This is a genomic window from Flavonifractor sp. An112 (assembly GCF_002161085.1).
Taxonomy (GTDB): domain Bacteria; phylum Bacillota; class Clostridia; order Oscillospirales; family Oscillospiraceae; genus Flavonifractor; species Flavonifractor avicola.
In genome coordinates this window covers 57,123-113,212 of record NZ_NFLU01000011.1, presented here as the reverse complement: position 1 = coordinate 113,212, position 56,090 = coordinate 57,123, and the positions used below count along the sequence as shown (strand labels likewise).

54 protein-coding genes, 1 pseudogene and 1 other annotated feature (2 of these 56 cut by a window edge) are annotated in these 56,090 nt (G+C 62.6%); of the genes and pseudogenes, 31 read left to right on the top strand and 24 right to left on the bottom strand.

All coding sequences use genetic code 11. The features are described 5' to 3' along the window. A protein-coding gene (locus B5E56_RS11015; protein WP_087187229.1) for a branched-chain amino acid transporter permease crosses the window boundary here: on the bottom strand, positions 1-230 show its 5' portion. 103 nt of this gene lie to the left of the window's left edge; the window shows 230 of its 333 coding nt (coding positions 1-230); its start codon is at positions 228-230; the stop codon falls past the left edge of the window. Continuing rightward, positions 224-934 carry an AzlC family ABC transporter permease gene (locus B5E56_RS11010; protein WP_087390026.1) on the bottom strand — a complete coding sequence of 237 codons (711 nt, stop codon included), beginning with the start codon at positions 932-934 and terminating at the stop codon, positions 224-226. Before B5E56_RS11010 ends, B5E56_RS11015 begins: the two co-directional genes overlap by 7 nt. 205 nt (positions 935-1,139) lie before the next feature. On the opposite strand from B5E56_RS11010, the gene B5E56_RS11005 reads away from it, so the two are divergent. From B5E56_RS11005 to B5E56_RS10970, 8 genes are all read left to right on the top strand, one after another. Beyond that, positions 1,140-2,033 carry a diacylglycerol/lipid kinase family protein gene (locus tag B5E56_RS11005; RefSeq protein WP_087390023.1) on the top strand — a complete coding sequence of 298 codons (894 nt, stop codon included), beginning with the start codon at positions 1,140-1,142 and terminating at the stop codon, positions 2,031-2,033. Between the two features lie 48 nt (positions 2,034-2,081). Continuing rightward, on the top strand, positions 2,082-3,890 hold the full coding sequence (gene mnmG, locus B5E56_RS11000) for a tRNA uridine-5-carboxymethylaminomethyl(34) synthesis enzyme MnmG (RefSeq protein WP_087390019.1): 1,809 nt from the start codon (positions 2,082-2,084) through the stop codon (positions 3,888-3,890). A 151-nt stretch (positions 3,891-4,041) separates the two neighbouring features. Beyond that, positions 4,042-5,058 carry a tRNA 2-thiouridine(34) synthase MnmA gene (mnmA, locus tag B5E56_RS10995; RefSeq protein ID WP_087390016.1) on the top strand — a complete coding sequence of 339 codons (1,017 nt, stop codon included), beginning with the start codon at positions 4,042-4,044 and terminating at the stop codon, positions 5,056-5,058. Positions 5,059-5,289: 231 nt separating this feature from the next. Next, complete coding sequence (locus B5E56_RS10990) at positions 5,290-6,603, top strand: aminotransferase class I/II-fold pyridoxal phosphate-dependent enzyme (RefSeq protein ID WP_242958914.1); 1,314 nt, start codon at positions 5,290-5,292, stop codon at positions 6,601-6,603. A gap of 51 nt (positions 6,604-6,654) precedes the next feature. Further along, positions 6,655-6,978, top strand: coding sequence for a cyclic-di-AMP receptor (locus tag B5E56_RS10985; protein WP_087187235.1), 324 nt, complete (start codon positions 6,655-6,657; stop codon positions 6,976-6,978). Position 6,979: 1 nt separating this feature from the next. Continuing rightward, entirely contained in the window at positions 6,980-7,975 is a 996-nt protein-coding gene (locus B5E56_RS10980; RefSeq protein WP_087390011.1) for an ATP-binding protein, read from the top strand. A gap of 34 nt (positions 7,976-8,009) precedes the next feature. Continuing rightward, positions 8,010-9,275 carry a regulatory iron-sulfur-containing complex subunit RicT gene (ricT, locus tag B5E56_RS15000; protein ID WP_087390008.1) on the top strand — a complete coding sequence of 422 codons (1,266 nt, stop codon included), beginning with the start codon at positions 8,010-8,012 and terminating at the stop codon, positions 9,273-9,275. A 48-nt stretch (positions 9,276-9,323) separates the two neighbouring features. Beyond that, a complete protein-coding gene (locus B5E56_RS10970) occupies positions 9,324-9,890 on the top strand; it encodes a sugar O-acetyltransferase (protein WP_087390005.1) in 567 nt (188 codons plus the stop codon). Positions 9,891-10,152: 262 nt separating this feature from the next. Here B5E56_RS10970 and jag read toward each other — a convergent pair whose 3' ends face one another. The 5 genes from jag to rpmH form a co-directional block, all read right to left on the bottom strand. Next, complete coding sequence (jag, locus tag B5E56_RS10965) at positions 10,153-10,911, bottom strand: RNA-binding cell elongation regulator Jag/EloR (protein ID WP_087390002.1); 759 nt, start codon at positions 10,909-10,911, stop codon at positions 10,153-10,155. A gap of 38 nt (positions 10,912-10,949) precedes the next feature. Further along, positions 10,950-12,278, bottom strand: a complete 1,329-nt coding sequence (locus B5E56_RS10960; RefSeq protein ID WP_087389999.1) for a YidC/Oxa1 family membrane protein insertase — start codon at positions 12,276-12,278, stop codon at positions 10,950-10,952. A gap of 31 nt (positions 12,279-12,309) precedes the next feature. Then, positions 12,310-12,528, bottom strand: a complete 219-nt coding sequence (yidD, locus tag B5E56_RS14750; protein ID WP_204220704.1) for a membrane protein insertion efficiency factor YidD — start codon at positions 12,526-12,528, stop codon at positions 12,310-12,312. A 1-nt stretch (position 12,529) separates the two neighbouring features. Further along, positions 12,530-12,877, bottom strand: a complete 348-nt coding sequence (rnpA, locus tag B5E56_RS10950) for a ribonuclease P protein component (protein ID WP_206404977.1) — start codon at positions 12,875-12,877, stop codon at positions 12,530-12,532. 101 nt (positions 12,878-12,978) lie between these two features. Then, a complete protein-coding gene (rpmH, locus tag B5E56_RS10945) occupies positions 12,979-13,113 on the bottom strand; it encodes a 50S ribosomal protein L34 (protein ID WP_006570963.1) in 135 nt (44 codons plus the stop codon). 776 nt (positions 13,114-13,889) lie between these two features. On the opposite strand from rpmH, the gene dnaA reads away from it, so the two are divergent. The 13 genes and pseudogenes from dnaA to bilS all read left to right on the top strand — a co-directional run bounded on the left by dnaA (position 13,890) and on the right by bilS (position 25,541). Next, the gene (gene dnaA, locus B5E56_RS10940) at positions 13,890-15,206 is read left to right on the top strand and encodes a chromosomal replication initiator protein DnaA (protein WP_087389994.1); all 1,317 of its coding nucleotides are present in this window, start codon (positions 13,890-13,892) and stop codon (positions 15,204-15,206) included. A 346-nt stretch (positions 15,207-15,552) separates the two neighbouring features. Further along, positions 15,553-16,665, top strand: a complete 1,113-nt coding sequence (gene dnaN, locus B5E56_RS10935; protein WP_087330970.1) for a DNA polymerase III subunit beta — start codon at positions 15,553-15,555, stop codon at positions 16,663-16,665. A 37-nt stretch (positions 16,666-16,702) separates the two neighbouring features. After that, a complete protein-coding gene (locus B5E56_RS10930; protein ID WP_087390083.1) occupies positions 16,703-17,143 on the top strand; it encodes an acyl-CoA thioesterase in 441 nt (146 codons plus the stop codon). Continuing rightward, entirely contained in the window at positions 17,140-17,352 is a 213-nt protein-coding gene (locus tag B5E56_RS10925) for an RNA-binding S4 domain-containing protein (protein WP_087389992.1), read from the top strand. Before B5E56_RS10930 ends, B5E56_RS10925 begins: the two co-directional genes overlap by 4 nt. After that, on the top strand, positions 17,349-18,455 hold the full coding sequence (recF, locus tag B5E56_RS10920) for a DNA replication/repair protein RecF (protein WP_087187245.1): 1,107 nt from the start codon (positions 17,349-17,351) through the stop codon (positions 18,453-18,455). Before B5E56_RS10925 ends, recF begins: the two co-directional genes overlap by 4 nt. A gap of 40 nt (positions 18,456-18,495) precedes the next feature. Beyond that, complete coding sequence (locus B5E56_RS10915) at positions 18,496-18,807, top strand: Tat pathway signal protein (protein WP_087267679.1); 312 nt, start codon at positions 18,496-18,498, stop codon at positions 18,805-18,807. Then, complete coding sequence (locus B5E56_RS10910; RefSeq protein ID WP_087187247.1) at positions 18,808-19,071, top strand: extracellular matrix regulator RemB; 264 nt, start codon at positions 18,808-18,810, stop codon at positions 19,069-19,071. It abuts the gene before it with no gap. Positions 19,072-19,139: 68 nt separating this feature from the next. After that, positions 19,140-21,089, top strand: coding sequence for a DNA topoisomerase (ATP-hydrolyzing) subunit B (gyrB, locus tag B5E56_RS10905; protein WP_087389989.1), 1,950 nt, complete (start codon positions 19,140-19,142; stop codon positions 21,087-21,089). 109 nt (positions 21,090-21,198) lie between these two features. Continuing rightward, positions 21,199-23,706, top strand: a complete 2,508-nt coding sequence (gene gyrA, locus B5E56_RS10900) for a DNA gyrase subunit A (RefSeq protein ID WP_087389987.1) — start codon at positions 21,199-21,201, stop codon at positions 23,704-23,706. 3 nt (positions 23,707-23,709) lie between these two features. Then, complete coding sequence (locus B5E56_RS10895) at positions 23,710-24,084, top strand: SHOCT domain-containing protein (protein ID WP_087389984.1); 375 nt, start codon at positions 23,710-23,712, stop codon at positions 24,082-24,084. 47 nt (positions 24,085-24,131) lie between these two features. Beyond that, a pseudogene (locus B5E56_RS14925) lies at positions 24,132-24,470 on the top strand (endonuclease domain-containing protein); the annotation flags it as partial. Positions 24,471-24,560: 90 nt separating this feature from the next. Beyond that, entirely contained in the window at positions 24,561-24,998 is a 438-nt protein-coding gene (rnhA, locus tag B5E56_RS14920) for a ribonuclease HI (RefSeq protein ID WP_242958920.1), read from the top strand. A gap of 36 nt (positions 24,999-25,034) precedes the next feature. Further along, on the top strand, positions 25,035-25,541 hold the full coding sequence (gene bilS, locus B5E56_RS10885) for a flavodoxin family protein BilS (RefSeq protein ID WP_087187252.1): 507 nt from the start codon (positions 25,035-25,037) through the stop codon (positions 25,539-25,541). 41 nt (positions 25,542-25,582) lie between these two features. Here bilS and B5E56_RS10880 read toward each other — a convergent pair whose 3' ends face one another. The 5 genes from B5E56_RS10880 to coaBC form a co-directional block, all read right to left on the bottom strand. Further along, on the bottom strand, positions 25,583-26,239 hold the full coding sequence (locus tag B5E56_RS10880) for a helix-turn-helix transcriptional regulator (RefSeq protein WP_087389978.1): 657 nt from the start codon (positions 26,237-26,239) through the stop codon (positions 25,583-25,585). Positions 26,240-26,427: 188 nt separating this feature from the next. Beyond that, the gene (locus B5E56_RS10875) at positions 26,428-27,801 is read right to left on the bottom strand and encodes a sodium-dependent transporter (protein ID WP_087187254.1); all 1,374 of its coding nucleotides are present in this window, start codon (positions 27,799-27,801) and stop codon (positions 26,428-26,430) included. 395 nt (positions 27,802-28,196) lie between these two features. Further along, a complete protein-coding gene (locus B5E56_RS10870) occupies positions 28,197-29,588 on the bottom strand; it encodes a tryptophanase (RefSeq protein WP_087389976.1) in 1,392 nt (463 codons plus the stop codon). Between the two features lie 238 nt (positions 29,589-29,826). Next, positions 29,827-31,263 carry a glycine--tRNA ligase gene (locus tag B5E56_RS10865; protein WP_087389973.1) on the bottom strand — a complete coding sequence of 479 codons (1,437 nt, stop codon included), beginning with the start codon at positions 31,261-31,263 and terminating at the stop codon, positions 29,827-29,829. A gap of 127 nt (positions 31,264-31,390) precedes the next feature. Further along, positions 31,391-31,592 (bottom strand) — a binding site (T-box leader). A 55-nt stretch (positions 31,593-31,647) separates the two neighbouring features. Beyond that, positions 31,648-32,847, bottom strand: coding sequence for a bifunctional phosphopantothenoylcysteine decarboxylase/phosphopantothenate--cysteine ligase CoaBC (gene coaBC, locus B5E56_RS10860; RefSeq protein WP_087389970.1), 1,200 nt, complete (start codon positions 32,845-32,847; stop codon positions 31,648-31,650). Between the two features lie 254 nt (positions 32,848-33,101). Here coaBC and B5E56_RS10855 point away from each other — a divergent pair, with 254 nt between their 5' ends. After that, positions 33,102-33,788, top strand: a complete 687-nt coding sequence (locus B5E56_RS10855) for an ECF transporter S component (RefSeq protein WP_087187258.1) — start codon at positions 33,102-33,104, stop codon at positions 33,786-33,788. Position 33,789: 1 nt separating this feature from the next. Then, positions 33,790-34,530: a type III pantothenate kinase gene (locus B5E56_RS10850; protein ID WP_087389967.1), complete on the top strand. Its 741-nt coding sequence runs from the start codon at positions 33,790-33,792 to the stop codon at positions 34,528-34,530. A gap of 190 nt (positions 34,531-34,720) precedes the next feature. On the opposite strand, the gene B5E56_RS10845 is transcribed toward B5E56_RS10850, so the two are convergent. Both B5E56_RS10845 and rpsT read right to left on the bottom strand, forming a co-directional pair. After that, a complete protein-coding gene (locus B5E56_RS10845; RefSeq protein WP_087389964.1) occupies positions 34,721-35,590 on the bottom strand; it encodes a YihY/virulence factor BrkB family protein in 870 nt (289 codons plus the stop codon). A gap of 135 nt (positions 35,591-35,725) precedes the next feature. Next, a complete protein-coding gene (gene rpsT / locus B5E56_RS10840; RefSeq protein WP_087187261.1) occupies positions 35,726-35,989 on the bottom strand; it encodes a 30S ribosomal protein S20 in 264 nt (87 codons plus the stop codon). 199 nt (positions 35,990-36,188) lie between these two features. Between rpsT and gpr the strand changes: the two genes are divergently transcribed. Next, positions 36,189-37,091, top strand: a complete 903-nt coding sequence (gene gpr / locus B5E56_RS10835; protein ID WP_087389961.1) for a GPR endopeptidase — start codon at positions 36,189-36,191, stop codon at positions 37,089-37,091. Positions 37,092-37,142: 51 nt separating this feature from the next. Here the strand turns inward: gpr and lepA are convergent, their stop codons facing one another. Both lepA and B5E56_RS10825 read right to left on the bottom strand, forming a co-directional pair. After that, complete coding sequence (lepA, locus tag B5E56_RS10830) at positions 37,143-38,951, bottom strand: translation elongation factor 4 (protein ID WP_087389958.1); 1,809 nt, start codon at positions 38,949-38,951, stop codon at positions 37,143-37,145. Between the two features lie 188 nt (positions 38,952-39,139). Continuing rightward, entirely contained in the window at positions 39,140-39,835 is a 696-nt protein-coding gene (locus tag B5E56_RS10825; RefSeq protein ID WP_087267636.1) for a helix-turn-helix domain-containing protein, read from the bottom strand. Positions 39,836-40,016: 181 nt separating this feature from the next. On the opposite strand from B5E56_RS10825, the gene pta reads away from it, so the two are divergent. Both pta and B5E56_RS10815 read left to right on the top strand, forming a co-directional pair. Further along, a complete protein-coding gene (gene pta, locus B5E56_RS10820; RefSeq protein ID WP_087389955.1) occupies positions 40,017-41,000 on the top strand; it encodes a phosphate acetyltransferase in 984 nt (327 codons plus the stop codon). 353 nt (positions 41,001-41,353) lie between these two features. Beyond that, the gene (locus B5E56_RS10815; protein WP_087389952.1) at positions 41,354-42,841 is read left to right on the top strand and encodes a peptidoglycan DD-metalloendopeptidase family protein; all 1,488 of its coding nucleotides are present in this window, start codon (positions 41,354-41,356) and stop codon (positions 42,839-42,841) included. A 58-nt stretch (positions 42,842-42,899) separates the two neighbouring features. On the opposite strand, the gene B5E56_RS10810 is transcribed toward B5E56_RS10815, so the two are convergent. Genes B5E56_RS10810 through B5E56_RS10785 form a run of 6 tightly spaced genes read right to left on the bottom strand, consistent with a single transcriptional unit; the run spans position 42,900 to position 48,509 of the window. Then, complete coding sequence (locus B5E56_RS10810; RefSeq protein WP_087389949.1) at positions 42,900-43,643, bottom strand: 2Fe-2S iron-sulfur cluster-binding protein; 744 nt, start codon at positions 43,641-43,643, stop codon at positions 42,900-42,902. After that, entirely contained in the window at positions 43,640-45,433 is a 1,794-nt protein-coding gene (locus B5E56_RS10805) for an NADH-ubiquinone oxidoreductase-F iron-sulfur binding region domain-containing protein (RefSeq protein ID WP_087389946.1), read from the bottom strand. Before B5E56_RS10805 ends, B5E56_RS10810 begins: the two co-directional genes overlap by 4 nt. Next, positions 45,426-45,902 carry a complex I 24 kDa subunit family protein gene (locus tag B5E56_RS10800; protein ID WP_087326476.1) on the bottom strand — a complete coding sequence of 159 codons (477 nt, stop codon included), beginning with the start codon at positions 45,900-45,902 and terminating at the stop codon, positions 45,426-45,428. Before B5E56_RS10800 ends, B5E56_RS10805 begins: the two co-directional genes overlap by 8 nt. Before the next feature lie 44 nt (positions 45,903-45,946). Beyond that, positions 45,947-46,228 carry a MoaD/ThiS family protein gene (locus B5E56_RS10795; RefSeq protein WP_087267620.1) on the bottom strand — a complete coding sequence of 94 codons (282 nt, stop codon included), beginning with the start codon at positions 46,226-46,228 and terminating at the stop codon, positions 45,947-45,949. 4 nt (positions 46,229-46,232) lie between these two features. Next, positions 46,233-48,035 (bottom strand): aldehyde ferredoxin oxidoreductase family protein, encoded by a 1,803-nt coding sequence (locus B5E56_RS10790; protein WP_087389944.1) that lies wholly within the window; start codon positions 48,033-48,035, stop codon positions 46,233-46,235. A 3-nt stretch (positions 48,036-48,038) separates the two neighbouring features. Beyond that, positions 48,039-48,509, bottom strand: coding sequence for a 4Fe-4S dicluster domain-containing protein (locus tag B5E56_RS10785; protein WP_087187272.1), 471 nt, complete (start codon positions 48,507-48,509; stop codon positions 48,039-48,041). Between the two features lie 260 nt (positions 48,510-48,769). Here B5E56_RS10785 and B5E56_RS10780 point away from each other — a divergent pair, with 260 nt between their 5' ends. The 5 genes from B5E56_RS10780 to B5E56_RS10760 are packed head-to-tail and all read left to right on the top strand — an operon-like array spanning position 48,770 to position 55,176. Further along, the gene (locus tag B5E56_RS10780; RefSeq protein ID WP_087187342.1) at positions 48,770-49,681 is read left to right on the top strand and encodes a LysR family transcriptional regulator; all 912 of its coding nucleotides are present in this window, start codon (positions 48,770-48,772) and stop codon (positions 49,679-49,681) included. Beyond that, positions 49,659-50,876, top strand: a complete 1,218-nt coding sequence (glp, locus tag B5E56_RS10775) for a molybdopterin molybdotransferase MoeA (protein ID WP_087389941.1) — start codon at positions 49,659-49,661, stop codon at positions 50,874-50,876. The genes B5E56_RS10780 and glp overlap by 23 nt, the downstream gene beginning before the upstream one ends. A 22-nt stretch (positions 50,877-50,898) precedes the next feature. Further along, on the top strand, positions 50,899-52,800 hold the full coding sequence (locus B5E56_RS10770; RefSeq protein ID WP_087389938.1) for a molybdopterin biosynthesis protein: 1,902 nt from the start codon (positions 50,899-50,901) through the stop codon (positions 52,798-52,800). A 29-nt stretch (positions 52,801-52,829) separates the two neighbouring features. Next, positions 52,830-54,281 (top strand): NAD(P)/FAD-dependent oxidoreductase, encoded by a 1,452-nt coding sequence (locus B5E56_RS10765; protein ID WP_087389935.1) that lies wholly within the window; start codon positions 52,830-52,832, stop codon positions 54,279-54,281. Then, positions 54,268-55,176: an NAD(P)/FAD-dependent oxidoreductase gene (locus B5E56_RS10760; RefSeq protein WP_087389932.1), complete on the top strand. Its 909-nt coding sequence runs from the start codon at positions 54,268-54,270 to the stop codon at positions 55,174-55,176. The genes B5E56_RS10765 and B5E56_RS10760 overlap by 14 nt, the downstream gene beginning before the upstream one ends. A 54-nt stretch (positions 55,177-55,230) precedes the next feature. On the opposite strand, the gene B5E56_RS14630 is transcribed toward B5E56_RS10760, so the two are convergent. Then, the gene (locus B5E56_RS14630) at positions 55,231-55,401 is read right to left on the bottom strand and encodes a hypothetical protein (RefSeq protein ID WP_158098713.1); all 171 of its coding nucleotides are present in this window, start codon (positions 55,399-55,401) and stop codon (positions 55,231-55,233) included. A 64-nt stretch (positions 55,402-55,465) separates the two neighbouring features. Beyond that, on the bottom strand, positions 55,466-56,090 hold the 3' end of the coding sequence (gene aspS / locus B5E56_RS10755) for an aspartate--tRNA ligase (RefSeq protein ID WP_087389929.1). It continues 1,169 nt past the right edge of the window; 625 of the gene's 1,794 nt are visible here — the last part of the coding sequence; its start codon lies beyond the right edge, outside the window — the gene reads right to left on this strand; its stop codon occupies positions 55,466-55,468.

The following is a 56,090-nucleotide window of genomic DNA, read 5'->3' as shown; positions in this document are numbered from 1 at the left end:
ACCGAGATGAGCTGGGGGACCCAGCCTCCCGCCTGGGCAAAGGAGATGTCCTTCAGGCAGTAGATGATGAGCATGGCAATGACGGCAGGGGGCAGCACCCGGCCCAGGTAGAGGATGATCTTAGGAGGCGCGCTCCCCCGGTCAAAGAGCAGGAAGGGGAGGGCCCGGGTGAGAAAGGTGACGACGGCCATAACCGCGATGGCGGCAATGGCCCCGGCAGTGGTCAGCATGGTGTTTCCTCCTTTTCCTCCAGCTTGTCCCGCAGGATGAGCAGCAGCAGCACGATGACGCCCAGGGAGACAATGAGCATCTGCTGCTGGCCGAAGATCTGGCCCAGAATAATGAGAAATACGATGGTAACCCCAAACCCAAGCAGGGCGGGCAGGTGCCTGCGGTAGGCCTTCCACTGGTCCACGGCGATGACCACAAAGAGGGCGGTCATGGCAAAGTCGATGCCCTTGGTATCCACCGGGATGAGGGCCCCCGCCACCGCGCCGATCACCGAGCCGATGATCCAGTAGCTGTGGTCCAGCAGGGCGATGGCAAAATAGAAGTTCCTGGGGTTTACCCCCACCGGGGCCTGAGCGGAGGAGAGCAGGGCGTAGGTCTCGTCGGTGAGGGAGAAGATCATATAGAATTTCCGCCAGCCCATACCTCGAAACTTCTCCAGCATGGACAGGCCATATACCAGGTGGCGGAAATTGATGAGCAGGGTCATAAGCGCCACCGTGCCCAGGGAGGCGGCGGTAGCCAGCAGGGTCACCCCCAGGTACTGGCCCGACCCGGCATAGATGGTGAGGGACATGAAAAAGGCCCAGATAAAGTTATAGCCCACGGCCTGGAGCATGAAGCCGAAGGCCATGCCGATGGCCAGATAGCCCATCAGCACCGGCACCGTCACCGGAAAGGCGGCGGACAGGGCTTTGCGGTCCATAGCGTACACTTCCTTTGCGCTGAGATCGAATCCATATTTTACACACTTTAGCGCAGAAAAGCAAGTAGGGCCGGGAATTTTCCTGTTTTTGAAGGAATGCAGGCGGTTTCTCTGCAAAAGAGTTGTGTTTTCCCACTGTGGCGGTATATAATATGGAACAATGTTATGTTGGGACCCACCGGCGTCCCGTTTTGGAGCGAGAAAGATGAAAAAGCTGTTATTTATCTACAATCTGTACGCAGGCAAGGGCACCCTGCGGGGACGTCTGGCCCCCATTCTGGACGCCCTGACGGCAGAGTGGGACGTGACGGTCCATCCTACCCGTGGGACGGGGGACGCCACAGCGGTGGCCCGGGACCGGGCGGGGGAGTTTGACCGCATCGTGTGTTCCGGCGGCGACGGCACCCTCCACGAGGTGGTGACCGGTCTGATGGAACTGCCTCCCGAGGCGCGGCCCACGGTGGGCTACATACCCGCCGGGTCCACCAACGACTTTGCCAAGAATCTGGAACTGCCCCGCACCCTGGAGGAGCTGGCGGTGGTGGCGGCGGCGGGGAAGCCCAGGCCGGTGGATGTGGGGAAGTTCAACGATCAGGATTTCCTCTATGTGGCTGCCTTCGGGGCCTTTACCGACCTGTCCTATAACACCCCCCAGCAGGTCAAGCACATTTTCGGCCACATGGCCTACCTGATGGGGGTGCTCTCCCGGCTGGGGTCCATCAAGCCCTACTCCATGACAGTGGAGCACGACGGCAAGGTGGAGCTGGGCAGCTACTGTCTGGGGTTTGTGTCCAACACCCACTCCATTGCCGGTATCCAGGCCAATCCCGCCCGGCCCATCGCCCTGGACGACGGCCTGTTTGAGGTGATGCTGGTGCGCCAGCCAAAGACTCTGCTCCAGCTCCAGCGGATCTTGAAGGCCCTCACCAATGTGGAGAGCGACGACAAGGGGTTGGTGACCTGCTTCCGGGCCAACAAATTGCGCATCATCAGCGATCAGGATCTGGCCTGGACCCTGGACGGGGAGTACGGCGGGGACCACCGGGTGGTGGAGGTGGCCAACTGCCACCAGGCGGTGACCATCGTATATGGGGCGTAACGCCTGTCCCCATGATTTTATTTTGAAATAAAAGGACTTGGACCTAATATGACGACTTACGACGCTGGAACCTTTGATATTGCTGTGATTGGAGCGGGCCACGCGGGCATTGAAGCTTCGCTGGCCGCCGCCCGGCTGGGCCTGCGTACCCTGTGCTTTACCGTCAATCTGGACGCGGTGGGCAATATGCCCTGCAACCCGGCCATCGGCGGCACCGGCAAGGGCCATCTGGTCCGGGAGCTGGACGCCCTGGGCGGGGAGATGGCCAGGGCCGCCGACCAGGCCTGCATCCAGTACCGGCTCCTGAACCGGGGCAAAGGCCCGGCGGTGTGGTCCCTCCGGGCCCAGGCCGACCGCCGCCGGTACCAGGAGGTCATGAAGCACACCCTGGAAAATCAGGACAACCTGTGGGTCAAGCAGGCGGAGGTCACCGATATTCTGACGGAAAACGGCCAGGTGTCCGGCGTGCGCACGGTGTACGGCGCTGCGTATAAGGTCCGGGCGGTGGTGGTGGCCTCGGGCACCTTCCTGGGTGGCCGCACCATCATCGGCGAGGTGACGAGAGATTCCGGCCCCGACGGCCTGGCCGCCGCCCTGCCCCTGACCGACAGTCTGAAAGGGCTGGGGGTCACCCTCCGCCGGTTCAAGACGGGCACGCCCCCCCGCATCCACGCCCGCAGCGTGGACTTCTCCCAGCTTGAGGTCCAGCCGGGGGACCAGCAGGTGGTGCCCTTTTCCTTTGAGACCAAAACACCCCCGGAAAACCGGGCCATCTGCTGGCTGACCTACACCAACCAGCAGACCCATGATATCATCCGGGCCAATCTGGACCGCTCCCCCCTGTACGACGGTACCATCGAGGGGGTGGGCCCCCGGTACTGCCCCTCCATTGAGACCAAAATCGTCCGCTTCCCCGACAAGGAGCGGCACCAGCTCTTTCTGGAGCCCATGGGGCTGAACACGGAGGAATTGTACCTTCAGGGCTTCTCCTCCTCGCTGCCCGAGGACGTGCAGATCCAGATGCTCCACACCATTCCCGGCCTGGAGCACGCCGAAATGACCCGGCCCGCCTACGCCATCGAATACGACTGCGTGGACCCCACCGAGCTGCTGCCCACCCTGGAGCACAAGAAGGTGAAGGGTCTCTATGGCGCGGGCCAGTTTAACGGCTCCTCCGGCTATGAGGAGGCCGCCGTTCAGGGCTTTGTGGCAGGTGTGAACGCCGCGCTGAAGCTGCTGGGACGTGACCCGCTCATCCTGCGGCGGGACCAGGGGTACATCGGGGTACTCATCGATGATCTGGTGACCAAGGGCACCAACGAGCCCTACCGCATGATGACCTCCCGCACCGAATACCGGCTGCTCCACCGACAGGACAACGCCGACCGGCGGCTGTGCCCCATCGGCCACGCCATCGGGCTGGTCAGCGATGAACGCATGGCGGCGGTGGAGGAGAAATACGCCGCCGTGGACCGTGAGATACGCCGCCTCACCCACACCGGCACGGCGGAGGGCCGCCTGGTGGACCTGCTGCGCCGGCCGGAGAATACCTATGACAGTCTGGCTGCCGTGGACCCCAATCGTCCCGAGTTATCCACAGAAGTGACTGAGGCGGTGGAAATCTCGGTAAAATATCAGGGGTACATCGACCGGCAGCTGCGGCAGGTGTCCGAGCAGCGGAAGATGGAGGACAGGCCCCTGCCCGCCGATCTGGACTACCTGTCCATGGAGGGCCTGCGGCTGGAGGCCCGGCAGAAGCTGGACCAGATCCGGCCCTTGAACCTGGGCCAGGCCTCCCGCATTTCCGGCGTCAGCCCGGCGGATATCGCCGTGCTGATGGTAATGCTGGAAAAATAGTTAGGAGTGATGAGATAGGAGATAGGAGTTGTGGTGTCCGGCGCAGCCGGACAAATTAAAATCATTCGCCTGCGGCAACTACCCTATCTTCTATCTCCTATCTTCTATCTCCTATCTTCTATCTCCTATCTCTCATCTGGTGGTGTTTCATATGCAAAACTCTGTGGTACTGGGCCTGTCCGGCGGGGTGGACTCCGCTGTGGCGGCCACCCTGCTGAAGGAGCAGGGCTTTGCCGTCACCGGCCTCTATCTGGACATCGGCCTGGGGGGCACCGGGGCGGCTGACGCCGCCGCCGTGGCCCAGCGCCTGTCCATCCCCTTTGAGATCGCCGACATCCGGGCGGAGCTGGAGGACCAGGTGTGTACTCCTTTTGCCGCCGCCTATCAGAGCGGCCGCACGCCCCTGCCCTGCGCCCTGTGCAACCCCACGGTGAAATTTCCCGCCCTGTTCCGGCTGGCCGACAAAATCGGGGCCCGCTATGTTTCCACCGGACACTACGCCAATGTGGAAAACGGGGTGCTGAAAAAAGGCAAACCCGCCAACGACCAGTCCTATATGCTGGCCCGATTGACCAGAGAACAATTACAGAGAGTGATTTTTCCCCTGGGAAATTACGAAAAGACGGAGGTTAGGCAGCTGGCCCGCAGCTTTGGCATTCCCGTGGCAGACAAGCCGGATTCCATGGAGATCTGCTTCATCCCCGACGGGGACTACGCCGCCTGGCTGGACCGCCGTGGATTTTCCACACGGTCGGGCAATTTTGTGGACAAAGAGGGCAAGGTGCTGGGCCGCCACAAGGGGGTCCACCACTACACCCTGGGCCAGGGGAGAGGGCTGGGTGTCTCCGGCCCCCACCGGTACTTCGTCACTGCCCTGCGGCCCGCTACCCGCGAGGTGGTGCTGTCCGACGGCTCCGACCTGGGCAAGTCCACCGTGTTTGGCTCTGCCCCCAACTGGATCGGGGTGGAGGTGCTGGACGGGCCCCTGGAGGTCACCGTCCGCCTGCGCCACTCCCGCACCCAGGCGGAGGGCATCCTCTATCCCCACGAAAACGGGGTACGCATTGAGATGAAGGCCCCCGCTCGGGCCCCTACCCCAGGCCAGCTGGCGGTGTTCTATCTGGGAGACACCGTGGCCGGTTCCGCCTGGATCGAGGGAGCTCTGTAAGGCAGGGTATCCCTGACGCACACCCCCTCATCCGGCCCTGCGGGCCACCACGGGTTAAGGAAGGGTTCTTTTGATCGGACTGTCCACCGGACAGTCCGACCCCCCTGAGAGGGGAAGATTTGTATGGAGCTTCCCCCCACTGGGGGGAAGCTGTCGAGCGCAGCGAGACTGATGAGGGGGGCCCGGCAGATAAGCCATACCTTACTTTTCTCCACAAAGGAGGGAAATTCTGTGGAAAACACGCCGCTGTATGACGCTCTGACTTCTTTCGCGGCCCAAAATCCTCTGCGGCTCCATATGCCCGGCCACAAGGGCAAGCCTCTGCCGGGGCTGGACAACCTGGCCGCCATCGACTTCACCGAGCTGCCCCCCACCGGCAACCTGTTTGAGGGGGGCGGGGCCATCGGGGAGGCCGAGGCGCTATGGGCGGAGGCCTTCCGCATGGAAAGCTGTCTCTTTCTCACCGGCGGCTCCACCCAGGGGGTGCTGGCCGCCCTCACCCTGGCCTGCCAGCCGGGGGACACGGTGCTGCTGGACCGAGGGAGCCACCGCTCGGCCTACAACGCCCTGGCCCTGCTGGACTTAAAGCCGGTGTATCTGGACCGGCCCTGGCTGGCCCGGGCGGGGGTAACCGGACCTATTTCCCCGGAACGGGTGGAGGAACAGCTGACCGCTCACCCGGAGATCAAGGCCCTGTGCATCACCTCTCCTACTTATTACGGCGTGTTGTCCGACCTGCCTGCTCTGGCGGAGGTCATGCACCGCCATGGGGGCGTGCTGGTGGTGGATGGGGCCCACGGAGCCCATCTGCCCTTTTTGGGGGACTACGGGCTGTCCGAGGCCGACCTGCTGGTAGCCTCCGCCCACAAGACCCTCCCGGCGCCGGGGCAGAGCGCCCTGCTCTTCTCAAACGGCGCCTTTTCCCACGCCGACCTGCGGCGGGCGGCCAGCATTTACGGCTCCTCCAGTCCCTCCTATCCCATGATGGCCGCACTGGACCTGTGCCGGGCCCATATGCTGGAGGGAGGGGGAGAGGCCTACAGCCGGACGGCGGAGGAGGTGGCCCGGCTGCGGGAACGCTTCCCCGCCCTCACGGAACAGGACGCCCCTCTGGACCCCACCCGGCTGGTCCTGTGCGCCCCCGACGGCTACGCCGCCCAGGAGGCACTGGAGGCGCAGAATGTATGGCCCGAAATGGCCGACGGGGGCCATGTGGTGCTTATCCCCACCTGTGCCGACGGCCGGTCGGACTTTGCAAGGCTGGAGGAGGCCCTGAGGCAGGTGGCGCTGGGGCCCTGTCCCGGCTATCCCGCCCCAACCGTCCCGCCGGAAATGGCACTCACCCCCCGGCAGGCCCTCTTTGTCCCCCGCAAAAGCCTCCCGCTGGAACAGGCGGAGGGACAGGTGGCCGTCTGCCAGGTGGCCCCTTATCCCCCAGGGGTTCCCGTCATCGCGCCGGGGGAGCGTGTGAACAAAAAAAGTATCGCATATTTGAAACAAATAGGTTATAATACACTGGAAGATGTTTCTGTGGCCGTCCTGTGAAACGCGGCCCCAGCGCCGGACTTCCGGCATCTTTAAGCAGGAGGGATACCCATGAAACTGGTTCTGGCTATCATCAATCACGACGACGCCAACACCGTCACCCAGGCCCTGACCAAGAAGGGCTTTTCGTCCACCAAGCTGGCCACCACCGGCGGCTTCCTCATGGCGGGCAATGTGACCATCCTCATCGGCGTGGATGAGGAGAAGGTGCAGAACGTCATTGACATCATCAAGGAGCACTCCCACTCCCGCAAGCAGATGATCCCCACCACCACCGAGATGAGCTACGGCTACTATCCCAGTATGCCCGTGGAGGTTGTGGTAGGCGGCGCCACCATCTTTGTGGTGGATATCGAGCGGTTCGAGCGGGTATAAGATGGACCTTTCCTTATTGGCGGGCAATTCCCCTCTCAAGCGGCAGCTCTCCCTGGAGACTGCCCGGCGGGGACTGTCCCACGCCTATATCATCAGCGGGCCGGCGGGGTCGGGCAAGCGCACCCTGGCCGGCCTGCTCTCCGCTGCCCTGGTATGCACCGGCGGCGGGGAGGTCCCCTGCATGGCCTGCTCCGGCTGTAAAAAGGCCCTGGGCCACATCCACCCCGACGTGATCCACGCCGGAGGGGAGGGGGACGAGCTCAACGTGGCCCGCATCCGGGCCATCCGCAACGACGCCTACATCAAGCCCAACGAGGCGCCCCGGAAGGTGTACATCCTGGAGGGGGCCCAAAACATGAAGGACCCCAGTCAGAATGCGCTGCTCAAGCTGCTGGAGGAGGGACCGGCCTACGCCGCCTTCCTGCTGCTCACCGACAACGCCGCCGCCCTGCTGTCCACGGTGCGCTCCCGGTGCGAGGTACTGGCTCTCTCCCCGGTGACGGTACAGGAGGCGGAGACCTGGCTGACCGCCCGGTATCCCGACCGCTCCCCGGCGGAGATCTCCAACGCCGCCGCCCGGTGCGAGGGCATTCTGGGCCGGGCCGTGGACCAGCTGGAGGGCAAGGCCGCCGACGGCAAGGCTCTGGAGGGGGCGGCAGCCCTGCTGGAGCGCTTCTGCGCCAAGGACGAGCTGGCCCTGCTGGAGTTCTGCGCCGGACTGGAGCGGGACAAGTGGGACCGGGATTCTCTCAACGCTCTGCTGGATGAGTTTTTGCTGCTGGTGCGGGACTGCCTGGTGTGTGCCGCCGGGGCCCTCCATGAGAGCGACCCCCGCCGCCGGTCGCTGGCAGAAAAGGGGGCCAAGGCCCTGTCCCCCAAGGCCCTGACTGGGGCCGCCGCCCTGACGGAACAGCTGCGCACCGCCTGCGGCTTCTATGTGGGCCCCGGCCATATGGCCGGCTGGCTGGGGGCGGGATTAGCCCAGCTGTGCCGGTAAATCCGGCCCCAACATTTCCAATTTGGAGGTAACCATGACCGAGATCATCGGCGTCCGCTTTAAAAGCGGGGGCAAGCAATATTATTTCGATCCCCAGGGACAGCAGGTCGCGCCCGGTCAGGGGGTCATCATTGAGACCTCCCGGGGCCTGGAGTACGGCGAGTGCGCCCAGGGCAACACCATGGTGGAGGATGAAGAGGTGGTGCAGCCCCTCCGCCCCATGGTGCGCATCGCCACCGACAAGGACCTGGAGACGGTGGAGAAGAACCACGAGAAGGAGAAGAAGGCCTTCACCATCTGCCAGGAGAAGATCGCCGCCCACGGGCTGGACATGAAGCTGGTGGAGGTGGAGTACAACTTCGAGGGCAACAAGATCCTCTTCTTCTTTACCAGCGAGGGCCGGGTAGACTTCCGGGCCCTGGTGAAGGACTTGGCCAGCGTGTTCCACGCCCGCATTGAGCTGCGGCAGATCGGCGTCCGGGACGAGGCCAAAATGCTGGGCGGCCTGGGCATCTGCGGCCGGCCTCTGTGCTGCGCCTCCTTCCTGGACGAGTTCCAGCCGGTGTCCATCAAGATGGCCAAGACCCAGAACCTGTCCCTCAACCCCACCAAGATCTCCGGCACCTGCGGTCGGCTCATGTGCTGCCTGAAATACGAGCAGGAGGCCTATGAGGATGCAGTCCACCGGATGCCCAAGAACGAGTCCTTTGTGGAGACCCCCGAGGGGGCGGGCAACGTGTGCCAGGTGGACCTGCTGAAGGAGACGGTAAAGGTACGGCTGGACAGCGCCCCCGAGACCCCCAAGTGCTTCCACAACTGCGAGCTGCGGGTGATCCGCAACGGCAAGGGCAAGCGGCCGGAGGACTATGTGGAGCCCCCCGCCCAGGAGCTGGCCAAGCTGCGGAAGGTAACTCCCGTGGAGGAGCCCCGCACCCTGACCGGCAGCGTCAACGCCGCCCTGGCCGGGCTGAGCGCGGCCCTTGAGGAGGAGAACGCCCCCGCTCAGGAGTCCCGCCGGAGCCGCAGCCGCCGCCGGAAGAGCGGCGGGGAGCAGCAGCCTCAGCCCCAGAACAGGAAAGAGGAGGCCAAGCCGGCCCAAAAGGCCGGCCAGCCCAAGGCTCCCAGGGGAGAGGGCAAGCCCCGGCCTGAGAGCAGGCCCAAGCCACAGGAGAAGCCCGCGCCTGAAAAACCCGCCGCCGAGGGCGGACAGGCCAACGCCGCTGGGGAGAAGAAGCGGCCCCGCCGCCGATATCACCGCCGTCCCCGTGGGGACAAGCCCCAGAATCCCAATCCCCAATAAAACAGAACGGGCGGCCAAAAGGCCGCCCGTTTTTTGGAGGTATGCGCTATGACAGAACTGGAAAAGATGATTGCCGGTGAGCTGTACAACGCCGAGGTGCCGGAATTGCAGGCCATGCGGACCCGGGCGGCTCAGCTGTGCCACCAGCTGGAACAGCTCTCCCCCACGGAAGGAGAGGCCCGCCTGGCCTTGCTGAAGGAGCTGCTGGGCAAGACCGGGGAGCATCTCACCATCAACCACGGCTTCAAGTGCGACTACGGCTCCAACATCACGGTGGGGGAGCACTTTTACGCCAACTACAATCTGGTGGTGCTGGACTGCGCCCCGGTGGTCTTTGGGGAGAACGTGTTCATCGCCCCCAACTGCGGGTTCTACACCGCCGGCCATCCTCTGGACGCCCCCACCCGCAACAGCGGCCTGGAGTTTGCCAAACCCATCACCGTGGGAGACAACGTGTGGATTGGCGGCAACGTGACGGTACTGCCCGGCGTCACCATCGGCAGCGGATCGGTGATCGGCGCGGGCAGCGTGGTGGTCCATGACATCCCCTCCAACGTGGTGGCGGTGGGCAATCCCTGCAAGCCGGTACGGGCCATTGAGAACCCCTCCGTCTGAGAATGCGGGCGACCATAAAGGTCGCCCCTACAAGCGAAAAAAGTCCCTGAGCCATAGGCTCAGGGACTTTTTTCAGCCTCGCAGAGTTCCACCGCCCGCAGGCGGTGGAATCAAATCAAAATTCGTCCTTTCCGGGGACATGAGCCTCGGAAAGGACTCTTCTCATGAGGAATGGGGTGACAATTTCGTCAGAAATCGAACCTCATTCCTCATGCAGCCCCCTGACGGGAAAGACCCGCAGGGTCTTTTTCGTCAAATTTTTTTACCGGTGCTCGCCCCGGCTGTAGGCCACCACGGTCCGGCGGTTGGGCTCGGTGCCGATGGAGTAGGTGGTCACATCGGGGGTATCCTGCAGGGCGGTGTGGATCACATGGCGCTCGTAGGCGTTCATGGGCTCCAGGGTCACGTTGCGGCGGTACTTGACCACCTTGCCGGCCACCTTGTGGGCCAGACGGATGAGGGACTCCTCCCGCTTGGCCCGGTAACCCTCGGCGTCCACGTGGATGCGGACACGCTTGGACTGGCCGTGGTTGACGGCATAGCCGGTGAGCTGCTGGATGGCGTCCAGGGTCTCGCCCCGGCGGCCGATGAGACCGCCCAGGTCCTGGCCCACCAGCTCCACCTGATAGGTGCCGTTCTCGTCCATTTTGATCACCGGCTTGGCGGCCGCCCCCATGTGGGACAGCAGGCCGGTGAGAAAGGCGTCGATCTGCTCCGCCTTCTCCCCCTGGGCGGGGGCGGCGGCGGGGGCCTCAGCCTCCGCAGCAGGGGCAGGCTTCTCTTCCTGAACGGGCTGGGCAACGGGAGCCTTTTCCTCCACGGGGGCGGGGGTCTCGGGCTCGTCGGGGGCCTCGTAGGTTACTTTCACTTTGGCGGGACAGCTGCCGATCCCCAGGAAGCCGGACTTGGCCCGCTCCAGGACCTCCACAGATACCTCGTCCCGATCCATGCCCAGCTTCTGCAGGGCGGCCTCGATGGCGGCCTCCTCGCTCTTGCCGGTGCTCTCGATCCATTTCAGCATTTTGGGTATCTCTCCTTATGAATCCACGGCAGGCGCCGTTATTCCTTGGTTTCGCCGTCACCGGCGGCAGGGGTGTCAGCGGCAGAGGCGTCAACCTGGGGGACGGCCTCCAGAGCGGGGGCCTCCTCCACCGCGGCAGTCTCCTGCACAGGGGCGGCCTTGTCCGGCTTTCTGCCGAAAATGGGGGCCTCGCCGGGATAGCAGGTGGGGCCGTCCTCGCTGTAGCGGTAGGGATCATAGGCACGGCCGCGGGCGTACTGCCGGATACCCACCCGGCTGTACTCCTTCACGATGCCGGGGATCTTCTCCTCGTCCTCGTGCTTCTTCTCGGCCTTTTTCTTCTTGCCCTTGTTGAGCTTCTCTTCCTCGATGCGGCGGGCGCGCTCCTCGGCCTTGCGGCGGCGCTCCTCCTTCTCCTCTTCCTTCTCCTGCTGCTCGCGCTCGGCCTGCTTGCGGGCGGCCTCCTCGTAGTCCTTCTTCAGGATACGGCTGCACAGGAACTCCTGGATCATACTCAGCACGTTGTTGGCCACCCAGTAGAGACACAGGGCGGCAGGCATGGTGAAGCCGATCCACAGGGAGATCAAGGGGGAGATGATGAGCATGGTCTTGGCGGTACTATTGTTGGCCTGAGCGCTCTGCTTGTTGATCACGTTGGTCTTCATGGAGATCAGGGAGAAGAGCACGCCGGACACAGCGGAGATCACCGGCAGCAGGAACAGACCAAAGCCGCCGGCAATGGTCCAGAACTGCAGCTGAGGGATCTGGGACAGGTCCACCAGACCAAACAGGCTGAAGTTGATGGAGAACACGTTGGCACCCACACCGCCGGCGGCGGTGACCGCCTGCTGCACGGCAGCCAGGTTGTTCTCGTTGATGAGGGAAGCCAGATACAGCTGGTTATAGGCGCTGTTGGTAAAGGTATCGGCGGCTTCCTTGATCCAGCCCATGTTCACGGCCTGGGTGCTCCAGTCCACGGCCTGGGCAATGGCATTGAGGGAATTGGCGTCGTTGATGCCCATCATGTAGTGGATGGGCTCACGGATGATGGGGTAGAGGATCATCAGGATGAGCAGGGGGATGAAGGACCACAGGCAGCCGCCCATGGGGTTGATCTTCTCCTTCTGATACAGCTTCTGGACCTCCAGATTATAGCGCTGCCGGTCTTTGCCATACTGCTTCTGCAGCTTCTGCATCTGGCCCTGGAGAATGTTCATCTGGATCATGCTGCGCTTGCCCTTCAGGGAGAGGGGGAAGAGCACCACCTTGACCACCAGGGCAAAGAACACCAGAGCCAGGCCATAGCTGCCGCAGAAGCTGTAAAAAGCCTTCAGCAGCCACGCAAAGGGGGTGAGGATAATTTCCATTTGTGCGCCTCCAAGTTACATTGTCTTGCCGTTACGGCACGGGGTCGTACTCGATGGATTCCTGCTTATGGAAGGGCTGACATTTGAGGATACGGCGAATGGCCAAAAATCCCCCCTTGAGCGCGCCGTATTTCTCCACCGCCTCCAGCGCATACTGGGAGCAGGTAGGGATAAAACGGCAGCAGGGGGGACGGGCAGGGGAGATATGCTTGCGGTAAAACCGAATGAGAGCGAGCAGAAGGCGCTTCAATTCAGGCCTCCTCCTTTCGGAGCAGACCCAGCTTGTCCGCCAGAGAGAGGAGACTGCGCTCCACCTCCCGGTACCGGCTGTGGCCGGCCCGGACACGGGCCACCACCACCAGGTCGTAGCCGGGGAGGAACCGCCCCTCATGGATGCGGTAGGCCTCCCGGATGCGGCGGCGGGTGCGGTTGCGCACCACCGCCTTGCCCACCTTCACCCCCACGGTGATGCCCAGACGGCTGCGGGGGGAGTTGTTCTTCCGGCAATAGAGTGCAAGACAGGGATTGACCGCGCTCTTACCCTTGCTGTAAAGGCGGCGGAACACATGATTTTGCTTCAGGGATACGGTGTGCTCCACGGCGGTCCTCCTTTCCCGGTCCAAACTTCCGTATGCTGCGCAGGGGCGGTGGGAAAAGCTCCCCCGCCCCTATGAAATGCCCTATTCCATTTGCGGACCCATCAGTGGGTCAGACGGGCGCGGCCCTTCGCGCGGCGGCGAGCCAGGACCTTGCGGCCGTTGGCGGTACGCATACGCTTACGGAACCCGTGCTCCTTGGAGCGCTGGCGCTTCTTGGGCTGATAGGTACGAACCATGTTGGGACACCTCCTGTACAAAAATCAAGCGGGTTGCCCCGCCCACCACAACAGCCTTTCGGCTGCGGTCGTCAAACAAAACTGCTTTACACCATAGCAGTTTACACGATGCACATGGTATTATAGCCTATTTCAAAATAGGCTGTCAACCACTAATTTGGTTTCTTTTTTGGTTTTTTTCTGGGTCCGGCAGGGAAATACCATATCTTGTGGCCCATGTTGAGCACACCCCCACGCATAAGCCCTTCTGCCCTATTTTTTTGAGGCTCCGGGCAGAGGCGGCCGTTCCGGCTGCCCGCCGGCCACCGTCAGACTGTGTGGAAACCTGTGTGGAAAAGTAGTTTCTTTTTATAATTGTATCGTTGCTTTCCACAGGGTGATTTGCTATAATAATGTCTACTGAATAAACTGCAAATCAGTTTATTTGCGCGGCAGCAGCCGCGCAATTCCATAAAACGGCTCAGGGGGGCCGTTTTATGGAATTCAGACATTGTTACAATGCGTATTTTCATTGGAACGTCCTGCGTTCCAATGAAAGGTGCAAGGATTTTGAGAACTATTGTCCAAAATTCTTGCACTAGAACAAAGCCGAAAACCTTGAAAACCAAGGATTTCGGCTTTGTTCCGTACGCATTATAATGATACGCGTTAAATTATCTGTACTCCCGCCGCTGGCGGCAGCATCCACGACCCAGGTCTTGAAAGCCCAGGCTTTCAAGGTCTTGTTTTGCTGCGCCCACAGCGGCCATCTATTCTACAAAAGAGGTGGTCTTTCCGTGAATCTACCGGCCGATCTCTGGGCCAAGGTCCTCTCCCTGATGGAGGGGGAGATGACAGCCACCGCCATCAACACCTGGTTTGACGACGCCACCCCCGTGGCGCTGGAGTCCAACCGGTTTGTGCTCCATACCCCCACCAACTTCAAGCGGGATATCATCAATTCCCGCTACATCCCCAACATCCAGAAGGCCCTCCATGAGCTGTTCTCCTCCGACTTTGAGGTTGTGGTGCTGGGAGAGGGGGAGCTGGAGGGCTACGGCAAGAAGAAGGTGGACGACGTATTTCTCCCGGGCACTGAGGAATACACCTTCGAGCGCTTTGTGGTGGGCGCCTCCAACAAGTTCGCCCACGCCGCCGCCCTGGCGGTGGCCGAGCAGCCCGCCCAGACCTACAACCCCCTGTTTATCTACGGCGAGTCCGGCCTGGGCAAGACCCATCTGCTCTACGCCATCGCCCACAAGATCCATCAGGCCCACCCCGATTACCGTATCGTGTATATCAAGGGTGACTCCTTCACCAACGAGCTGATCCAGGCCATCCGGGAGGGCCGCAACCCGGAGTTCCGGGAAAAGTACCGCTCCGCCGACGTGTTCCTCATGGACGACGTGCAGTTTATTGCCGGCCGTGAGTCCACCCAGGAGGAGATGTTCCACACCTTCAACACCCTGTACGAGGCCAAGCGGCAGATCGTGTTCACCGCCGACCGCCCCCCCAAGGAGATGCTGCGTCTGGACGACCGGCTGCGTACCCGGTTCGAGTGGGGCCTGCCCGTGGACATCCAGCCCCCCGACTATGAGACCCGTGTGGCCATCATCAAGACCAAGGCCATCCGCCGGGGTATGAACCTGCCCGATCCCGTCCTCCAATATATCGCCGAGAACATCACCTCCAATGTGCGGCAGATCGAGGGCACCGTCAACAAGATCCTGGCCTTCCAGGAGCTGATGGGGGAGAGCGTGGACGTGGACACCGTCACCCGGGCCGTCCGGGATATGTTCAAGGACAAGGCGGAGTTCCTCCCCTCGCCGGAGATCATCATTGACGAGGTCAGCAAGTTCTACAACATTGACGAGGAGGCCCTCCGGGGCCAGGGCCGCACCAAGGACACCGCGCTGGCCCGCCAGATCGCCATGTACCAGATCCGCCGCATGACCAACCTGTCCCTGAAGGAGATCGGCAAGGAATTTGACAACCGGGACCACACCACTGTCATGCACTCCATTGACCGGATCGAGAAATTGACCAAACAGAGCCCCGAAATTGCAGAAGTCATCAAGGACATCAACGCCAACATCAACGCCCGGTATGAATAAGGCTGAATGGTCTTTGAATATTCCTGCATAAATATGAATGAAACTGGATTCCCACTGGAAATCCGGTTTCCAGACCGCCTTCCACATTTCCACCCTCTTTCGGGGACATGTGGAAAAGGGGATGTGGAAAACTTTTTTGCTCCTTTTCCCCTGTGGAAACCCCCTCTTTTTTGTCCACACCCCCTGTGGACGGGCCAAACCATGGGTCACAAGGAGTTTCGCCACTTTTCCACAATGTTTTCCCCTACGGCTTACTATTACGAACTATATCCCTCCTCTCTCCGGAGGAGCGAGAGAGATCCCGGGGAGCCCCTTCTCTCCCCACGAAACGGAGGACCGAACAAATATGAAATTTTCCTGCGAAAAAGCCCTGCTGCAATCCGCTATCTCCACCGCCTCCCGTGCCGTTTCCCCCAAGAGCTCCATTCCCGCTCTGGAGGGCATTCTGCTGGAGGCCGGACAGGAGCTGCGGCTCACCGGCTACAATCTGGACACCGGCATCCGCACCATCGTCCCTGCCGACATCAGCGAAACCGGCACCCTGGTGCTGGCCGCCCGGCTCTTCGGCGAGATCATCCGGAAGCTGCCTGACGACATCGTCACCTTCCAGACCGACAACTATATGGTCCACATCACCTGTGGACCCAGTGAGTTCAATATCCTGGGCACCGACCCGGAGGAGTTCCCCGAGCTGCCCACGGTGGAATATCAGAACTCCCTTACCCTGTCCCAGTCCAAGCTGAAAGCCATGATTTCCCAGACCATTTTCGCCGTCAGCGACAACGAGAGCCGCCCGGTCCACACCGGCTCCCTCTTTGAGGCTAGCGAAAACGGCCTCACTGTGGTGTCGGTGGACGGCTTCCGGCTGGCCCTTCGCCACGAGGCCATCGACAAAAAGGACGGCGCTCCGGAATTCTCCTTTGTTGTCCCCGGCTCCGCCCTGTCCGAGGTGGAAAAAATCTGCACCGACTGCGACGAGCCGGTGTCGGTGACCCAGGGCGCCCGGCACATCATGTTCAAGGCCGGCTCCACCATGCTGGTGACCCGCCGGCTGGAGGGTGAGTTTTTGGCCTACCGCCAGGCTATCCCCCGCAGCAACGATATCTGCCTGGAGGGAGACACCCGGACTCTGCTGTCCTCCATTGAGCGCGTGTCCCTCATTATCACCGAGAAGCTGAAATGTCCCCTGCGGTGCGTGTTTGAGGACGGTTTGATGAAGATTTCCACCAAAACCGCCATCGGCGACGCCTACGACCAGTGCCCTGTCACCGGCGACGGCCGGGGGCTGGAGATCGGCTTCAACAACAAGTACCTGATGGATGCCCTCAAGGCCGCCCCCGCCGACAAGGTGCGGCTGGAGCTGTCCACCAGCGTGTCCCCCTGTGTCATCCTGCCCACCGAGGGGGAGGAGAATTTCCTGTATATGGTACTGCCCGTCCGCCTGAAGGCCGGGGAATAAATTGGGCACAAAGGTTCTGAAAGAAAGGAAAAATGCCTTGGAACTGCATCCTTACCTGCATAAGGTTCAATTTTATGAGACCGACGGCATGAGCATCGTCCACCATGGAAATTATATCCTTTGGATGGAGGAGGCCCGTACCGACTTTATGGACCAGATCGGCTGGAGCTACCATATGGCAGTGGACGCGGGCATCGACTTTGCCGTTACCGACGTGAGCTGCAAGTACCGCTCCATGACCCGGTTTGGGGAGACGGTAGCCATCCACATGGCGGTGGAGTCCCTGTCTCCCGCCAAAATGCAGCTGTCCTACAAGATGGTCAACGCCGACACCGGGGAGCTGCGGGCGGAGGGCACCTCCGGCCACTTCTTTTACGACCGGGCCAAGGCCCGGCCGGTGGCCCTGAAAAAGGCCCTGCCCGACCTGTGGGAACTGCTGCAATCCCTGCACGAAGAAGGGAGAAATTCGGAAGTATGAAGACCATTCAGTCCAAAATCACAACGGAATTTATCAAGCTGGAATCCCTGCTGAAATTTGAGGGTCTGGTGGAGACCGGCGGGGAGGCCAAGGAGCGCATCCAGGACGGAGAGGTCCAGGTCAACGGCGAGGTGTGCACCATGCGGGGCAAGAAGCTGCGCCCCGGCGACGTGGTTACTCTGGACGGCCTGCGCGTAGAAGTTTTATGATCGTAAAGTCGGTCTGCCTGGACTTTTTTCGCAATTATCTTCACTTTGAGGGGAGCTTTTCTCCCAATGTCAATGTGATCTGGGGGGAGAACGCCCAGGGCAAGACCAACCTGCTGGAGGGCATTGCCTACCTGTCCACCGCCTCCTCCCACCGGGCCCGGTACGACCGGGAGCTGATCCAGATGGGGGTGGACCACGCCTTTGTGAAGGCGGAGGTCTTTTCCCGGGGGCGGGACTTCACCCTGGAGGCCAAGCTGGGCCGGGGGGTGCGGCGGCAGCTCTTCTCCAACGGCGTGAAATTAAAGACCGCCGGGGAGCTGGCGGGGGTACTCAACACGGTGCTCTTCTGCCCGGAAGATCTGTGGCTTATCCGGGAGGGGGCCGCGGTGCGCCGCCGGTTCCTGGACGACTGCATCTGTCAGCTGCGGCCCCGGTACGCCGAGGCTTTGGCGGAATACCGGCGTCTTTATGAACATAAGACCCGGATTTTGCGGGACTGGGAGGAGCATCCCTCCCTGCTGGACACCCTGGACGAGTTCAATCTGCGTATGGCTCAGACCGGGGCCATGCTCATCCACTACCGGGCCTACTTCATCAAGCGGCTCCGGGAGGTGACGCCCCCCATCCACCGGGACTTTTCCGGCGGACGGGAGGAGCTGGGGCTGAGCTACCAGACGGTGAGCACCATCGATGATCCATTGGCCCCCACCCGTACTCTGCTGGAGCAGCTGCTGAAACATCAGGACTCCCACCGGAAGGCGGAGCTGGAGGCCCGGCAGTGCCTGTCGGGGCCCCACAAGGACGATTTGGTCGTGGAACTGGACGGGGTGAGCGCCAAAACCTTCGCCTCCCAGGGCCAGACCCGGACGGCGGCATTATCCCTCAAGCTGGCTTCCCGGGAAATTTTCTTCCAGGAGACCGGGGAGTGGCCGGTGCTGCTGCTGGACGACGTACTGTCCGAGCTGGACCATAAACGGCAGGAATTTGTCCTCAAACGCATCAATGGGGGCCAGGTTTTTATCACCTGCTGCGAGGAAATGAGCCTGGACCGGCTGGGGGAGGGCAAGACCTTCCACATTCACAACGGCGTACTGGTGGGATGACAAACCGGCCCGTAATACAGATCAGATTCAGGAGAACACTATGATACTTTTGATCCTTGCCCTGGTCCCCCTGGTGGGGGGCTTTCTGCTGGAATTTCTGGTGTGCCAGTTTACCCGGAAGGGAAGCAAGCTGTGGAAGCTGATCCCTCCGGTGGCTGCCGTTCTGGTGACAGCCGCCATTGTGGTCCACCGGCTCAACCTGTGGGAGGCGGATACCTCCCCGGTGACCCAGCTGCTCTTCATTCCCGGCCTGCCCGCCCTGGGCTTCTTTGTGGGGCTCTTTCTGGGCTGGAAGCTGTACCGCTGGCTGTGGAAGCCCAAAATCGTCCGGGACAAGAAGGAGGGCAAGTAGATGTATCTGCACATCGGTCAGAACGTGGTGGTGCCCTTTGGAGACGTGGTGGGGCTCTTCGATCTGGACAACACCTCCTCCTCCCACCTGACCCGGTCCTTTCTGGAGCGGGCGGAAAAGGAGGGGCGGCTGGTCAACGTGTCCGACGATCTGCCCCGCTCTTTTGTGCTGTGCGCCCGGCGGGAGGGGCCGCCGGTGGTTTACCTGTGCCAGCTCTCCGCCGCCACCCTGCTGCGCCGGGCGGAGAACAACAGTTTTGAATAAAAAAATTTGGGGTATGGCCGCTCTCACAGAGCCATACCCAACCTATGGTTAATCTAGCGGAGGTTATTATGTCTGACGAGTTAGAATTGGAACTGAACACCACCCAGGTGGAGCACGAGTACGGCGGCTCCGAGATCCAGGTGCTGGAGGGTCTGGAGGCCGTCCGCAAGCGCCCCGGTATGTATATCGGCTCCACCAGCGAGTCCGGCCTGCATCACCTGGTGTACGAGATCGTGGACAACTCCATCGATGAGGCCCTGGCGGGCTACTGTGATGAGATCACCGTCTCCATCGGAGAGGGCGACATCATCACCGTGGTGGACAACGGCCGCGGTATCCCCGTGGACATCCAGCCCCAGACTGGCCTGCCCGCCCTGGAGGTGGTGTTCACCATCCTCCACGCCGGCGGTAAGTTCGGCGGCGGCGGCTACAAGGTGTCCGGCGGCCTCCACGGCGTGGGCGCCAGCGTGGTCAACGCCCTGTCCGAGTGGCTGGAGGTCCGGGTCCACAAGGAGGGCAAGATCTACGAGATGAAGTTCTCCCGGGGCAAGGTGACCCAGCCCATGCAGGTGGTGGGTGACACCGGCCGCCACGGCACCGAGGTGGTGTTCAAGCCCGACCCCGAGATGTTCGAGGTCACCGAGTATAACTACGAGACCCTCCACACCCGGATGCGGGAGGAGGCCTTCCTCAACGCCGGCCTGAAGATCCACACCATCGACAAACGCCCCGGCAAGGAGCAGAGCGACACCATGCACTACGCCGGCGGTATCCGGGAGTTCGTGTCCTACATCAACCGCTCCAAGGACCCCATCCACCCCGACGTGATCTATATGGCGGGGCAGAAGGAGGACTCCATGGCGGAGGTGGCCTTCCAGTACAACGACGGCTACAACGAGACCATCGTCTCCTTCGCCAACAACGTCCACACCCCCGAAGGCGGTATGCACGAGGAGGGCTTCAAGCGTGCCCTCACCACCGTGCTCAACAACTACGGCAAAAAAATGAAGATCCTCAAGGACGAGGACAAGGTGTCCGGCGAGGACTGCCGGGAGGGCATCGCCTGCGTCATCTCCGTCAAGCTCACCGAGGCCCAGTTCGAGGGCCAGACCAAAGCCAAGCTGGGCAACGCCTCCATCCGTACCCTGGTGAACAACATCGTCACCGAGAAGCTGTCCGAGTACCTGGAGGAGAACCCCGCCGTGGGCAAGGCTATTCTGGAGAAGGCCCTCATGGCCAACCGGGCCCGTGAGGCCGCCCGCAAGGCCAGAGAGTCCATCCGCCGCAAGACCGCCCTGGGCGGCGCCGCCATGCCCGACAAGCTGCGGGACTGCAACGAGGTCAACCCCGAGCTCACCGAGCTGTACATCGTGGAGGGCGACTCCGCAGGCGGCTCGGCCACCCAGGGCCGGGACAGCCGCTTCCAGGCCATCCTCCCCCTGTGGGGCAAGATGCTCAACGTGGAGAAGGCCCGGGCCGACAAGGTGTACGGCAACGACAAGCTGACCCCCGTCATCACCGCCCTGGGCGCCGGCATCGGGGACGACTTCGACCTGGACAAGCTGCGCTATCACAAGATCATCATCATGGCCGATGCCGATGTGGACGGTTCCCACATCCGCACCCTGCTGCTGACCTTCTTCTTCCGCTTCATGCGGCCCCTCATTGAGCACGGCTACGTCTACGCCGCCGTGCCTCCCCTGTACAAGCTGACCCGGGGCAAGACCACACGGGTGGCCTTCTCCGACGAGGAGCGGGACCAGGTGTCCGCCGAGCTGCGGGGGGACAACCCCAACGCCAAGGTGGATATCTCCCGGTATAAGGGCCTGGGCGAGATGAACCCCCACGAGCTGTGGGAGACCACCATGGACCCGGAGCGGCGCACCCTCAAGCGCATCGAGCTGGACGACGCCGTGCTGGCCGACCAGACCTTCACCGTCCTCATGGGCGAGAAGGTGGAGCCCCGGAAGGAGTTCATCGAGCGCAACGCCAAGTACGCGGTGAATTTGGACTATTAAGGGAGTTCGGGCGACCATAAAGGTCGCCCCTACACGGCCCTGACGTAGGGGCGGCCCTTGCGGCCGCCCGCCGTGAACCACCCTATCATAAAGATTGAGAGGCAACAGCATGAGCAAAAAGCCACAGTACGATCCGGAGGAGATCCGGTATCCGGACCAGACCATCGTCACTTCACCTCTGGTGAAGGAGATGGAGCAGTCCTATATTGAGTACGCCATGAGCGTTATCAAGGGCCGGGCCCTGCCCGACGTGCGGGACGGCCTGAAGCCCGTCCACCGGCGTATCCTGTACGCCATGTACGAGGACAACCTGACCGCCGACAAGCCCTTCAAGAAGTCCGCCACCTGCGTGGGCGATGTGCTGGGCCGGTACCATCCCCACGGCGACGCCAGCGTGTACGACGCCCTGGTCCGTCTGGCCCAGGACTTCTCCATGCGCTATCCCCTGGTGGACGGCCACGGCAACTTCGGTTCCATCGATGGCGACCCCCCGGCCGCCTACCGTTACACCGAGGCCCGGATGTCCAAGATCTCGGACGAGATGCTCCGGGACATCGAGAAGGACACGGTGAACTGGGACCCCAACTTCGACGAGAGCCGGAAGGAGCCCCGTGTGCTCCCCTCCCGGTTCCCCAACCTGCTGGTCAACGGCTCGGCGGGTATCGCCGTGGGTATGGCCACCAACATCCCGCCCCACAACCTGCGGGAGGTCATCAATGCCACCATCTGCGTGCTGGACAATCCGGAGGCCACCCTGGCCGACCTGATGGAGCACGTGAAGGGCCCCGATTTCCCCACCAAGGGCATCATCATGGGCCGCTCCGGCATCCGGGCCGCCTACGCCACCGGCCGGGGCCGGGTGTGCGTCCGTGCCCGCACCGAGTTTGAGGAGTTCGGCAAGGACCGTACCCGCATCATCGTCACCGAGATCCCCTACCAGGTCAACAAGCGCCAGCTCATTAAGAACATGGCCGACCAGGTGGAGGACAAGCGTCTGGAGGGCATCTCCGACATCCGGGACGAGTCCGACCGAAACGGTATGCGGGTGGTCATTGAGCTGAAACGGGACGCCAATCCCCAGGTGGTGCTCAACCGCCTGTTTGCCCAGACTCAGCTGCAGACCACCTTCGCCATCAATATGCTGGCCCTGGTGGACGACCAGTCCCAGCCCAAGATCCTGTCCCTGCGGCACATCCTGGACGAGTACATCGCCTTCCAGGAGGAGATCATCATCCGCCGCACCAAGTACGACCTGAAGAAGGCCCAGGAGCGGGCCCACCTGCTGGAAGGTCTGCTCATCGCCCAGGACAATATCGACGAGGTCATCCGCATCATCCGCTCCAGCTACGACAACGCCAGGGAGAACCTGATGAACCGGTTCGGCCTGGACGACGTGCAGGCCCAGGCCATTCTGGATATGCGCCTGAAAGCCCTCCAGGGCCTGGACCGGGAGAAGCTGGAGGCCGAGTACAAGGAGCTGGAGGAGCGCATTGCCTACTTCCAGCAGCTGCTGGGCTCCGAGGAGATGCTGCGGGGCGTGCTGAAGGACGAGCTGTCCGCCATCCGGGACAAGTACGGCGACGACCGCGTCACTGAGATCCAGGACGTGGAGGACGAGATCGACATTGAGGACCTGATCGAGGAGGAGGAGTGCGTGTTCACCCTCACCGCCGGGGGCTACATCAAGCGCACCCCCGCCTCCACCTACCGCACCCAGCGCCGGGGCGGCAAGGGCATCACTGCCATGGCCACCAAGGAGGAGGACTATGTGGATACGGTGTTCACCGCCTCCACCCACGACTATATCCTCTTCTTCACCAATAAGGGCCGGGTCCACCGGAAGAAGGGCTACCAGATCCCCGAGGCCGGCCGCACCGCAAAGGGCACCAACCTGGTGAACGTGCTGCCCATCGAGCAGGACGAGAAGGTCACCGCCATGATCCACCTGCGGGAGTTCCCCGAGGACCGGTATCTGGTGATGGTCACCCGGGCGGGTACCGTGAAGCGGATCCAGCTCTCCTCCATCTTTACCGCCCGCAAGGCGGGTATCCGGGCCATCACCCTGGAGGAGGGGGACGAGCTGATCTGCGTCCGGGAGACCGATGGGGAGCAGGCCATTTTGATCGTCACCCACGACGGCATGACCATCTGCTTCAAGGAGACCGACGTGCGCTGCATGGGCCGGGACGCCTGCGGCGTCCGGGGCATCAACCTGCGCCCCGGCGACTTCGTGGTGGGCGCCGCCCGGGCCAAGCAGGACCATCAGGTGCTGATGATCACCGAGAACGGCTACGGCAAACGCACCGAGATGGACGAGTATATCCGGGCGGGCGGCCTCCAGAAGCGGGGCGGCTACGGCCTGAAGGGCTACAACGTCACCGACAAGACCGGTCCCGTGGTGGGGGTCAAGGTGGTCAACGACAACGATGACGTGCTGGTTATCAACGACGCCGGCGTCATCATCCGCATGGCGGTGTCCGGCATCTCCACCTACGGCCGCACCGCTCAGGGCGTCAAGATCATGAATCTGGAGGAGGGCGTGAAGGTTATCTCCTTCGCCCGCACCGACCACGAGGAAGAAGAGGAGGACACCGGCACCACTGAAGGGGAGGAATAAGCTATGTCCAGGAAACGGGTAACCTACCGTCCCAGTAAGCCCGGCTCGGTGGCGGGGGGCGTGGTGGGCTGCGTCTTTGTGCTCATCGGCCTGTTCGTCGTCATTCCCCAGTTTGCCATGGCGGGGGGCTTCGGCCTTATTTTCGGCATCATTTGGACCGTCATTGCCGCTGTGATCGCCGGTACCAACTTCTATTCTGCCTTTGGCAAGAAGTATATCGGCCCCGAGATCCACATCGAGGAGGAGGGGGTGTCGGTGGACGATCCCAAGGGCACCCCGGAGCAGCGGCTGGAGCAGCTCCAGTCCCTCTATGACCGGCGGCTCATTACCAAAGAGGAGTATGAGCAGAAGCGGCAGGAGATTTTGAAGGAGCTGTAAAAAGCCTTCCCCTGGGGGAAGGTGCCCCAGTGCGCACACTGGGGCGGATGAGGGGAAGAGGTGCGCCTATGGAAGATATCACCCGCATTCGCGCACAGAAACTGCGAAAAAATGCCACAAAAGAAGAGAATCATCTGTGGTATGATTTTTTGCGGACCTATCCCGTCCAATTTCTCCGACAAAAGCCATTTGGTCCTTATATTGTGGATTTTTATTGTTACAAAGCCAGGTTAGCCATTGAATTGGATGGTTCCCAGCATTATGAGGGAAATGGTCCAGAACTGGACGCCGCCAGAATGGCTTACCTGCAAGAAGTGGAAAAAATCAAGGTTTTGCATTTTACAAATCTTGAGATCAAACAGAATTTTGAGGGTGTGTGTGCCGTCATTGACCGGCAGGTAAAGGCGGCGTTCCCCTCATCCGTCTGGCCTTCGGCCAGCCACCTTCCCCCAGGGGAAGGCTATAATAGGAGATCTATGAAAACAGTTACCATTTACACCGACGGGGCCTGTTCCGGCAACCCGGGCCCCGGCGGGTGGGGGGCCATTCTGCAATACGGAGAATTCAAAAAGGAACTCTCCGGCGGGGAGGCCCACACCACCAACAACCGCATGGAGCTTACCGGCGTCATCACCGCCCTGAAGGCCCTGAAGGAGCCCTGCATCGTGGAGCTCTACTCTGACTCCAAGTACGTCATTGACGCCCTGGAGAAGGGCTGGGCCAGGGGCTGGAAGGCCAGAGGCTGGGTGAAGGGGGACAAGAAGCCCGCCCTCAACCCCGACCTGTGGGCCACCCTGCTGGACCTGTGCGACTACCACACCGTCCATCTTCACTGGGTCAAGGGCCACGCCGACAACCCGTTTAATAACCGCTGTGATGAATTAGCAGTAGCGGAGAGCCGGAAGTATAAGTAGGGGCGCGGTATGCGCCCGCCGTCCAAAGGAGGACCTATGAAAATCGCCATTGTATTTGACAGCCAGACCGGCAACACCGCCCAGGTGGCTCAGGCCATCCGGGAGGCCTGTGAGGGCCACGACATTGTGGCCTTCGGCCCGCCGCCCCAGAACGTGGACCAGGCGGAGCTGGTTTTTGCCGGGTCCTGGACCGACAAGGGTACCCTCACTCCGGCTATGCAGGAATTTTTACATAGCCTGTACGGCAAGCGGGTAGCCATCTTCGGCACCGCCGGTTTCGGTATCTCCGAGCTGTATTTTGCCTCCCTGTCCGACCGCTTCAAGGCGGAGGTGCCCAAGGGCAACCAGGTGGTGAGCAGTTTCTTCTGCACCGGAAAGATGCCCCAGACGGTGAAGGACCGGTACGAGGCCCAGCTCAAGGCCGACCCGGACAACGCCAAGCTGAAATCCATGATCCAGGCCTTTGACCTGGCCCTGACCCACCCGGACCAGAGCGACCTGGACCAGGCCGCCGACTTCGCCCGGGAGGCCATAAAGGCGTAAAAAAACGTGCTGCCTTTGCAGCACGTTTTTTATGAAATCGTTCAGGATTGTTCCTGAAGCTTGTTCAAATAGCGGTAAATGCTGGTTTCGGTGGTCTTGAGGGCGGAGGCCAGCTCGGCAATGGCTCCCTTTACCAGGAAGATACCCTTTTCGTCCAAACGACGCACCATCTCCATCTTCTCCTGGTAGCTCAGGCGGGTGGGTTCCACCCCAAAGCTGTCCAGCTCTTCCTGGATAGAGGTGGATACCAGCCCCTCCACCGATACCTCAAAGCTGTTGTAGAAGGGGCTCTCGGCGGGAGCCTCATAGGGCCGATAGCCCGAAATCATTACATTGAGGGCATCCCGCAGCTCCACCAGCCGCTCCACGTTGATGTTGACGGTAATCATGCCCCGCAGCTGCCGCTCTGGGTTGTTTTTCAAAAAGAAGGTGGCGGATTTCAGCTTATGCTTGGAGCGGGAAAGTGCCCGGTAATTGACGATAAAATCTTCTTTTTCATAGATCTTCGAGTCCAGAAGGTTCCGCTCCAGCGAGCGCATCTCGCTGCCGGGTACCATCTCATCGTCCATGGGGTTGAGGACCTGATACACCACCCGGTCATCCACGTCGTATAAAATGATCTCAGCATCCGGTCCCAGCATCTCTGCGAAAAAGCGCATCAGCGGCAGAACGGATTCCAGCTGTTTCTTCTGTTCCATGGATGGCTCACCTCACTGGGGCGGCAGTTGATATATCTGCGCTCCCTTTCTTCTTCATTTCAGTTTAAACCAAAACCACCCGATTGTCCAGAGGAAGCGGCGGAAAAACAGAGGTACGGCAGGGTCCGGCGCCAAACCGGGCCCTGCCGCACCAGGGAATAAGAAGAGGGCTGAATGAAAGAGGGAGGCTAGAATGTGATCACGCCGATCAGCTGCAGGAACATGAGGATGATGGCGATGGGGGCGATATAGCGGATGGTAATGGTGTAATAGCGGTTCACCTTCAGGCCGTCGCCGATGTTCATCTCGTCCAGGATGGTCTTGGGCTTGAGGATCCAGCCCACCAGAATGACCATGAGCAGGGCGCCCAGCGGCAGCAGGATGGCGGACACCACGGTGTCGTTGAAGAAATCAAAGATGGTCTTGCCAAAGATGAGGAAGTCGGCCAGCGGCCCGAAGGACATCATCATCACCGAGCCGATGACAAACACCACGCCGGCCACGATCCAGGTGGCCTTCTTCCGGGCGATCTTCAGTTCATCCACCAGGAAGCCCACAATGGCCTCCATGATGCAGATGGTGGAGGTCAGGCAGGCGAAGAACAGCATGATGAAGAAGATGGAGGCGAAGACCATGCCGAAGGGCATCTGGGCAAAAATGGCGGGCAGGGTGATGAAGACCAGCGGGGGGCCCATGCCGGCTTCGATGTTGAAGGCGAAGGCGGAGGGGAAGATGATCAGGCCGAACAGGATGGCGGCGGAAGTGTCACCCAGAGCCACCATGATGGTACTGGAGCCGATGGTCTTTTTCCGGTCCAGATAGGAGCCGTAGATCACCAGGTTGCCGCAGCCCACACCCAGGGAGAAGAAGGCCTGGCCGATGGCGGCCATGACGGTCTCCGCGTTCAGGTTGGAGAAGTCGGGGATCAGGTAGAAGGCCAGACCGGCGTCGGCGCCGGGGAGCATGATGGCCCGGATGGCCAGGAAGATGATGAATACGAACATGATGGGCAGCAGGATGTTGCACACCTTTTCAATGCCGCCCTTGACGCCCCGCAGGACGATCACGGTGGTGATGAGGAGCATGACGCCCAGCCAGAATACCATCTGGAAGGGGTCGGCGGAGAAGCTGCCGAACATGGCGCCGATCTCATCGGCACCCATGCCGCTGTAGGAACCGGTGATGGACTTGGTCAGATAGGCCACCGTCCAGCCGGCGATGCCGCCGTAGAAGGACAGGGTCAGGGTCAGGGCGATGACGCCGATGATGCCCAGCAGATACCACTTCTTGCCGGGCAGCAGCTTTTTCAGGGCGGTGGTGTAGCTGGTGCCCGTCTTGCGGCCGATGGCGAATTCCGTCATCAGCACGGGTGTGGCCACCAACAGCAGCGCCAGAAGATAGACGACAATGAAGGCTGCGCCGCCGTGCTGTCCCACCAGGTAGGGGAATTTCCAGATGTTGCCGAGGCCGATGGCGCCGCCCATGGAGGCCAGCACAAAGGCGATCCGGCTGCCGAATTGTTCACGATCAGGGGTTTGCAGGGTGTTGTCAGGTTTTCCCATTTGTTGTCCCTCCTATCCTCTTTGCAAGCGTACAGGGATGTTGGAGACCGGCGGCATGGGAACAAGATTCAATTTGATGCTGGCGGCAGGTGGCCGCCGCCCTGCGCATCCGCCCCTTGACAGAGGAGGAGAATGGGCATATAATTAAATTTGATGTTCAGGATTCCCATCCATACGGATGGGTTTTCTGCCCATTAGCCGCGGAAAAGTGCCAGCTTTTCCGCGGTTTTTTTGCGCTGAGCCGTTCGACCGGGCGCACAGGCGCGCCTGTCCAAACAAAGCGGACGTTGACTTTGTTCCGGCTGAGGGGGGTCTCCCCGGTACAGTTTGTACCATCTGGTTGTAAAAATGCGGACCGGGACCCGGTGTCAGGCCCCGGTCCGGGGCCCGTGTGATTACAGCAGCTCGAAACCGGCGGTGAAGTGCCGCAGAGCGGTAATGGGGCCTTCATAAACCAGCTTCATGCCCTTGTACTCGTCACGGTGCTGGTAGATGTACTCCAGTGCGTCCACGATGCAGTCCAGGTGGTTGTTGGTGTACACCCGGCGGGACACCGAGATGCGCATCAGCTCCAGAGCGGGCCAGATGGGCTCGCCGGTGACGGGGTCCTTGCCGCCGAAGGCGCAGGCGCCCATCTCCACGGCCCGGATGCCGGCCTCCTCGTAGAGGGCCACCACCAGCCGCTGGGCGGGGAACTCGCACTGGGGGATGTGGGGGAAGAACCGGCGGGCGTCCACATAGATGCCGTGGCCGCCGCTGGGCTCCACGCAGGGGATGCCCTTCTCCTTCAGGCGGTCGCCCAGGTACTTGACCTGGTTGATGCGGTACTCCAGGTACTCGTCGGTGGTGGCCTCCCGCAGACCCACCGCCAGAGCCTCCATGTCACGGCCGGACTGGCCGCCGTAGGTGATGAAGCCCTCGTGGACAATGGCCTGGACGTTGGAATAGAGGTAGAAGTCGTGGTTGCGGGTGACGATCAGGCCGCCGATGTTCACCAGGCCGTCCTTCTTGGAGCTCATGGTAGCGGTTTCACAGTAGGAGAACATCTCCCGGGTAATCTCCTTGATGTCCTTGTTCTCATAGCCGGGCTCCCGGGTCTTGATGAACCAGGCGTTCTCGGCCAGACGGGCCGAGTCGATGACCACGGGAATGTTGTGGGCCTTGGCAAACTCGCTGACCGCCTTGATGTTGGCCATGGACACGGGCTGGCCGCCGTTGTTGTTGCAGGTGACGGTGATGATGATCACCGAGATGGCGTCCTCGCCGTGCTCGTCAATGATCTTCTGCACCTTGTTCAGGTCGATGTTTCCCTTAAAGTCCTCGGCGGGGCTGGCGGCGTCCAGGCCGGCGTCGATGACGCAGTCCACAGGAATGGCGCCCAGGATCTCGGCGTTGCCGTGAAAAGTATCAAAGTGCATATTGCCCACGGCATACTTGCCGGGCTTGGCGTAATACTGGGCCATGATGAAGTCGGCGCCGCGGCCCTGGTGGGTGGGCTGGACGTAGGGCATACCGAACACTTCCTGGGCGGAGGCCTCCAGCTTATAGAAGCTCTTGCAGCCGGCGTAGCTCTCGTCGCCCAGCATCATGGCGGACCACTGCTCGGTGCTCATGGCGGAGGTACCGGAATCGGTGAGGCAGTCCACATACACGTCCTCGGCCTTCAGACGAAAGGCGTTGTACTGGGCGTCCTTCAGAGCCTGGGTGCGGTAGGCCCGGGTGGTCTTCTTGATGGGCTCCACCACTTTGATGCGGAAGGGCTCAGCGGTCTGGAAGTTGCGTTCCATAAAAGACACTCCTTTTAAAAATATTTTTGCGGCGATAAAAAACTTTACCTTCTGTGAAAATATTATCATCATTGAAGCTGTGTGTCAATTATGTAATAATAAATCAAACTATGTAAGAAAAGTTGTGCGATTTAGACAAATATACATGATGTAAGAAAAATTAACATCACTATTTGGCGGGTTTTGACAGAAAAAAGCTCCGGTTCACAAAGAACCGGAGCTTTTTTGTCCTTTATACTCAGAACTTCACGCGCTCGGCAATATAAGCCTTGACCTGATCCATGGGGATTCTGACCTGCTCCATGGAGTCGCGCTCACGGATGGTGACGCAGTTGTCGGCGGGGGTGTTCTCGTCGCCCACGGTCTGGAAGTCCAGGGTGATGCAGAAGGGGGTGCCGATCTCGTCCTGGCGGCGATAGCGCTTGCCGATGGAGCCGGCGTCGTCGTAGTCCACCATGAAGTCGCGGGCCAGCTCGTCCCGAAGCTGCTGGGCGGGGCCGGCCAGCACTTCCTTCTTGCTCAGGGGCAGCACGGCGCACTTGAAGGGGGCCAGAGCAGGGTGGAGGCGCAGCACGGTGCGGATGTCGTCGTTGCCCTTCTTGTCCTGGCCCACCACCTCCTGGTCGTAGGCGTCCACCAGGAAGGCCAGAGTCACACGGTCGGCGCCCAGGGAGGGCTCCACCACGTAGGGGATATAGTGCTCGCCGGTCTCCTGGTCGAAGTAGGTCATGTCCTTGCCGGAGGTGTTCTGGTGCTGGGTCAGGTCGTAGTCGGTACGGTCGGCCACGCCCCACAGCTCGCCCCAGCCGAAGGGGAAGAGGAACTCGAAGTCGGTGGTGCCCTTGGAGTAGAAGCACAGCTCCTCGGGGCTGTGGTCACGCAGCCGCAGGTTCTCCTCCTGCATACCCAGGCTCAGCAGCCACTCCTTGCAGAAGGAGCGCCAGTACTGGAACCACTCCATGTCGGTGCCCGGCTTGCAGAAGAACTCCAGCTCCATCTGCTCGAACTCACGGGTGCGGAAGGTGAAGTTGCCGGGGGTGATCTCGTTGCGGAAGGACTTGCCCACCTGGCACACGCCGAAGGGCAGCTTCTTGCGGGTGGTGCGCTGGATGTTCTGGAAGTTGACAAAAATGCCCTGGGCGGTCTCAGGCCGCAGGTACACGGTGTTCTTGGCGTCCTCGGTGACGCCCTGGAAGGTCTTGAACATCAGGTTGAACTGACGGATGTCGGTGAAGTTGTGCTTGCCGCAGGTGGGGCAGGGGATGTTGTTCTCCTCGACGAAGTTCTTCATCTCCTCCTGGGAGAAGGCGTCGATGGGCTTGGGCAGCTCCACGCTGTTCTCAGCGCACCAGTCCTCGATGAGCTTGTCGGCGCGGAAACGCTCCTTACACTCCTTACAGTCCATCAGAGGATCGGAGAAGCCGCCCAGATGGCCGGAGGCCACCCAGGTCTGGGGGTTCATGAGGATGGCGGCGTCCAGACCCACGTTGTAGGGGTTCTCCTGGACGAACTTCTTCCACCAGGCCTTCTTGACGTTGTTCTTCAGCTCCACACCCAGAGGGCCGTAGTCCCAGGTGTTGGCCAGGCCGCCGTAGATCTCGGAGCCGGAGAAGATGAAGCCCCGGCCCTTGCACAGGGTGACGATTTGCTCCATGGTCTTTTCGGTGTTTTTCATGGTACAATCAAACTCCTTTTGTTTGTAATTTATACATATATGGTACCGTTTCCCTCATCCGCCCCAGTGTGCGCACTGGGGCACCTTCCCCCAGGGGAAGGCTAAGAAAAAACCGCCCTGAGCCTAAGCTCAGGGCGGAAAAATCCGTGGTACCACCTGAATTCGGACAAGTTGTCCGCACTCGAACCCGGTAACGGCGGGGGACCGGCGGGGCATTGCCTCCCCGCGGCTCACGGGCGCCTTCCCTCCACCTCCGCCGGAGCCTTGCACCGTCCGGCTCCTCTCTGGTGCGGAAACATGGGGGTACTCTTCCCGATCACTGCCTTATCGCGGGCTATTCTATCATTTTTTCCCCCTACCGTCAAGGCAAAAAGGGGGGAATCCTCACCGGCGGCCCATAATTTCGTCCAGCAGGGCGTGGGCGGCCTCCTCCTTGCTCATGAGGGGTAGTTCCTTGGCTCCGTCGGCGGCGATGAGGGTGAGCACGTTGGTATCCACCCCAAAGCCCGCACCCGCCTGCTTCAGGTTGTTGGCGGCAATGAGGTCGATGTGCTTTTTCTCCAGCTTCTTTTTGGAGTTGGCCACCATGTCTCTCGTCTCCATGGAGAAGCCGCACAGGAACTGACCGGGCACCCGGTGCTCACCCAGCCAGGCCAGGATATCGCTGGTGCGGGCCAGGGGGAGGGAGAGGTCGGAATCATTGCCGCTCTTCTTGATCTTGTCCTCCGCCACGGAAGCGGGGCGGTAGTCGGCCACGGCGGCGGCCTTGATGATGATATCCTGCTCCGGCGCCCGGCTGGTCACCGCATCAAACATATCCTGGGCGGACACAATGTCCACCACCTCCATGTAGGGGGGCTTTTTCAGGTTCACCGGCCCGGACACCAGGGTGACCTGGGCCCCCCGGGCGGCGGCGGCTTTGGCGATGGCGTAGCCCATCTTGCCGGTGGAGTGGTTGGTGAGATAGCGCACCGGGTCCAGAGCCTCCCGGGTGGGACCGGCAGTGACCAGCACCTTAAGGCCGGTCATATCCTTCTCGTGGCTGAGGGCGTGGAGGACGGTCTCCAGCAGGTCCTCCGGCTCTGGCATCTTGCCCTTGCCCACGGCCCCGCAGGCCAGACGGCCGCTGGCGGGCTCCACGATCTCCCAGCCATACTTGCGCAAAATGTCCAGGTTGTCCTGGGTGACGGGGTTCTCGTACATTTTGGTGTTCATGGCGGGGGCGGCGATCTTGGGGCAGTTGCAGGCCAGAATAGTGGTGGTGAGCATATCGTCGGCCAGGCCGTGGGCCAGCTTGGCCAGCACGTTGGCGGTGGCGGGAGCCACCAGCACCAGATCGGCCTGGTCGGCCAGAGCGATGTGCTCCACCTGGAACTGATAGTTGCGGTCGAAGGTGTCCACGCTCACCCGGTTGCCGGTGAGGGACTCAAAGGTGTGGGGACCGATGAACTCGGTGGCATTTTTGGTCATGAGCACCTGGACGTTGGCCCCCTGCTTCACCAGGGCGGAGGCCAGGTTGGCGGATTTGTAGCAGGCGATGCCGCCGGTGACCCCCAGCAGCACGGTTTTTCCTTTTAACTGCATAGCAAGAAGCTCCTTATGATCTGTAGGGACGGCCTTCCGCCGCCGTGATGTGTCCCTCAATTATAGCAGACACAAAGTAAGTTTTCCACATTCCCATTGCATTTTGGGGATAAAACCGCTATAATATCTGCGGCTGTCCCCGTCGGGGACCGCTGTACTCTCAGGAGACGGCAGGTCCCAGCCCATCGGTGGTCAGTCACCCAAAATATGCGCTGTATCCTCTTAAGAGGAACGGCAGCTGGAGGTAATTGAATATGAAAAAAGCGCTCACCCGGTCTCAGCGGAGCAAGCAGGTGCAGGGTATGGCCATTCTGGCGATGTTTACCGGCATCATCTTTTTGCTCACCTTTACACCCCTGGGTCTTATCGACCTGCCTGTGATCAAGGCCACCATTCTCCATGTGCCGGTCATCATCGGTTCCATTCTGTTGGGGCCCAAGAAGGGCGCGTTCCTGGGAGGAATGTTCGGTCTGTCCAGCATGATCAAAAATACGCTGGTACCCGGTCTTTCCTCCTTTGTGTTTTCCCCCTTCATTCCCGTGCCCGGCCTGGACCGGGGCAGCCCCTGGGCTCTGTTCATCTGCTTTGTGCCCCGTATCCTGGTGGGCGTCACCCCCTGGCTGGTGTACACCCTCATTAAGACCCTCTTCCGCAAGTCCAACGCCGGTATCCAGACGGTTGGCATGGTGATCGCCGGTATTGTGGGCGCGCTCACCAACACCGCCCTGGTCATGGGCTCCATCGGCGTCATCTTCACCGAGGCCTATGCCGCCGCCCAGGGTATCCCCGCCGACGCGGTGCTGGGCTTCATCCTGGGCATCGTGGCCGCCAACGGCGTGCCCGAGGCCATTGTGGCCGCCGTCATCACCCCCGCGGTGTGCGTGCCCATGGTGCGGGCTCTCAAGCTGGAGAAAGCTCCCGCTGCCGTTCAACCCGCCTGAGATGCTGCTCACCGTTGACATTGGCAACACCACCGTTGCCGTAGCGGGCCTGCGGGGGGATCAGGTGGCCTTTGTAAAAAAGCTGCCCAGTGACCCCGCTCTGGACTGGACCGCATCTCTCCAAGATCTGCTGGAGGGGGTGGAGGCCAAAGGGGCCGTTCTCTCCTCGGTGGTGCCCGCCCTTACCGGCCCGGTAGGGGAGGGGCTGAAGGCCATCACCGGAAAGCCTGTCCTGGTGGTGGATAAAACCACCCACACCGGTCTGGATCTCAGCGGCTACGACACCGCCAACCTGGGCATGGACCGGGTGGTGGACTGCGTGGCCGCTCTGGCCCGTTATACGCCCCCGGTGGCAGTCTTTGATATGGGCACCGCCACCACCCTGTCGGTGGTGGACAGGGGCGGCCTCTTCCGGGGCGGCATGATCCTGCCCGGCCTGGCTCTGGGCCTGGAGGCCCTGTCCGCCCGGGCCGCCCAGCTGCCCCCCATCACCCTGTCCACGCCGGAGGGGCTGCTGGGGACCGACACCGTGTCCTGCATGAAGTACGGCGCTCTCTACGGGGCCGCCGGGGCCATTGAGGGCATTGTCAGGCGGCTGGAGGAGGAGCTGGGCCCCCTGACGGTGGTGCTCACCGGCGGCAACAGCACTCTGGTACGCCCTCTGCTCTCCATCTCCACCGCCTGGGAGCCTCACCTGACCTTCCTGGGATTAGCAGAGATTTGGAAGCAAAATAACCGATAAAAAAGGGCCTGTTGCAAAATAGCTGTTTTGCACAAACCTGTCATTGCGAGCCAGTGCGCACACTGGCGTGGCAATCCGTTTCCCCGGCAAAAGGGACGGATTCCCACGAAAAACGGCCGCCCGGTGGGCGGCCGTTTTTCTCGGAATGACGGGTCTTTGTACGAGCTGCACATTTTGCAACAGGCCCTTTTTATTTCTCTTCTTTTTTTAAATCTTTCAGCAGCTTCAGCTTTTTGTGCTTGTACCACACGCAGTTGAAGATGTTGCCGATGATGAGGATGTTGCCGCACAGGTAGAGCCACACCAGCATGATAATGATGGAGGCCAGGGACCCGTACACCAGGGAATACCGGGAGGACAGGCCGATGAACCAGGAAAACAGGATGGAAAAGATGGAGAGCACCACCGCGGTCAGAAAGGCCCCGGTCATCACCGGCGGGCGTGGTTTGCCCTGGGGGGCGGCCACCCGATACACCAGCATCACGAAGAGGAATACCAGCAGAAAGAGGAGCAGAAAGCGCATCCACTGCCAGTCCCAGGGCAGGGAGTTGGTATCCAGATGGAGCAGCCGCTCCGCCGCCTGGAAGAGCCAGCCGCCGGTGAGAAGCACCACTAAAGAGAGGAAGATGGTGACCAGCAGCAGCAGGGCAAAGAGCACGCTGGCGATCACCTGCCGCAGGCCCCGGTAGCCCTTACGGCCATAGATCTCCTCCATAATGTTCATCAGGGCCCGGAAGGCCGCCGAGGCAAAGAACACCGTCATGAAAACCCCTGCAATGAGCAGGCCGGGAGACTGATTGGTGGTGATATAGCCCACATACTCCATCAGAATATCCCGGGCCGCCCTGGGCAGCAGGGGGGAGGCGGCAGCCAAAATCTCCTCCAGATCCACCGGCAGCAGGCTGATAAAAGCATTGATGCAGATGAGCAGGGGGAAAAAGGACAGGATGAGAAAGTAGGCCAGCTCCGCCGCCGAGCGGGAGATGTGCTTGGAGAAATAAATGTCCACCATCTCCAGCGCAAATTTCACCGGCTTCTTTTTCAGCAGCTCTTTGGGCATGGGCCCACCTCCCGGACACAGGTTCCTTTTAGATATACCATAAAATGGAAGATAATGCAAGGGGAGAAACCGGCCGGTCCCGTTTGGGCAGCAAAAAACCGCCTGCATGGCAGGCGGTTTCATGTTGACCACAGATCAGGCCAGCTTGTTCAGCTTGATGGTCATGGCGCTCTTCTTGTGCGCAGCGTTGTTCCGGTGCAGCAGACCATGAACCACGGCCTTGTCGACCGCCTTAACGGCCACCTTGTAAGCGCCCTCGGCCTCGCTGCGGTTGCCTTCAGCCAGCGCAGCCTCAAACTTCTTGATGTCGGTCTTGAGAGCGGACTTCGCAGCCTTGTTCTGCATGGCCTTGGTCTCGTTCACCAGGACACGCTTCTTGGCAGATTTAATATTCGGCAAACCAAACACCTCCTCCGATGACGATAGTAAATACACATAGTTTGCCTGTGCATTTTTACATTCTAGCAGGAAGCAAGAGAAATTGCAACAGTTTTTTTTAGGTTTTTTCACTTTTTTTGTATATGGGGCCGCTCTCCGCAAAAAATAGAGGCAAGCAGCATACAAAACACCATATCTTGGGGTGTACAGGAGGACGCATATGGAACAAAGAAGGACGGATTTGGCGCTGGAGGCCGCCCAGCTGTGGCGGGAGGGGGGCAATACCGGGGAGCTGCCCGGCGTGACTCAGGAGGAATCCACCCGGGAGGGCTACCCGGTGACCACGGTCAAAGTGCTGGATGACCGGGGGGCAAAGGCCATCGGCAAGCCGGTGGGCACCTACGTGACGGTGGACCTGTCGGCTCTGGTCCGCCGGGAGGAGGACGCCTTTGGCCGGGCGGCCCGGGCGGTGGCGGCGGAGCTGAAAGTCCTGCTCAAGCTGCCGGAAGGGGCCCCTGCCCTGGTGGTGGGGCTGGGCAACCGGGCTATCACCCCGGACAACATCGGACCCGCTGCCGCCGACCACACCATGGTCACCCGCCATCTGGTGGAGCAGGTGCCGGAGCACTTCGGCTCCTTCCGGCCGGTGGCCGCTCTGGCGGCGGGGGTGCTGGGCACCACCGGCGTGGAGAGCGGGGAGCTGGTGCGGGCGGTGACCGAAAAGATCCGCCCCTCCTGCGTCATCGCGGTGGACGCCCTGGCCTCCCGCAGCCTAAGCCGGGTGTGTACCACCGTCCAGCTGGCCGATACCGGCATCACCCCCGGCTCCGGGGTGGGCAACGCCCGGGCGGCCCTGGACCGGGCCAGCCTGGGGGTGCCTGTCATCGCCGTGGGGGTGCCCACGGTGGTGGATGGGGCCACCCTGGCCGCCGACCTGCTGGCTGAGGCGGGTCAGGCCCATCTGGACCCCCAGGCCCTTCAGGGGGCGGGGGAGGGGCTGATGGTCACCCCCAGGGACATCGACGCCCGGGTCACCGACCTGGCCAAGGTGGTGGGGTTCGGCATCAACCTGGCCCTCCAGACCGGTCTGACGGTGGAGGATGTGGAGCTGTTCCTCAGCTGAGGAGGCGGATACAAAAAAGACCTGCTGCAATCATGCAGCAGGTCTTTTGCCTTATTCTTCGTCCAATTTAAGCACGGCCATAAACGCCTCTGTCGGGATCTGAACCGTACCAAGGCTCCGCATCTTCTTCTTGCCCTCTTTCTGCTTCTCCAGCAGCTTCTTCTTTCGGGTGATGTCGCCGCCGTAGCACTTGGCCAGCACGTCCTTGCGCATGGCTTTGACGGTTTCCCGGGCAATGACCTTGCCGCCAATGGCGGCCTGGACCGGAACCTCGAAGAGCTGACGGGGGATGTTCTCCTTCAGCTTCTCGCACAGACGGCGGGCACGGGGATAGGCCTTGTCCTTGTGGGCGATAAAGGAGAGAGCGTCCACCTGGTCGCCGTTGAGGAGCATATCCACCTTCACCAGCTCGGAGGGCTCGTAGCGGTCCATCTCATAGTCCAGAGAGGCATAGCCCTTGGTGCGGGCCTTCAGGGTGTCGAAGAAATCGTAGATGATCTCCCCCAGAGGCATGGAGTAGTGGAGCTCCACCAGATTGGTGTCCAGATACTGCATATCCTTGTACTCGCCCCGGCGCTCCTGGCACATGGGCATGATGTTGCCCACATAGTCGGGGGGCGAGACGATGGACACCTTGGCGTAGGGCTCTTCCGCCATTTCAATGACGGCGGGATCGGGGTAGTTGTGGGGGTTATCCACCATGACCACGCTGCCGTCGGTCCTGGTGATGCGGTAAATAACGGAGGGCAGGGTGGTAATCAGATCCAGGTCAAACTCCCGCTCCAGCCGCTCCTGGATGATCTCCATGTGGAGCATCCCCAAAAAGCCGCAGCGGAAGCCGAAGCCCAGAGCCACGGAGGATTCCGGCTCGAAAGACAGGGAGGCGTCGTTGAGCTGGAGCTTCTCCAGGGCGTCCCGCAGGTCGGGGTACTTGGAGCCGTCCTCGGTGTAGATGCCGCAGTACACCATGGCCCGGGCGGGGCGGTAGCCGGGCAGAGGCTGGTTGGCGGGAGAATCGGCGCCGGTGATGGTGTCGCCCACCTGGGTGTCCTTCACATTCTTGATGGAGGCGGTGAAGTAGCCCACCTCGCCGGCGATGAGCTCCTTGCAGCTCTCCATGCCCAGGGGCAGCAGGTGACCGCACTCCAGCACCTGATAAGTGGCGCCGGAGGCCATCAGCTTTACGTTCATGCCGGTCTTGATGGTGCCTTCCATCACCCGGAAGTAGACGATGACGCCCCGGTAGGCGTCGTACTGGCTGTCAAAGATGAGGGCCTTCAGGGGGGCATTGGGGTCCCCCTTGGGGGCGGGGACATTCTTCACGATGTCCTCCAGCACGGCGGGGATGTTGATGCCCACCTTGGCGGAGATCTCGGGGGCGTCCTGGGCGGGGATGCCGATGATATTCTCGATCTCGTCCTTCACCCGCTGGGGGTCGGCGGCGGGCAGGTCGATCTTGTTGACCACCGGCAGGATCTCCAGGTCGTGCTCCATGGCCAGGTAGGTGTTGGCCAGGGTCTGGGCCTCAATGCCCTGGGCGGCGTCCACCACCAGAATGGCGCCCTCGCAGGCGGCCAGGGACCGGGACACCTCGTAGTTGAAGTCCACATGGCCCGGGGTGTCGATGAGGTTGAGCTCGTAGGTGTTGCCGTCCTCGGCGGCGTAGTTGAGCTTGACGGCCCGGGCCTTGATGGTAATGCCCCGCTCCTTCTCCAGGTCCATGTTGTCCAGCAGCTGGGACTCCATCTCCCGGGCGGTCACGGCGTTGCACTGCTCGATCAGCCGGTCGGACAGGGTGGACTTGCCGTGGTCGATGTGAGCAATGATCGAGAAGTTACGAATCTTGGATTGATCAGTCATAGACAAACCTCCAGTTGGGGGATGAACCAAATCAAAGCCCAGCGCAGCGGGTTTGATTTGGAGAGGACGAGCAACGGAATGAGTGAGCTTTGCCCGTCAGGGGAAAGCGAAGGATATGGAGTTTGGGAGGACGAGGTCATACCTCCCGTAATGATGTGATTTTGGTGATGGGGTGGGGGGAAGGTCTGTTACTTCTCCCGGCGCTCTGCCGTCCGGCGGTTGATACGTTCGCCGGTATTGTGGATGATCTGGAGCAGGGACTGGTACAGGCCGGGATAGTTCTCCATCAGGGCGTCGTTGTTCATGGGAGGGAAGTTGCCCTTGTCCTTGACGTGGGCGGCCAGGGCCTCGGTGTAGTCGGCCTCGGCGCAGATCATGTCGGCAAAGGGCACCCCGGCAGTGAACTGCCGGGCGGGGACGGAGAAAAAGTCCTCGTTCTGGGTGCCGTCCGCCCGGTAGAGGTGGCGGAACAGCTTATAGATGGCGGTGCCCAGATAGTCGGCGGCGGCGTTGATGGCCTCCTTCTTGCCGGTCTTGCCCAGCAGGTCAAAGAGCACGCCGGTGGAGTTGACCAGCAGCTTCTTGTTCAGGGTGGCCAGGATGGAGCCGTGGAGCACGTTGTCCTTCTCGGTGGAGTAGTCGTACAGCTCCTCGGCGGCGATGGTTGTGCCGTCCCGGCTCAGGGTCCGGCCCAGCAGGAAGTCGGCGGATACGTTATAGTAGTTGCAGGCCTTGATGACAAAGGCCAGGCCGGGCTCCCGGACGCCGTTTTCATAGTGGGACAGCAGCGCCTGGCTGATGCCCAGGTCCTTGGCCACCGCCCGCTGAGACGCGCCCTTCTCCTGCCGCAGCAGAGACAGGCAGCGGGAAAAATCAGAAGTCATAGCACACCTCTCCTAAAAAACAGTGTGTATAGTATAATTGCAAAAATACCAAAAGTAAAGCGGATTTTTCCACAATATTTTTTCGTACTGGTCCTTGTGATTGTCCTGAGAGCAGGTGTATAATAGCTATACCGCCAAGTATTTGGCAAAAGTACGGAACTTTGAAATGGAGGAGATTCCCATGGCTATTCATATGTTTCAGACCCTGATTGACACTCTGAAGAAGAGCCCCAAGCGCATCGTGTTCACCGAGGGCACCGACCCCCGTATCCTGGAGGCCAGCGCCCGTCTGCTGGCCGGTACCTTCCTGACTCCCGTGCTCATCGGTAACGAGGAGGAGGTCAAGGCCGCCGCTGAGGAGGCCGGCTACAACATCCGGGGCGCCGAGATCATTGACCCCGCCACCTATCCCGAGATGGATAAGCTGGTGGACGCCATGGTGGAGCTGCGTAAGGGCAAGATGACTCCCGATGAGTGCCGCGCTGCTCTGAAGAAGGGCAACTACTTCGGCACCATGCTGGTGAAGGTGGGCGTGGCCGACTGCCTGCTGGGCGGCGCCACCTACTCCACCGCCGACACCGTCCGTCCCGCCCTGCAGCTGATCAAGACCAAGCCCGGCAACAAGATCGTGTCCTCCTGCTTCATCCTGGTCCGTGAGGGCGTGGGCAACAACACCGTGCTGGCCATGGGCGACTGCGCCATCAACATCGATCCCACCGAGGACGAGCTGGTGGAGATCACCACCGAGGTGGCCCACTGTGCCCGTACCTTCGGCATCGACCCCAAGGTGGCTATGCTGAGCTACTCCACCAAGGGCTCCGGCAAGGGCGAGACCGTGGACAAGATGCGTCACGCCTACGAGAAGGTGCTGGCCACCAATCCCGACTTTGCCGTGGACGGCGAGCTGCAGTTCGACGCCGCCGTGTCTCCCAAGGTGGCTGAGACCAAGTGCAAGGACTCCAAGGTCGCCGGTCAGGCCAACACCTTTATCTTCCCCAACATCAACGCCGGCAACATCGGCTACAAGATCGCCCAGCGTCTGGGCGGCTTCGATGCCTACGGCCCCGTGCTGCTGGGCCTGAACGCCCCCATCAACGACCTGTCCCGCGGCTGCAACGCCCAGGAGGTCTATTCTATGGCTATTATCACTGCTGCGCTGGCTTAATCAGTTACTTACGGAAACCGGAGCACTCGTCAGGGTGCTCCGGTTTTTTAAATATGGAAGGCTTCCGGCAAATTGACAAAAAAGTTTGGCGGACAGGGGCGGAAAACCGCCGGTCTTGGGGGTGGGGCGGTTCCTTTTTTGTCCTATCCACCAGATGTCGTGGTGTGAAAATTCCTTTCTCCACAGGGAGAGAAACTGTTCGCTTTTCCCGGAAAGCCTTGACTTTTGGATCAGATGCGTGTATCATTACGACTGTAACCATTTGTAACCTTTTCGTTTCCGGCTGTTACCGATCGGATACAGACCGGATACAGACTCATTGATATTCCACGATATAGGAGGGGAATCCCCCCATGGACGAGATCCTTCATATTCCACAGGAACGGGAGACTGAGAGCCTGACCGCCCGTCTCCGGGCCAAGGCCCAGGCTGCCGGCGCCGCGTTCCGCACCGGCGCCAAGCGGTTCCAGCACTGGACCGACGCCGCCACTGCCGGCGGCCGCCGCATCATCAGCCCCTTCCACTTCCTGGCTGTGGCCGCCGTTGTGGGCGTGGCCGCTGTGGTCACCTCCGTTTACACCCCCGCCTATGTGGTGGAGATGAACGGCGTGGCTCTGGGCACCGTCACCTCTCCTCAGGTCTTTGAGGACGCGGTGGATCGGGTAGAGGCCCGGGCCACGCAGATCCTGGGATATGACTACACTCTGGACGGTGATATTGCCTACTCCTTCGCCCTGGCTGAGCAGGAGAACATTACCCCCGCCGCTGAGTTTGAGACCTATCTCTTCGATCAGATCGGCGACGTGATGAAGAACTATGTGCTCACCGTCAACGGCCAGTTTATCGGCGCCGCCCAGGACCGTGAGACTCTGGATATCGTTCTGGACCAGGTGAAGGCCCCCTATATCAATGAGAACACCATCTCCGCCGAGTTTACCTCCGGCGTGTACATCACCCACGAGTACACCGCCTCCGACGTCAACCAGGATGCCGACGCCATGGTGGCCGCCCTCACCGCCAATCAGAACGGCCAGACCACCTATGAGGTGCAGCAGGGCGATACCTTTGTGGACATCGCCGTGGCCAACGGCATGACCCTGTCCGAGCTGGAGGCCCTCAACCCCGGTGTGGACAGCAGCCGCATTTACATCGGTCAGATCGTCAACGTGAAGGAAGAGATCCCCTTCCTGTCCGTTAAGACGGTGGATCACGTGACCTACACCGAGGAGATTGCCTGCCCTGTGGTGGAAGTGGAGGACGACTCCATGTACCAGGGTGAGTCCAGGGTACTGGACGCCGGCGTGCCCGGCGAGCAGGTGGTCACCGCCGATGTGTCCTACCTCAACGGCGTGGAGCAGGAGCGCACGGTGCTGGAGACCCAGGTCACCCGTGAGGCCACCAACAAGGTCATCGCGGTGGGCACCAAGGTGCGGCCCTCCTGGCTGCCTACCGGCACTTACATCTGGCCGGTGTACGGCAACATCACCTCCAGCTTTGGTTACCGCTCCATCTTCGGCTCCTACAGCTACCACAGCGGTCTGGACATCGCCACCTCCTACGGCACCACCATCAAGGCCGCCGACGGCGGCACCGTGGTGTGGTCCGGCACCGGTACCGGCAGCTACTGGAGCTACGGCAACTATGTGGTCATCGACCACGGCAACGGCAAGCGCACCCTGTACGCCCACTGCTCCAGCCTGCTGGTCTCCACCGGCGAAAAGGTCTACCAGGGCCAGCCCATCGCCCGTGTGGGTTCCACCGGCCGGTCCACCGGCAACCACTGCCACTTTGAGATACAGATCAACGGCACTGCCGTCAACCCCCTGGCCTACCTGGGGTAAGATCATCAAACATAAAAAGCCCGGCGCGTCATACGACGCGCCGGGCTTTTTTGTGCTGTTATTGGTCCCCGTAGGTGTGGGCCAGCACCTGGGCCAGGGCGGCCTTCCGGCAGCGCTCACACAGCGTCTCCGGCTCCTCGCCCGCCTTTTGGGCGGCCAGGGCCAGCTCCTCCGCCGTGCCGATCACCGCGCCGCACTGGGCGCACCGCACCAGGGTAAAGGTTTTGCCCCAGATGGTGCGGGTGTCCGCCGTCTCGGTGAGGGGGATGGCGTCGGTGGGGCACACGCTGGCGCAGGAGCCGCAGCCCACGCACACCGGGCTCTCGTCGTGGTAGGGGGTGGCTACCTCCTTGGTGACTCCACGGTTGACCGTAGAGATGGCCCCCACGCTCAGCTCGGCGCAGGCCCGGGCGCACAGCCCGCACAGGATGCACTTGCCGCTGTCCACCGGCTTGAGCCGCTCCAGCGGGGGCGCGCCGTAGTGGGTACACATCTGGGCAATCAGTTCGCTGTCCGGGGCCCGCTTGTGGAGGAGGGACAGAATCATCCCCCGCTGGCGGCGGACCTTGTGGCTGTTTGTGGAGACGGTACATTCCCGCTCCACCGGGTAGACGCAGGACACCACGATCTTGGGGCCCCTGCCCTCGTCCACCTCCACGATGCACACCCGGCAGCAGCCCTGCCCGGGCAGGGCCTCGTGGTGGCACAGGGTGGGGATGTAGATGCCGTTGCGCCGGGCCACCTGGAGGAGAAATTCCCCCTTCTCACAGCTGCACTGTTTTCCGTCAATGGTAATGATCATCCCGCCACCTTGCCTTTCGTCTCCACCGCGCCGAACTTGCAGGCCTCCCGGCAGGAGCCGCAGGCGATGCACCGGGCGGGGTCAATGACATGGGGCTCCTTCACGCCGCCGGAGATGGCCCCGGCGGGACAGGCCCGGCTACAGGCCCCGCAGCCCACGCACTTGTCCTTGTCAATGGCAAAGCTGGTGAGGGCGGTACACACCCCTGCCGGACAGCGGTGCTCCAGAATGTGGGCCTCGTACTCCTGCCGGAAATACTTCAGGGTGGTGAGCACCGGGTTGGGGGCCGACTTGCCCAGGGCGCACAGGGAGCTGTCCGCCAGGGTGCGGCACAGCTCCTCCAGCAGGTCCAGGTCGCTGAGCTGGCCCCTGCCCTGACAGATGTCGGTGAGGATGGCCAGAATGTGCCTCAAGCCCTCCCGGCAGGGGGTACACTTGCCGCAGGATTCCTCCGAGAGGAACTTTACATAATACCGGGCCACCTCCACCATGCAGCTGCGGTCGTCCATGACGATCATGCCGCCGGAGCCCATCATGGCCCCGTGGCTTTTCAGGGTGTCGAAGTCCACCGGCAGGTCCAGCAGCTCCTCGGGAATGCACCCGCCGGAGGGGCCGCCGGTCTGCACCGCCTTGAAGGGCCGGTCCCCCTGGATGCCGCCGCCGATGTCGAAAATCAGGTGGCGGAGGGTGGCCCCCATGGGCACCTCCACCAGGCCGGTGCGCTTCACCTTGCCCACCATGGAGAACACCTTGGTGCCCTTGGACCCATCGGTGCCCAGCTTGGCAAATTCCGCTCCGCTCCGGTCCAAAATCACCGGGATATTGGCGAAGGTCTCCACGTTGTTGAGGACCGTGGGCTGGTCCCACAGGCCCCGCTGCACCGAGCGGATGTACTTGGCCCGGGGTTCGCCCACCCGTCCAGCCACCGACGCCATCAGCGCCGTAGACTCGCCGCACACAAAAGCGCCGCCGCCTCTGACAACGGAGAGTTTTAATTTCTTGTCAGATCCCAGGATGTGATCACCTAAAATGCCCGCTGCCTCGGCGTTGGCGATGGCCTCCTTGATGTGGGCCACCGCCAGGGCGTACTCGTCGCGGATGTAGAGGAAGCCGGTCTCCGCCCCGATGGCCAGGGCGCAGATGGCCATGCCCTCCAGCACACTGTGGGGGTCCCCCTCCAGAATGGAACCGTCCATGAAGGCGCCGGGGTCGCCCTCGTCGCCGTTGCACACCACATACTTGGGGAAATTGTCATACCCGGCGGCGGTGCGCCACTTCCGGCCGGTGGGGAAGCCGGCGCCCCCCCGGCCCCGGAGGCCGGACAGTTCCACCTGGGTGATGATCTCGTCGGGGGTCATGGTCAGGGCTTTTTTCAAAGCGCTGTATCCGCCGCGGTTGACATAATCTTCAACGCTGGCGGGGGAGATGATGCCCACGTTCCGCAGGGCCACCTTCACCTGGGGGGCAAAGAAGGGATTGTCCTCCCGGCGGGTGACCGGCTGACCGGCGTCGTTTTTGGCCAGCAGCCGGGTGACAGGCTGACCCTGTTCCACCGTCTGGGCCACGATCTCGGCGGCGTCGGCGGGCTTCACTTTGTAGTAGGTGATGTCGTCGGGGAGTATGCGCACCATGGGGCCGTTTTCGCAGAACCCCTGGCAGCCGGTCTCCTTGACCAGGCACTCCACCTGATGGCCGGTGCCCGCCAGCAGAGCGCGGAAGGCCTCCGCCACCTTGGCGCTGCCGTTGGCCAGGCAGCCGGTGCCGCAGCACACCAATACCGTTTTACTCATGGCCTTCCACCTCCCGGTACTGGTCCAGAATTTTGGGCAGCTTCTCCAGGGTCACCCGCCCGTAGTAGGTGCCGTCCACCACCATCACCGGGGCCAGGGCGCAGGAGCCCAGGCAGTTCACCAGCTCCAGGGAGAACAGCCCGTCCTCCGAGGTCTCCCCGGCATCGATGCCCAGCAGCCGCCGCACCCCGTCCAGCAGGGTGGTGGAGCCCCGGATGTGGCAGGCAGTGCCGTCGCACAGCTTGATGATGTGCCTGCCCTTGGGCTTGAGGCTCAGGGCCTTGTAGAAGGTGGCCATGGCGTACAGGGAGGACAGGGGACAGCCCAGGTAGGCCGCCAGGGCCTCCATGCCCTCCCGGGGGATGTAGTTGAACTTGTGCTGCATATCCTGGAGCATGGCCAGGCTGAACCGCTGCTCCGGGGGATAGGCCTGTAAGATGGCCTGAATGTCCTCCATGGGGATATCCATATGGGTTTCACCGCCTTTTTTGGGTTTGGCGGGGGAGCGGGGGCTCAGCCCCCGGCCACCACCGGGAAGATCTGCACCGTGTCGCTGTCTTTCAGCGGGGTGTCCAGGCCGGAGAGGAACTCCACCCGGCGGCCGTTGACCAGCACGATGATTTTTTCCCCCAGTGCGTCCCCGGCGGGGGAGAAAAACTCCCCCCGGAACCGGGGGCCAAAACGCCGGGACAGGTCCTCCCCCAGCGCCCCCACGGTGGGGGGCGGGGAGAGGACCAGCTCCTTGGTCCCGGCAAACTCCTTTTCCCGCAGATAGGCAAAGAATTTCACCGTCATGGGCTTATTTCAGGTTGAGGGAGGCCAGCTTCTCCGGGGTGGGGATGCCCTCCGCCGTCCAGCCACGGGCGGCGTAATACTCCGCCAGCATGGTGTACAGGTCGTTGACCTTGCCCGCCGCCGGGCCCTCAGGCAGCTTCTCCCGCAGCAGCCGGGGAGGCAGGGTGTCCTTCTCCACGCCGGCGGCAATGTTGAACTGCTTCTCCAGGTTCCAGATCCGCTCACCTTTCAGCAGGATCTCCTCGTCGCTCTCGTCGCTGCCCACCGCCTCCCGGTACTGGGCGGCCACCTCGGGCAGGCCGATGCCGAAGGTGGTGAACAGGCAGATGCCGGTGGCGTCCACCAGGGCGGTGAGATCCTGGAAGGTTTTCAGCAGACCCGCCTTGCCCTCGGTGACCAGGGGGTCCATCTTCATGGGGATGCCCAGCACCTCGGGGGAGATCATGTAGCCCCGGACGTGGCAGCCGCCCCGGTTGGAGGTGGCGTACTCCAGGCCGATGCCCTGGATGGCCCGGCCGTCGTAGGCGGGCATCTCCTGCTTCTTGACCGACATGGACAGCTCGGGATGGCCGTATTTTTCCGCCATGCGGTAGGAGCCCAGGCCCATGATCTTGCCGAAGCCCTCCCCCTTGCAGGTCATCTCCACCGCCTTCACCATGGCCGCCGCGTCGCCGAAGCGGAGGGGGAAGCCGATGTCGGACTCGGGGATGGCCCCCAGCTCAAAGAGCTCCATGGCACAGGCCACGGTGGCTCCCATGGTGATGGGGTCGATGCCGTACTGGTTGCACAGGAAGTTGGCGTCGCACACCGCCGCCAGGTCGTTGATGCCGCAGTCGGCGCCGAAGGACCAGCCTGCCTCATACTCGGGACCCTCGCCCTTGGAGGCAAAGGGGCCCTCCTTGATCTCCACCGCCCGGCCGCAGCCGATGGAGCAGCCGAAGCAGCCCTTGTTCCGCAGCAGGTACTTGGCGGCCAGGGTCTCGCCGGAGATGTCGTCGGCCAGATCATACACCGAGCCGTCCCGGCCGTTGCGCAGGGGCAGGCCGCCGGTGGCGTTGACGATGTTCACCAGAATTTGAGTGCCGTAGGCCGACAGGCCGGCTCCGGTGACCGGGTGGGCCTTCAGCTTGGCCCGGGCGTCCACGCAGGCCTCAAAGAAGGCCTCGGGCCGGGCCACCGTCACCGAGCCGGTGCCCCGGACAGCGATGGCCTTCAGCTTCTTGGAGCCCATCACCGTGCCCATGCCGCCCCGGCCCGCCGCCCGGTGCTTGTCGTTCATGATGGCGGAGAAGAGACAGCCGGTCTCCCCGGCGGGGGCGATGCAGGCGATGCGGAACTCGTCCCCCAGCTCCTCCCGCAGCAGGTCGGTGGTCTCGAACACGTCCTTGCCCCACAGGTGGGCGGCGTCCCGCAGCTCCACCGTGCCGTCGTTGATGTAGAGGTACACCGGCTTCTCCGAGATGTTCTCAAAGATGATGCCGTCGTACCCGGCGTATTTCAGCTCGGGGCCGAAGTGGCCGCCGGAGTTGGCCGCCCCGATGGTGCCGGTCAGGGGGGACTTGGCCACCGCGTTGTACCGGCCGGAGGAGGTGGCGCAGGTGCCCGTCAGAGGGCCGGTCATGAAGATCAGCTTGTTGTCCGGCCCCAGAGGGTCGCAGTTGGGGTCGCACTCGTCGCAGTAATACTTGGTGCCCAGACCACGGGCCCCCACATACTCCTGGGCGTTCTTCTGGTTCAGGGGCTCCCTGCGGATGGACCCCGCCGCCAGATCAATGCGTAAAATCGTGCCGGTATATCCGTTTCCCATGGCTCACCCCTCCGTTCCCATGGCGGCCACAATCTTGTCCGCCGTCAATTTTTTTCGTACGTCCCGCGCGTCCGGGTCCTCAAAACTCAGGGCCCCGCCGGGGCAGTACTTGACGCACTTGGGGTCCCCGCCGCACAGGTCGCACTTGAATACCTTCTTCACGATGGTGGAATAGGACATATTGCCCAGGGGACAGGCGCTGCGGCACATCTTGCAGCCGATGCACTTGTCGTAGTTGATGACGCAGGCCCCGTTTTCGTCCCGGCGGATGGCCTTCACCGGGCACACCTTCATGCAGCTGGCGTCCTCGCACTGCTGGCACACCACCGGCACCGCCAGGGTGGCGGCCTCATACTCCAGCACGGTGATGTTGGCCAGGCGGGGGTTGAACTGCTGGTAGTGGCCGAAGGAGCACACCAGCTCGCAGGTGCGGCAGCCGATGCATTTCTCCGGCTTGACGACGAGTTGTTTCATCCCTTTCCTCCCATTCCCGGCGGGAACGGAGGCACACCTCCTTTTGAGACAGAATTTGAACTCCTGATTTTAGTGTAGGAGCACAGGGCCGGGAAGTAAAGGGAAGGACTGGGAATTCATATTGCTTTTGTGCATAAAGGGCCGTATAATAAGGGCAGCTAAACTGTACGTTCTGCCACAGAAACCGGGGCGGAAACCGGGGGACGCCGGAAATTCCCGGCCTGAGGGCATATACCTTTTGGCTATAAGGAGGGAGCAGCTTGCAGATCGCCCAGATCCGATATTTCGTCACCGCCGCCCAGCTGCAAAACCTGTCCAAGGCGGCGGAGGCCCTCCACCTCAGCCAGCCCTCCCTGTCCCGCAGCATCGCCCGGTTGGAGGAGGAGCTGGGCACCCCGCTGTTTACCCGCTCCGGCAAGCGCATCCTGCTCAACGAGCCGGGCCGCCGGTTTCTGGAGAGCGCCCGGGCCATGCTCCGGGACCTGGACGACACCCTGCTGGAGCTGGGGGAGCTGTCCGCCGGGCCGGTGAAGCGGCTGTCGGTGGGGTGCTGCGGCGGAGAGGAGAAGGTGGCCGCCTGTCTGGCCGCCTTTGCCGATACCCGGCCAGGGGTGGAGTTCCAGCTGGACTGCCGCATTGAGGAGCTGGAGGTCCCCGACATTAACAAATACGATATGCTGCTCTGTCCCGATGACAGCCGGTATGAGAAGTTCCGGGGCTACCCTCTGGGCAGCGAGCGCTACCTGCTGGCCCTGCCTGCCCACCACCCTCTGGCCCGCCGGGAGCCGGTGGATTTGAAGGCCCTGGAGGGCCAGCCCATGGTCTTTCTCAGCAGCCCCGGCCACTGGCTGGAGGAGCCCTACTACCTGTGCGCCGGGCTCAATCTCCATCCGGCCACCCGCTGTCTGGTCAACGACCGGGAGGGCCACCGCCAGGTGGTGGCCGCCGGACTGGCCCTGGGCTTTGTGCCCGAGGGGGCCGCCGCCCCCTACCGGGCCGACTCCCGCATCGCCCTGGCCCGGCTGGCCAGCGGCCGGTTTGCCCGGCCCCTCATGCTGTGCTTCAAGCGGGAAAAACATCTCAGCCCTGTGGGGCTGGAATTTCAAGCCTTCGCCCTGGACTTTTTCGGGGTGGGAAAGGAGGGGGACCATGCTCACCGTCATGACCCCTGAGGAACTTTTGACACGGATTGCAAATATTTTCGGCCCTCTGGACCGGCCTCCGGAAACCGTGGGGCTGGACTGTGCTCTGGGCCGGGTGTTGGCCCAGGATATTCTGGCTGAAGAATATGTGCCCGGGTTTGACCGCTCCACCGTGGACGGCTACGCCCTGCGGGGGGCGGACACCTTCGGGTGCAGTGAGTCCATCCCCGCCCTGCTCACCTGCACCGGGGCGGTGGAGATGGGGAAGGAGCCCACCTTTGCCGTGGGCCCCTATCAATGCGGCGCCATCCCCACCGGTGGGGCCCTGCCGGAAGGCGCCGACGCCGTCCAAATGGTGGAGCACACCGAGGACTACGGCGGCGGGGAGATTGGCATTGTGAAAAGCGTTCCCCCGGGGGCCAACCTGATTTTTAAAGGGGACGACGTGAAGCCGGGGGACCTGGTGCTGCGGAAGGGCCGCAGGCTGGAGCCCCAGGACATCGGGGCTTTGGCGGCCCTGGGGGTGACTCAGGTGCCGGTGGTCCCCAAACTACGGGTGGGCCTGATCTCCACCGGGGACGAGCTGGTGCCCCCGGAGGGGGACCCCGGCCCCGGACAGGTGCGGGACGTGAACGGCCCCCTGGTGGCCGCTCTGCTGGCCCAGGCGGGGGCGGAAGCGGTGCCCCTGGGCATTGTCCCAGACCGGGAGGAACTGCTGAGAGAGGCGGTGGAGAAGGCTCTGGAGCGCTGCCACTGTGTGGTGCTGTCGGGAGGCAGCTCGGTGGGGGAGAAGGACGCCGCCTGCCGGGTGATGGCCTCTCTGGGAGAGATGCTGTGCCACGGGGTGGCCATGAAACCGGGCAAGCCCACCCTGCTGGGAAAGGCGGGGGGCAAGCCCATCCTGGGCCTGCCCGGCCACCCGGTGGCCGCCCTGTTCACCGCAAAGCTTTTTCTCATCCCCCTGCTGGCCCGGCTGGAGGGGCGGACCTGGGCGGAGCGAACGGTGTCGGCACGTCTGGCCCAGACTGTCCCCGCCAACCACGGCAGAGCCCAGTACACCGGCGTCACTCTGGAGGAGAAGCCCGACGGGCTGTGGGCCGTGCCCATCTGGGGCAAGTCGGGGCTCATTACCACCCTGGCCGGGGCGGACGGCTTCTTCTGCGTCCCCCGGGACCGGGAGGGCATCCCGGCCGGGGAATCTGTAGAGGTGTCCCTCTTCGGGTAGTTTTATATCAGGAGGCGTTTTTATGCCCTTTACTTATCTGACCAACCTCCCCCTGGAGCAGGCGGAGGAGCGCTACCCCGCCTGGCTGGCGGAGGGGGGATTTCAGCCCAAAACCGAGACGGTGCCGGTGGCCCAATCGGCAGGCCGGGTGACTGCCCGGGCGGTCTACGCCACCCTGTGCGCCCCCCACTATCCCGCCTGCGCCATGGATGGCATCGCCGTGGCGGCGGCGGACACCTTCGGAGCCACCGAGACCACGCCGGTGACCCTGGAACCCCATCAGTTCACGGTGGTGGACACCGGTGACCCCCTGCCCGAGGGGGAGGACGCGGTGGTAATGATTGAGGACGTGCTGTGGGAGGGGGAGAAGGCCGTCCTCCATGAGGCCGCCGCCCCCTGGCAGCACATCCGGCAGATCGGGGAGGACGTGTGCGCCGGGGAGATGCTCCTCCCCACCCATACCTCCATTACCCCGGCCGCCATCGGGGCCATGATCGCCGGTGGCGTGCTGGCGGTGGAGGTGTTCACCCGCCCGGTGGTGGGGATCATCCCCACCGGGGACGAGGTGGTGCCCCCCACCGACCACCCCCAGCCGGGGGACGTGCTGGAGTTCAACTCCTCCATCTTCTCCGCCATGATCGTGGAGTGGGGCGGTACAGCCAGGACCTACCCCATCGTGAAGGACAACAAGGCTGACCTCACTGACGCCCTCACCAGGGCCGCAGAGGAGTGCGACCTGGTGGTGCTTAACGCCGGGTCGTCGGCGGGCCGGGAGGACTACTCCGCCGCCGTCATTGGAACGGTGGGGGAGGTGCTGTGCCACGGGCTGGCCATCCGCCCGGGCAAGCCCGCCATTCTGGGCCGGAGAGGCCCGGTGCCGGTGCTGGGGGTGCCCGGCTACCCGGTCAGCGGCATTCTGGTGCTGGAGCACCTGCTCCGCCCCCTCATCGAACACTGGACCGGCAAGAAAGCCCCCGCCCGGGAGCAGGCGGAGGCGGTGCTGGCCCGGCGGGTGGTGTCGGGGCTGAAATACCGGGAGTTTGTCCGGGTGCGGCTGGGCCAGGTGGGGGATAAGCTGGTGGCCTCCCCGCTGGCCCGTGGGGCCGGGGTGGTGTCCTCCTTCCTGAAGGCCGACGGCATCCTGGACATCCCCCAGGGCAAGGAGGGCCTGGAGGCGGGGGAGATGGTCACCGTCTCTCTCCTGCGGCCCCGGGAGGAGCTGGAGCACACCCTGGTGATGATGGGCAGCCACGACCCCCTGCTGGACGAGGTGGCCGACCTGCTCCACCAGACCCACCCCCACCTGTACATGAGCTCCACCCATGTGGGCTCCATGGGGGGTATTATGGCCCTCCGCCGGGGGGAGGCCCACGGGGCGGGGTGCCACCTGCTGGACGAGGCCGACGGCAGCTACAACACTTCCTATCTGGAGAAGTATTTCCCCCACGGAGGGGTATATCAGGTGGAGTGCGCGGGCCGCACCCAGGGCCTGATGGTGGCCAAAGGCAATCCTCTGGGTATCAAGGGCTTTGGGGACATTGCCAACCTGCGGTATGTCAACCGACAGAAGGGCTCGGGCACCCGCATTTTGGCCGACTACCTGTGCCGGAAGGAGGGCATTGACCCCGCCGCCGTGTACGGCTACGACCGGGAGGAGCTGACCCACACCTCGGTGGCCGCCCAGATCGCCGCCGGCACCGCCGACGCCGGCATGGGCATTCTGTCCGCCGCCCGGCTGTATGACCTGGACTTTCTGCCGGTGTGCGTGGAGCAGTACGACCTGCTCATCCCCGATTACGCCTGGGGCACCCCGGCGGTGGAAGCCCTGCTGGAGGTGCTGCAAAGCCCGGCGTTCCGGGAACGGCTGGAACAGTTGGGGGGTTACACCATTGACCAGCCCGGCCGGGTGCGGCGGCATTTTTAACGGGGCACATCAAGAGAGGAGGATGGACCATGGAGCGCTACGACGTGGCGGTACTGGGCGGCGGGCTGCTGGGCTGCTTTATGGCCCGGGAGCTGCGCCGCCACCCCCTGAAGGTGGCCCTGGTGGAGGCCCGGGAGGACGTGTGTACCGGCATTTCCCGGGCAAACACCGCCATTGTATATACCGGCTGCGACACCAAGCCGGGCACCCTCAAGACCCGGCTGTGCGTGGCGGCCTGCAAGGGCTTCGGGGACCTGTGCCGGGAGCTGGGGGTGCCCTTCGCCCGGCGGGGCTCCTTAATGGTAAGCTACGGCCCCAACGCCGACCAGACGTTACAGCGAAAGATGATCCAGGGCATGGAGAACGGGGTGGAGGGCCTCAAGCTTATGTCGGGCCGGGCGGCCCTGGAGTGGGAGCCGGGACTGGCTCCCGGCGTGTCCTCCGCCCTCTACGCCCCCGACACCGGGGTGACCGACCCCTGGGAGCTGTGCTACGCCGCCTGGGAGAACGCCCTGGCCAATGGTGTCACCCCCTGGCTCAACGCCCCGGTCACCGACCTGCTGCCGGAACACGGGGGCTGGCGGGTGGTCACCCTCCGGGGGGAGCTGTGGGCGGCGGCGGTGGTCAACTGCTGCGGCCTCCACGCCGACCAGGTCCAGGAGCTGGCCGCTCCGCCTACGGTGCGTATCACCCCCGAGAAGGCGGACTATCTGATCCTGGACCAGGGGGCGGGCCACTATGTCAATCATGTGATCTTCCATGAGCCGGAGGAGAAGGGCAAGGGCCTGACCATGGTGCCCACCCTGGACGGCAAGCTGCTGCTGGGTCCGTCGGAGCAGCCGGGGGTGGGGCCTCTGTCCGCCACCACTGAGGCGGGGCTGGACCGGCTGCGCCAGCTGGCGGCCCAGGTGGCCCCCGAGCTGGATCTGGAGCTCACCATCCGCTCCTTTGCCGGGGTGCGGCCCAAGCCCTACAACGTGGTGCGGGCCCAGAGCATCCACGATTTCACCGTCACCAATCCCGCCAGAGGCCTGTGGAGCCTTATCGGCATCAAGACCCCCGGCCTTACCTGCGCCCAGGCCCTGGGGGCCTGGCTGGCCCCCCAGGTGGCGGACCAGCTGGGGAAGGGGGAACTGGACTCCACCTTCCGGCCGGAGCGAAAAGCGCCGGTACGGCCCCGCGAGCTGACACGGGAGGCCCGGGCGGCCCTGGCGGCCCGGGACCCGGCCTATGGCCGCATTCTGTGCCGGTGCGGCGGCATCACCGAGGGGGAGGTGCGGGACGCCATCCGCCGGGGTGCGGTCACCCTGGACGGGGTGAAGCGGCGGACGGGCGCCGGCCTGGGCCGGTGCCAGGGGGCCTTCTGCGGGGACCGGATCATGGCTCTTATGGCCCGGATGCTGGGGGTGCCCCCGGAGGATCTGCAAAAGGATGGGCCGGGTTCCCGGCTGCTGACAGGAGGACGGCATGGAGAAGGTTGATCTGTTGGTGGTGGGCGGCGGCGCGGCGGGGATGTCCGCCGCCCTGGCCGCTGCGGGCGCGGGACCGGTTTCGGTGCTGCTGGTGGACCGGGAGGAGCGGCTGGGGGGCATTTTGCCCCAGTGCATCCACCAGGGCTTCGGCCTGGGCTACTTCCACCGGGACCTCACCGGGCCGGAGTACGCCGCCCGCATCGTGGCCCAGATGGAGGGGGCGGCGGTGAGCGTGCGCCTCAACACCACCGTGCTCTCCCTATCCCAGCGGCGGACGGCGGAGCTGTCCGGCCCCGGCGGGTATGAGCCGGTGGCCTTCCGGCGGCTCATTCTGGCCACCGGCTGCCGGGAAAAGACCATCGGTTCCCTCCCCGTTACCGGCACCCGGCCCGCCGGGGTGTTTACCGCCGGGGAGGCCCAGCGGATGATCAACCTGCGCCACTGGCGGCCGGGGAGAAAGGTGCTGGTGCTGGGCAGCGGGGATCTGGGCCTCATCATGGCCCGCCGGTTCGTGTTGGAGGGCTGCCAGGTGCTGGGGGTGGTGGAGCAGAAGGGGAGCTGCGGCGGCATGGTACGCAACTACCGCTCCTGTCTGCTGGAGCACCGCATCCCACTGATGACCCGGACCACCGTTACCCGCCTCCACGGCGAGGGGCGGCTTACCGGCGTCACCCTCCGCCATCTGGACAGCGGCAAGGAGGAGCAGGTGGCCTGCGACACTCTCGTAACCGCCCTGGGCCTTATCCCCGAGCGGGAGCTGCTGGCGGGGCTGGGGGGTAAGCTGCCGGGCTGGGCCTCCCTGTGCGGCAACTGCGATTACGTCCATGAGATCGTGGACACCGTCACCGCCCAGGCCGAGGAGCTGGGCCGCCAGGTGGGCATGGAGCTGCTGGGCAAGAAATAAAATAAAGAACGGCCCCCATCGGAGCATATCCGATGGGGGCCGTTCTGTTTGGTTTTATTCCTCGTCCTCTTTCTTGGTGCACACGATGTTCAGCTCGTTGAGCTGGGCGTCGGTGACGAAGGAGGGAGCGCCCAGATCCCGGACAGCCTGGGCTGTCCGGGGACCCAGGGATGATTTTACTTGCTCGGCGGAAGTGAATTCCGCCTGCGCCAAGGTTTTCGCCACAGGCGAAAACGCTTGTACGCGCAAAGCGCGCCCCGCTGTGCGGGGCCCCCTGATGATGGGCGCTTTACTCGTCCTCTTCCTTTTTGGTGCACACGATGTTCAGCTCGTTGAGCTGGGCGTCGGTCACAAAGGAAGGCGCGCCCATCATCAGGTCCTGGGCGTTCTTGTTCATGGGGAAGGGGATGATCTCACGGATGGAGTCCTCGCCGGCCAGCAGCATGACCATACGGTCCACGCCGGGGGCGATGCCCGCGTGGGGGGGAGCGCCGTAGGTGAAGGCGTTGTACATGGCGGGGAACTTGGCCTTCACGTCCTCCTCGCCCAGCCGCACCAGCTGGAAGGCCTCAATCATGATCTCGGGGTCGTGGTTCCGGACGGCGCCGGAGGACAGCTCCACGCCGTTGCACACCAGGTCGTACTGGAAGGCGGTGATGGACAGGGGGTCCACCTCGCCGGCAGCGGCCTTCTTCAGGATCTCCAGGCCGCCGTTGGGCATGGAGAAGGGGTTGTGGCAGAACTCCAACTCGCCGGACTCCTCGCCGATCTCGTACATGGGGAAGTCCACGATCCAGCAGAACTCATAGCGCTCCTTGTCCATGTGGTTGGGGCAGAAGGCGCCCAGCTTGGAGCGGAGCACGCCGGCGGTCTTCTGGGCGGTCAGCAGCTTGCCGGCGGTGAGGCCCACGAAG

Coding starts and splice junctions, on each gene's coding strand:
- B5E56_RS11010 (WP_087390026.1), bottom strand. CDS start 934: ATGGACCGCAAAGCCCTGTCCGCCGCCTTTCCGGTGACGGTGCCGGTG.
- B5E56_RS11005 (WP_087390023.1), top strand. CDS start 1,140: ATGAAAAAGCTGTTATTTATCTACAATCTGTACGCAGGCAAGGGCACC.
- mnmG (WP_087390019.1), top strand. CDS start 2,082: ATGACGACTTACGACGCTGGAACCTTTGATATTGCTGTGATTGGAGCG.
- mnmA (WP_087390016.1), top strand. CDS start 4,042: ATGCAAAACTCTGTGGTACTGGGCCTGTCCGGCGGGGTGGACTCCGCT.
- B5E56_RS10985 (WP_087187235.1), top strand. CDS start 6,655: ATGAAACTGGTTCTGGCTATCATCAATCACGACGACGCCAACACCGTC.
- B5E56_RS10980 (WP_087390011.1), top strand. CDS start 6,980: ATGGACCTTTCCTTATTGGCGGGCAATTCCCCTCTCAAGCGGCAGCTC.
- ricT (WP_087390008.1), top strand. CDS start 8,010: ATGACCGAGATCATCGGCGTCCGCTTTAAAAGCGGGGGCAAGCAATAT.
- B5E56_RS10970 (WP_087390005.1), top strand. CDS start 9,324: ATGACAGAACTGGAAAAGATGATTGCCGGTGAGCTGTACAACGCCGAG.
- jag (WP_087390002.1), bottom strand. CDS start 10,911: ATGCTGAAATGGATCGAGAGCACCGGCAAGAGCGAGGAGGCCGCCATC.
- B5E56_RS10960 (WP_087389999.1), bottom strand. CDS start 12,278: ATGGAAATTATCCTCACCCCCTTTGCGTGGCTGCTGAAGGCTTTTTAC.
- rpmH (WP_006570963.1), bottom strand. CDS start 13,113: ATGGTTCGTACCTATCAGCCCAAGAAGCGCCAGCGCTCCAAGGAGCAC.
- dnaN (WP_087330970.1), top strand. CDS start 15,553: ATGAAATTTTCCTGCGAAAAAGCCCTGCTGCAATCCGCTATCTCCACC.
- B5E56_RS10925 (WP_087389992.1), top strand. CDS start 17,140: ATGAAGACCATTCAGTCCAAAATCACAACGGAATTTATCAAGCTGGAA.
- recF (WP_087187245.1), top strand. CDS start 17,349: ATGATCGTAAAGTCGGTCTGCCTGGACTTTTTTCGCAATTATCTTCAC.
- B5E56_RS10915 (WP_087267679.1), top strand. CDS start 18,496: ATGATACTTTTGATCCTTGCCCTGGTCCCCCTGGTGGGGGGCTTTCTG.
- B5E56_RS10910 (WP_087187247.1), top strand. CDS start 18,808: ATGTATCTGCACATCGGTCAGAACGTGGTGGTGCCCTTTGGAGACGTG.
- gyrB (WP_087389989.1), top strand. CDS start 19,140: ATGTCTGACGAGTTAGAATTGGAACTGAACACCACCCAGGTGGAGCAC.
- gyrA (WP_087389987.1), top strand. CDS start 21,199: ATGAGCAAAAAGCCACAGTACGATCCGGAGGAGATCCGGTATCCGGAC.
- B5E56_RS10895 (WP_087389984.1), top strand. CDS start 23,710: ATGTCCAGGAAACGGGTAACCTACCGTCCCAGTAAGCCCGGCTCGGTG.
- rnhA (WP_242958920.1), top strand. CDS start 24,561: ATGAAAACAGTTACCATTTACACCGACGGGGCCTGTTCCGGCAACCCG.
- bilS (WP_087187252.1), top strand. CDS start 25,035: ATGAAAATCGCCATTGTATTTGACAGCCAGACCGGCAACACCGCCCAG.
- B5E56_RS10880 (WP_087389978.1), bottom strand. CDS start 26,239: ATGGAACAGAAGAAACAGCTGGAATCCGTTCTGCCGCTGATGCGCTTT.
- B5E56_RS10875 (WP_087187254.1), bottom strand. CDS start 27,801: ATGGGAAAACCTGACAACACCCTGCAAACCCCTGATCGTGAACAATTC.
- B5E56_RS10870 (WP_087389976.1), bottom strand. CDS start 29,588: ATGGAACGCAACTTCCAGACCGCTGAGCCCTTCCGCATCAAAGTGGTG.
- B5E56_RS10865 (WP_087389973.1), bottom strand. CDS start 31,263: ATGAAAAACACCGAAAAGACCATGGAGCAAATCGTCACCCTGTGCAAG.
- coaBC (WP_087389970.1), bottom strand. CDS start 32,847: ATGCAGTTAAAAGGAAAAACCGTGCTGCTGGGGGTCACCGGCGGCATC.
- B5E56_RS10855 (WP_087187258.1), top strand. CDS start 33,102: ATGAAAAAAGCGCTCACCCGGTCTCAGCGGAGCAAGCAGGTGCAGGGT.
- B5E56_RS10850 (WP_087389967.1), top strand. CDS start 33,790: ATGCTGCTCACCGTTGACATTGGCAACACCACCGTTGCCGTAGCGGGC.
- B5E56_RS10845 (WP_087389964.1), bottom strand. CDS start 35,590: ATGCCCAAAGAGCTGCTGAAAAAGAAGCCGGTGAAATTTGCGCTGGAG.
- gpr (WP_087389961.1), top strand. CDS start 36,189: ATGGAACAAAGAAGGACGGATTTGGCGCTGGAGGCCGCCCAGCTGTGG.
- lepA (WP_087389958.1), bottom strand. CDS start 38,951: ATGACTGATCAATCCAAGATTCGTAACTTCTCGATCATTGCTCACATC.
- B5E56_RS10825 (WP_087267636.1), bottom strand. CDS start 39,835: ATGACTTCTGATTTTTCCCGCTGCCTGTCTCTGCTGCGGCAGGAGAAG.
- pta (WP_087389955.1), top strand. CDS start 40,017: ATGGCTATTCATATGTTTCAGACCCTGATTGACACTCTGAAGAAGAGC.
- B5E56_RS10815 (WP_087389952.1), top strand. CDS start 41,354: ATGGACGAGATCCTTCATATTCCACAGGAACGGGAGACTGAGAGCCTG.
- B5E56_RS10810 (WP_087389949.1), bottom strand. CDS start 43,643: ATGATCATTACCATTGACGGAAAACAGTGCAGCTGTGAGAAGGGGGAA.
- B5E56_RS10805 (WP_087389946.1), bottom strand. CDS start 45,433: ATGAGTAAAACGGTATTGGTGTGCTGCGGCACCGGCTGCCTGGCCAAC.
- B5E56_RS10800 (WP_087326476.1), bottom strand. CDS start 45,902: ATGGATATCCCCATGGAGGACATTCAGGCCATCTTACAGGCCTATCCC.
- B5E56_RS10795 (WP_087267620.1), bottom strand. CDS start 46,228: ATGACGGTGAAATTCTTTGCCTATCTGCGGGAAAAGGAGTTTGCCGGG.
- B5E56_RS10790 (WP_087389944.1), bottom strand. CDS start 48,035: ATGGGAAACGGATATACCGGCACGATTTTACGCATTGATCTGGCGGCG.
- B5E56_RS10785 (WP_087187272.1), bottom strand. CDS start 48,509: ATGAAACAACTCGTCGTCAAGCCGGAGAAATGCATCGGCTGCCGCACC.
- glp (WP_087389941.1), top strand. CDS start 49,659: ATGCTCACCGTCATGACCCCTGAGGAACTTTTGACACGGATTGCAAAT.
- B5E56_RS10770 (WP_087389938.1), top strand. CDS start 50,899: ATGCCCTTTACTTATCTGACCAACCTCCCCCTGGAGCAGGCGGAGGAG.
- B5E56_RS10765 (WP_087389935.1), top strand. CDS start 52,830: ATGGAGCGCTACGACGTGGCGGTACTGGGCGGCGGGCTGCTGGGCTGC.
- B5E56_RS10760 (WP_087389932.1), top strand. CDS start 54,268: ATGGAGAAGGTTGATCTGTTGGTGGTGGGCGGCGGCGCGGCGGGGATG.